The organism is Enterobacter sp. BNK-16 (assembly GCF_048684955.1).
GTDB lineage: Bacteria > Pseudomonadota > Gammaproteobacteria > Enterobacterales > Enterobacteriaceae > Enterobacter > Enterobacter bugandensis.
In genome coordinates, this window is the sequence record NZ_JBLQTQ010000001.1 from 2,113,087 (window position 1) to 2,170,757 (window position 57,671).

At 54.5% G+C, this 57,671-nt stretch carries 52 protein-coding genes and 1 tRNA gene (1 of these 53 running past the window's edge); 35 read left to right on the plus strand and 18 right to left on the minus strand.

What is annotated here, in order from left to right; genetic code table 11:
• The first annotated feature begins 221 nt into the window (after positions 1-221).
• The 3 genes from gpt (at position 222) to crl (ending at position 2,488) form a co-directional block, all read left to right on the plus strand.
• Positions 222-680, plus strand: a complete 459-nt coding sequence (gpt, locus tag ACMGGH_RS10105; RefSeq protein WP_003863205.1) for a xanthine phosphoribosyltransferase — start codon at positions 222-224, stop codon at positions 678-680.
• A 104-nt stretch (positions 681-784) separates the two neighbouring features.
• Complete coding sequence (frsA, locus tag ACMGGH_RS10110; RefSeq protein ID WP_028012084.1) at positions 785-2,029, plus strand: esterase FrsA; 1,245 nt, start codon at positions 785-787, stop codon at positions 2,027-2,029.
• Positions 2,030-2,086: 57 nt separating this feature from the next.
• Complete coding sequence (gene crl / locus ACMGGH_RS10115) at positions 2,087-2,488, plus strand: sigma factor-binding protein Crl (RefSeq protein ID WP_008500249.1); 402 nt, start codon at positions 2,087-2,089, stop codon at positions 2,486-2,488.
• A 111-nt stretch (positions 2,489-2,599) separates the two neighbouring features.
• Here the strand turns inward: crl and phoE are convergent, their stop codons facing one another.
• Positions 2,600-3,652 (minus strand): phosphoporin PhoE, encoded by a 1,053-nt coding sequence (phoE, locus tag ACMGGH_RS10120; protein WP_232948732.1) that lies wholly within the window; start codon positions 3,650-3,652, stop codon positions 2,600-2,602.
• A 305-nt stretch (positions 3,653-3,957) separates the two neighbouring features.
• On the opposite strand from phoE, the gene proB reads away from it, so the two are divergent.
• From proB to ACMGGH_RS10145, 5 genes are all read left to right on the plus strand, one after another.
• Positions 3,958-5,061, plus strand: a complete 1,104-nt coding sequence (gene proB, locus ACMGGH_RS10125) for a glutamate 5-kinase (RefSeq protein WP_014882684.1) — start codon at positions 3,958-3,960, stop codon at positions 5,059-5,061.
• An 11-nt stretch (positions 5,062-5,072) separates the two neighbouring features.
• Entirely contained in the window at positions 5,073-6,326 is a 1,254-nt protein-coding gene (gene proA / locus ACMGGH_RS10130; RefSeq protein ID WP_232948733.1) for a glutamate-5-semialdehyde dehydrogenase, read from the plus strand.
• Positions 6,327-6,437: 111 nt separating this feature from the next.
• Positions 6,438-6,513, plus strand: a tRNA-Thr gene (locus ACMGGH_RS10135).
• A gap of 552 nt (positions 6,514-7,065) precedes the next feature.
• Positions 7,066-7,392 carry a hypothetical protein gene (locus ACMGGH_RS10140; protein ID WP_420299117.1) on the plus strand — a complete coding sequence of 109 codons (327 nt, stop codon included), beginning with the start codon at positions 7,066-7,068 and terminating at the stop codon, positions 7,390-7,392.
• A gap of 686 nt (positions 7,393-8,078) precedes the next feature.
• Entirely contained in the window at positions 8,079-10,628 is a 2,550-nt protein-coding gene (locus ACMGGH_RS10145) for an SIR2 family protein (protein ID WP_248236966.1), read from the plus strand.
• Between the two features lie 535 nt (positions 10,629-11,163).
• On the opposite strand, the gene ACMGGH_RS10150 is transcribed toward ACMGGH_RS10145, so the two are convergent.
• The 6 genes from ACMGGH_RS10150 to ACMGGH_RS10175 all read right to left on the minus strand — a co-directional run bounded on the left by ACMGGH_RS10150 (position 11,164) and on the right by ACMGGH_RS10175 (position 17,265).
• Positions 11,164-11,910 carry an SAM-dependent methyltransferase gene (locus ACMGGH_RS10150; protein WP_232948818.1) on the minus strand — a complete coding sequence of 249 codons (747 nt, stop codon included), beginning with the start codon at positions 11,908-11,910 and terminating at the stop codon, positions 11,164-11,166.
• A 10-nt stretch (positions 11,911-11,920) separates the two neighbouring features.
• Entirely contained in the window at positions 11,921-12,178 is a 258-nt protein-coding gene (locus ACMGGH_RS10155) for a YjhX family toxin (RefSeq protein ID WP_028012097.1), read from the minus strand.
• Positions 12,179-12,417: 239 nt separating this feature from the next.
• On the minus strand, positions 12,418-14,355 hold the full coding sequence (locus tag ACMGGH_RS10160; RefSeq protein ID WP_047367578.1) for a putative bifunctional diguanylate cyclase/phosphodiesterase: 1,938 nt from the start codon (positions 14,353-14,355) through the stop codon (positions 12,418-12,420).
• Between the two features lie 17 nt (positions 14,356-14,372).
• Complete coding sequence (locus tag ACMGGH_RS10165) at positions 14,373-14,867, minus strand: molybdopterin-dependent oxidoreductase (protein ID WP_028012099.1); 495 nt, start codon at positions 14,865-14,867, stop codon at positions 14,373-14,375.
• Positions 14,868-15,213: 346 nt separating this feature from the next.
• Positions 15,214-16,425 (minus strand): major royal jelly family protein, encoded by a 1,212-nt coding sequence (locus ACMGGH_RS10170; protein ID WP_232948741.1) that lies wholly within the window; start codon positions 16,423-16,425, stop codon positions 15,214-15,216.
• Between the two features lie 45 nt (positions 16,426-16,470).
• Positions 16,471-17,265: an SDR family NAD(P)-dependent oxidoreductase gene (locus tag ACMGGH_RS10175; RefSeq protein WP_193050740.1), complete on the minus strand. Its 795-nt coding sequence runs from the start codon at positions 17,263-17,265 to the stop codon at positions 16,471-16,473.
• A 98-nt stretch (positions 17,266-17,363) separates the two neighbouring features.
• Between ACMGGH_RS10175 and ACMGGH_RS10180 the strand changes: the two genes are divergently transcribed.
• Entirely contained in the window at positions 17,364-18,263 is a 900-nt protein-coding gene (locus ACMGGH_RS10180; protein ID WP_232948742.1) for a LysR family transcriptional regulator, read from the plus strand.
• 36 nt (positions 18,264-18,299) lie between these two features.
• Here the strand turns inward: ACMGGH_RS10180 and ACMGGH_RS10185 are convergent, their stop codons facing one another.
• Positions 18,300-20,084 carry a diguanylate cyclase gene (locus ACMGGH_RS10185; protein ID WP_232948743.1) on the minus strand — a complete coding sequence of 595 codons (1,785 nt, stop codon included), beginning with the start codon at positions 20,082-20,084 and terminating at the stop codon, positions 18,300-18,302.
• A gap of 119 nt (positions 20,085-20,203) precedes the next feature.
• A complete protein-coding gene (locus tag ACMGGH_RS10190) occupies positions 20,204-21,313 on the minus strand; it encodes an AI-2E family transporter (protein WP_047367583.1) in 1,110 nt (369 codons plus the stop codon).
• A 337-nt stretch (positions 21,314-21,650) separates the two neighbouring features.
• Between ACMGGH_RS10190 and mmuP the strand changes: the two genes are divergently transcribed.
• The 6 genes from mmuP to tauD all read left to right on the plus strand — a co-directional run bounded on the left by mmuP (position 21,651) and on the right by tauD (position 27,554).
• Positions 21,651-23,051 (plus strand): S-methylmethionine permease, encoded by a 1,401-nt coding sequence (mmuP, locus tag ACMGGH_RS10195; protein WP_041911121.1) that lies wholly within the window; start codon positions 21,651-21,653, stop codon positions 23,049-23,051.
• Positions 23,038-23,970, plus strand: a complete 933-nt coding sequence (gene mmuM, locus ACMGGH_RS10200; RefSeq protein ID WP_232948744.1) for a homocysteine S-methyltransferase — start codon at positions 23,038-23,040, stop codon at positions 23,968-23,970. The genes mmuP and mmuM overlap by 14 nt, the downstream gene beginning before the upstream one ends.
• A gap of 174 nt (positions 23,971-24,144) precedes the next feature.
• Entirely contained in the window at positions 24,145-25,107 is a 963-nt protein-coding gene (tauA, locus tag ACMGGH_RS10205) for a taurine ABC transporter substrate-binding protein (protein WP_028012107.1), read from the plus strand.
• Positions 25,108-25,117: 10 nt separating this feature from the next.
• Positions 25,118-25,885: a taurine ABC transporter ATP-binding subunit gene (tauB, locus tag ACMGGH_RS10210; RefSeq protein ID WP_048957570.1), complete on the plus strand. Its 768-nt coding sequence runs from the start codon at positions 25,118-25,120 to the stop codon at positions 25,883-25,885.
• Positions 25,882-26,709 carry a taurine ABC transporter permease TauC gene (gene tauC / locus ACMGGH_RS10215; protein WP_126300305.1) on the plus strand — a complete coding sequence of 276 codons (828 nt, stop codon included), beginning with the start codon at positions 25,882-25,884 and terminating at the stop codon, positions 26,707-26,709. The genes tauB and tauC overlap by 4 nt, the downstream gene beginning before the upstream one ends.
• Entirely contained in the window at positions 26,706-27,554 is an 849-nt protein-coding gene (gene tauD / locus ACMGGH_RS10220) for a taurine dioxygenase (protein WP_041911116.1), read from the plus strand. The genes tauC and tauD overlap by 4 nt, the downstream gene beginning before the upstream one ends.
• A 69-nt stretch (positions 27,555-27,623) precedes the next feature.
• Here the strand turns inward: tauD and ACMGGH_RS10225 are convergent, their stop codons facing one another.
• Positions 27,624-29,324 carry a lysophospholipid acyltransferase family protein gene (locus ACMGGH_RS10225; protein ID WP_232948745.1) on the minus strand — a complete coding sequence of 567 codons (1,701 nt, stop codon included), beginning with the start codon at positions 29,322-29,324 and terminating at the stop codon, positions 27,624-27,626.
• 72 nt (positions 29,325-29,396) lie between these two features.
• On the minus strand, positions 29,397-30,371 hold the full coding sequence (hemB, locus tag ACMGGH_RS10230) for a porphobilinogen synthase (protein ID WP_045259875.1): 975 nt from the start codon (positions 30,369-30,371) through the stop codon (positions 29,397-29,399).
• A 445-nt stretch (positions 30,372-30,816) separates the two neighbouring features.
• Here hemB and ACMGGH_RS10235 point away from each other — a divergent pair, with 445 nt between their 5' ends.
• Positions 30,817-33,591: an autotransporter outer membrane beta-barrel domain-containing protein gene (locus ACMGGH_RS10235; RefSeq protein WP_232948746.1), complete on the plus strand. Its 2,775-nt coding sequence runs from the start codon at positions 30,817-30,819 to the stop codon at positions 33,589-33,591.
• An 89-nt stretch (positions 33,592-33,680) separates the two neighbouring features.
• Positions 33,681-34,307: a helix-turn-helix domain-containing protein gene (locus tag ACMGGH_RS10240; RefSeq protein ID WP_059357346.1), complete on the plus strand. Its 627-nt coding sequence runs from the start codon at positions 33,681-33,683 to the stop codon at positions 34,305-34,307.
• Positions 34,308-34,309: 2 nt separating this feature from the next.
• Here the strand turns inward: ACMGGH_RS10240 and ampH are convergent, their stop codons facing one another.
• On the minus strand, positions 34,310-35,470 hold the full coding sequence (gene ampH / locus ACMGGH_RS10245) for a D-alanyl-D-alanine-carboxypeptidase/endopeptidase AmpH (RefSeq protein WP_041911111.1): 1,161 nt from the start codon (positions 35,468-35,470) through the stop codon (positions 34,310-34,312).
• 204 nt (positions 35,471-35,674) lie between these two features.
• Here ampH and ACMGGH_RS10250 point away from each other — a divergent pair, with 204 nt between their 5' ends.
• The 3 genes from ACMGGH_RS10250 to ACMGGH_RS10260 all read left to right on the plus strand — a co-directional run bounded on the left by ACMGGH_RS10250 (position 35,675) and on the right by ACMGGH_RS10260 (position 38,655).
• Positions 35,675-36,208, plus strand: a complete 534-nt coding sequence (locus ACMGGH_RS10250) for an isochorismatase family protein (RefSeq protein WP_041911110.1) — start codon at positions 35,675-35,677, stop codon at positions 36,206-36,208.
• A 114-nt stretch (positions 36,209-36,322) separates the two neighbouring features.
• Complete coding sequence (sbmA, locus tag ACMGGH_RS10255) at positions 36,323-37,543, plus strand: peptide antibiotic transporter SbmA (RefSeq protein ID WP_028012117.1); 1,221 nt, start codon at positions 36,323-36,325, stop codon at positions 37,541-37,543.
• Positions 37,544-37,557: 14 nt separating this feature from the next.
• Positions 37,558-38,655, plus strand: a complete 1,098-nt coding sequence (locus ACMGGH_RS10260) for a DUF1615 domain-containing protein (RefSeq protein WP_045259878.1) — start codon at positions 37,558-37,560, stop codon at positions 38,653-38,655.
• On the opposite strand, the gene ACMGGH_RS10265 is transcribed toward ACMGGH_RS10260, so the two are convergent.
• Positions 38,652-38,951 (minus strand): DUF2755 family protein, encoded by a 300-nt coding sequence (locus ACMGGH_RS10265; RefSeq protein ID WP_014882725.1) that lies wholly within the window; start codon positions 38,949-38,951, stop codon positions 38,652-38,654. The two genes, ACMGGH_RS10260 and ACMGGH_RS10265, sit on opposite strands and share 4 nt — an antisense overlap.
• Before the next feature lie 248 nt (positions 38,952-39,199).
• Here ACMGGH_RS10265 and ACMGGH_RS10270 point away from each other — a divergent pair, with 248 nt between their 5' ends.
• Entirely contained in the window at positions 39,200-39,430 is a 231-nt protein-coding gene (locus ACMGGH_RS10270; protein ID WP_028012119.1) for a DUF2754 domain-containing protein, read from the plus strand.
• Here ACMGGH_RS10270 and ddlA read toward each other — a convergent pair.
• Positions 39,427-40,527, minus strand: coding sequence for a D-alanine--D-alanine ligase (gene ddlA, locus ACMGGH_RS10275; protein WP_232948747.1), 1,101 nt, complete (start codon positions 40,525-40,527; stop codon positions 39,427-39,429). The two genes, ACMGGH_RS10270 and ddlA, sit on opposite strands and share 4 nt — an antisense overlap.
• Before the next feature lie 103 nt (positions 40,528-40,630).
• On the opposite strand from ddlA, the gene ACMGGH_RS10280 reads away from it, so the two are divergent.
• The 5 genes from ACMGGH_RS10280 to adrA all read left to right on the plus strand — a co-directional run bounded on the left by ACMGGH_RS10280 (position 40,631) and on the right by adrA (position 44,970).
• Positions 40,631-41,314 carry an extensin family protein gene (locus tag ACMGGH_RS10280; RefSeq protein ID WP_063437824.1) on the plus strand — a complete coding sequence of 228 codons (684 nt, stop codon included), beginning with the start codon at positions 40,631-40,633 and terminating at the stop codon, positions 41,312-41,314.
• Between the two features lie 168 nt (positions 41,315-41,482).
• Positions 41,483-42,697 (plus strand): multidrug efflux MFS transporter, encoded by a 1,215-nt coding sequence (locus ACMGGH_RS10285; protein ID WP_028012122.1) that lies wholly within the window; start codon positions 41,483-41,485, stop codon positions 42,695-42,697.
• 210 nt (positions 42,698-42,907) lie between these two features.
• Positions 42,908-43,168 (plus strand): anti-adapter protein IraP, encoded by a 261-nt coding sequence (iraP, locus tag ACMGGH_RS10290; RefSeq protein ID WP_049001853.1) that lies wholly within the window; start codon positions 42,908-42,910, stop codon positions 43,166-43,168.
• A gap of 275 nt (positions 43,169-43,443) precedes the next feature.
• Positions 43,444-43,764, plus strand: coding sequence for a phosphate starvation-inducible protein PsiF (gene psiF, locus ACMGGH_RS10295; protein WP_041911105.1), 321 nt, complete (start codon positions 43,444-43,446; stop codon positions 43,762-43,764).
• Between the two features lie 102 nt (positions 43,765-43,866).
• Positions 43,867-44,970 (plus strand): diguanylate cyclase AdrA, encoded by a 1,104-nt coding sequence (gene adrA, locus ACMGGH_RS10300; protein WP_207119485.1) that lies wholly within the window; start codon positions 43,867-43,869, stop codon positions 44,968-44,970.
• Between the two features lie 14 nt (positions 44,971-44,984).
• On the opposite strand, the gene proC is transcribed toward adrA, so the two are convergent.
• A complete protein-coding gene (gene proC, locus ACMGGH_RS10305; RefSeq protein ID WP_041911103.1) occupies positions 44,985-45,794 on the minus strand; it encodes a pyrroline-5-carboxylate reductase in 810 nt (269 codons plus the stop codon).
• A gap of 97 nt (positions 45,795-45,891) precedes the next feature.
• On the opposite strand from proC, the gene ACMGGH_RS10310 reads away from it, so the two are divergent.
• From ACMGGH_RS10310 to ppnP, 5 genes are all read left to right on the plus strand, one after another.
• Entirely contained in the window at positions 45,892-46,350 is a 459-nt protein-coding gene (locus ACMGGH_RS10310) for a YaiI/YqxD family protein (RefSeq protein WP_049137480.1), read from the plus strand.
• Positions 46,351-46,494: 144 nt separating this feature from the next.
• Complete coding sequence (gene aroL / locus ACMGGH_RS10315; RefSeq protein WP_028012127.1) at positions 46,495-47,019, plus strand: shikimate kinase AroL; 525 nt, start codon at positions 46,495-46,497, stop codon at positions 47,017-47,019.
• A gap of 44 nt (positions 47,020-47,063) precedes the next feature.
• The gene (gene yaiA / locus ACMGGH_RS10320; RefSeq protein ID WP_003859135.1) at positions 47,064-47,255 is read left to right on the plus strand and encodes a protein YaiA; all 192 of its coding nucleotides are present in this window, start codon (positions 47,064-47,066) and stop codon (positions 47,253-47,255) included.
• Between the two features lie 237 nt (positions 47,256-47,492).
• Entirely contained in the window at positions 47,493-48,170 is a 678-nt protein-coding gene (locus tag ACMGGH_RS10325; protein ID WP_028012129.1) for an AroM family protein, read from the plus strand.
• Between the two features lie 71 nt (positions 48,171-48,241).
• Complete coding sequence (ppnP, locus tag ACMGGH_RS10330; protein ID WP_008503270.1) at positions 48,242-48,529, plus strand: pyrimidine/purine nucleoside phosphorylase; 288 nt, start codon at positions 48,242-48,244, stop codon at positions 48,527-48,529.
• A 46-nt stretch (positions 48,530-48,575) separates the two neighbouring features.
• Here ppnP and rdgC read toward each other — a convergent pair whose 3' ends face one another.
• Entirely contained in the window at positions 48,576-49,490 is a 915-nt protein-coding gene (rdgC, locus tag ACMGGH_RS10335; RefSeq protein ID WP_420299118.1) for a recombination-associated protein RdgC, read from the minus strand.
• A 123-nt stretch (positions 49,491-49,613) separates the two neighbouring features.
• Between rdgC and mak the strand changes: the two genes are divergently transcribed.
• Complete coding sequence (mak, locus tag ACMGGH_RS10340) at positions 49,614-50,519, plus strand: fructokinase (RefSeq protein ID WP_045259882.1); 906 nt, start codon at positions 49,614-49,616, stop codon at positions 50,517-50,519.
• A gap of 80 nt (positions 50,520-50,599) precedes the next feature.
• On the opposite strand, the gene sbcC is transcribed toward mak, so the two are convergent.
• Entirely contained in the window at positions 50,600-53,731 is a 3,132-nt protein-coding gene (sbcC, locus tag ACMGGH_RS10345; protein ID WP_232948748.1) for an exonuclease subunit SbcC, read from the minus strand.
• The gene (gene sbcD / locus ACMGGH_RS10350) at positions 53,728-54,933 is read right to left on the minus strand and encodes an exonuclease subunit SbcD (protein WP_232948749.1); all 1,206 of its coding nucleotides are present in this window, start codon (positions 54,931-54,933) and stop codon (positions 53,728-53,730) included. Before sbcD ends, sbcC begins: the two co-directional genes overlap by 4 nt.
• 187 nt (positions 54,934-55,120) lie before the next feature.
• Here sbcD and phoB point away from each other — a divergent pair, with 187 nt between their 5' ends.
• The 3 genes from phoB to brnQ form a co-directional block, all read left to right on the plus strand.
• Complete coding sequence (gene phoB, locus ACMGGH_RS10355) at positions 55,121-55,810, plus strand: phosphate response regulator transcription factor PhoB (protein WP_008503265.1); 690 nt, start codon at positions 55,121-55,123, stop codon at positions 55,808-55,810.
• Between the two features lie 21 nt (positions 55,811-55,831).
• Positions 55,832-57,127: a phosphate regulon sensor histidine kinase PhoR gene (phoR, locus tag ACMGGH_RS10360; RefSeq protein ID WP_047363942.1), complete on the plus strand. Its 1,296-nt coding sequence runs from the start codon at positions 55,832-55,834 to the stop codon at positions 57,125-57,127.
• Positions 57,128-57,537: 410 nt separating this feature from the next.
• On the plus strand, positions 57,538-57,671 hold the 5' portion of the coding sequence (gene brnQ / locus ACMGGH_RS10365) for a branched-chain amino acid transporter carrier protein BrnQ (protein ID WP_028012134.1). Its footprint extends 1,186 nt past the window's final position; the window shows 134 of its 1,320 coding nt (coding positions 1-134); its start codon is at positions 57,538-57,540; its stop codon lies off the right edge, out of view.

The following is a 57,671-nucleotide window of genomic DNA, read 5'->3' on the forward strand; positions in this document are numbered from 1 at the left end:
GGCCACAGGGTTAGCAGGTTAATAGTTACCACAAGACAGGCTTGCGAGATGCAACTGAGAATACCACTTTCTCTGCTGGCTGGTAGCATAAAGCATGTAAAAACTCAGGCAGGGAGCGCTAAACACTGGTTTTTAGTGCGCCAGATCTCTATAATCTCGCGCAACCTATTTCCCCCTCGAACACTTTTTAAGCCGTATAAAAACAGGCTGGGACACTTCACATGAGCGAAAAATACGTCGTCACCTGGGACATGTTGCAGATTCACGCACGCAAACTGGCTGCGCGTCTGATGCCTTCCGAACAGTGGAAAGGCATTATTGCCGTCAGCCGTGGCGGTCTGGTACCGGGGGCGCTGCTGGCACGTGAGCTGGGTATTCGTCATGTCGATACCGTCTGCATCTCCAGCTATGACCATGATAACCAGCGTGAGCTGAAAGTGCTGAAACGCGCTGAAGGCGACGGTGAAGGCTTCATCGTTATCGACGATCTGGTGGATACCGGCGGTACAGCGGTCGCAATTCGCGAAATGTACCCGAAAGCGCACTTCGTGACGATCTTCGCTAAGCCAGCGGGTCGCCCACTGGTTGACGATTACGTCATTGATATCCCACAGGATACCTGGATTGAACAGCCGTGGGATATGGGCGTGGTCTTCGTACCGCCTATTTCAGGCCGTTAATTTCAGTACGTAACTTTACACGCCCGGCTATGCCGGGCGTTGTTCTTTTTATCCCGCCACGCGTTACAATGGGCACTATATGACGTATCCATGGAGGCAACGCAATGACGCAGGCAAATCTCACCGAGACGCTTTTCAAACCCCGTTTCAAACACCCTGAAACGTCGACGCTGGTCCGTCGGTTTAATCCGGGAACCATGCCTGCCGTCCAGTCTGCGTTAGACGGTAAAAACGTGCCCCACTGGTATCGCATGATTAACCGCCTGATGTGGATCTGGCGCGGTATCGATCCCCGTGAAATCCTCGACGTGCAGGCGCGTATCGTAATGAGCGAGTCGGAGCGTACTGACAGTGAGCTCTACGACACGGTGGTGGGCTACCGGGGCGGGAACTGGATCTACGAATGGTCTAAACAGGCGATGCTCTGGCAGCAAAAAGCCAGCCAGGAAGAGGATGCCACGCGAAGCGGCAAGCACTGGCTGCATGCGGCCAACCTCTACGCCATCGCCGCCTATCCGCATTTGAAAGGGGATGAGCTGGCCGAGCAGGCTCAGGCGCTGGCGAATCGTGCCTATGAGGAGGCTGCTCAACGTCTGCCGGGTCAGATGCGCGAGCTTGAGTTCGCCGTTCCGGGCGGTGCGCCCGTCACCGGGTTCCTGCACATGCCTGAAGGCGACGGCCCGTTCCCGACCGTGCTAATGTGCGGCGGGCTGGATTCCCTGCAAATCGACTATTACAGCCTGTATGAGCGCTACTTCGCACCAAAAGGGATCGCGATGCTGACGCTCGATATGCCTTCTATTGGATTCTCATCGAAGTGGAAGTTAACGCAGGATTCGAGCCTGCTGCACCAGCATGCGCTTAAAGCGCTGGAAAATGTTCCGTGGGTTGACCACACCCGCGTCGCGGCGTTCGGCTTCCGTTTTGGTGCCAACGTTGCGGTGCGTCTGGCTTACCTTGAATCTTCACGTCTGAAGGCCGTCGCCTGCCTGGGCCCGGTGGTTCACGCCCTGCTCAGCGATCCTGCCCGTCAGGGCAGCGTGCCGGAGATGTATCTGGACGTCCTTGCCAGTCGACTTGGCATGCATGATGCCTCAGACGAAGCGCTGCGCGTCGAACTCAATCGCTACTCGTTAAAAACGCAAGGGTTGCTTGGACGCCGCTGCCCGACGCCGATGCTGTCCGGTTTCTGGAAAAACGATCCGTTCAGCCCGGAAGAAGAGTCGCGCTTAATCACTTCGTCATCTGCGGATGGCAAATTGCTTGAGGTGCCGTTCAGCCCGGTGTATCAGAATTTTGACAAAGCCTTGAAAGAGATCACGCGCTGGATCGCCCAGAGAGTGTGTTAATAGATTGCTAAATTTCGCTGGTTTGGTAAAACAGTGGCTTCACAAAAGGAGATCGCAATGACGTTACCGAGTGGACACCCGAAAAGTAGGCTGATCAAGAAATTTATGGCTCTCGGCCCGTATATTCGAGAAGAGCAGTGTGAAGAGAATCGCTTTTTTTTCGACTGCCTGGCTGTATGCGTCAACGTGAAGCCTGCACCCGAAAAACGTGAATTCTGGGGCTGGTGGATGGAAATGGAAGCAGAGGAGAAACGTTTTACGTATAGCTATCAGTTTGGCCTGTTTAACAAAGACGGCAACTGGCAGGCTACTACCATCAAAGATCAGGAAGTGATCGATCGCCTGGAATACACCCTGAAAGAGTTCCACGACAAAGCGAGCGCGCTGCTGGCCACCCTGGACCTTAAGTTCGAGCCTGCGGATGACTTTTCCAGCGAAGCGGTGAAGCTGACCGCGTAATGGTTTCTCCCTCTTCCTGTGGAAGAGGGTCGGGGGGAGGGCAGCAGACCGCATTTACCCTGGGCAAAAAAATCCCGGCTTGTATGCCGGGATTTTCTTATCTGGATAATCTTAGAACTGATACGTCACACCCAGCGCAACGATATCATCGTTGCTCACGCCCAGCTTATTATCGTCGTCAATCTGGTTGATTTTATAATCAACAAACGCGGACATGTTTTTGTTGAAGTAATACGTGGCGCCCACGTCAATATATTTCACGATATCTTCGTCGCCAATGCCTTCGATATCTTTACCTTTGGACTGTACATAACCCACGGATGGGCGCAGACCAAAGTCAAACTGATATTGTGCAACCACTTCGAAGTTTTGCGCTTTATTTGCAAAACCACCGGAGATAGGGGCCATATTGCGGGTTTCAGAATAAATAGTGGCCAGGTAAATATCGTTCGCGTCGTATTTTAGACCGGTTGCCCAGCCCTCGGCTTTTTTACCTTCACCGCGCGCCTGCAGGTTCTGCGCGTTGGTGCGATCGGAGCTAGCATAAGCACCAATGACGGAGAAATCGCTGCCGCCGAAGTCGTAGGCCAGAGACGTACCAAAGCCGTCACCGTTCTGCTTTTTCACGTCGCGGTTTTCGTTTTTGCCCTGGTACTGCAGGGTCATATCAAGACCGTCTACCATGCCAAAGAAGTCGGTATTGCGGTAGGTGGCCAGTCCGGAGGCACGTTTCGTCATGAAGTTGTCGGTCTGTGCCAGGCCGTCACCGCCGAACTCAGGGAACATATCGGTGTATGCCGCGACGTCATAAAGCGCGCCCAGGTTACGACCGTAATCCAGTGAACCAAAGTCTTTCAGTTTAATACCGGCGAACGCCAGACGTGTTTTCTGCGAGGAGTCGCTTTCAGCTTTGTTTCCTGCGAATTCAGCTTCCCAACGGCCATAGCCCGTCAGCTGATCGTTAATCTGGGTTTCGCCTTTAAAACCGAAACGAACGTAAGTCTGGTCACCATCTTTGGTGTCATCATCACTGATATAGTGCATAGCTTTCACTTTGCCGTACACGTCCAGTTTATTACCGTTTTTATTATAAACTTCTGCTGCGTGAACAGATGCGGAAGCCACCACGCCCATAACCACTAATGCCAGAGTGCTCTTTTTCATTTTCGATCCTGTCTTATAAACGCGCTTTAAAAATTCGCTGGACGATAAGCTGATGCTTAAGTCCCGTGAAAAAACAGGAAGGGTTTTATCGTTCTGGAATGAAACTTTTATGACAAACTAAGAATAATTTTAAAAAACTGTGATTTATTATTACGGTAATAAATTTGTCAAATTCTGCCGCTACGCTTCCTGATCCCGCGCAACAAAGTGCCTGGTGATGCACTAAGGCAGTTGGCAACCGGGCTGACTCCTGTTAAAACGTTCGTTCGACATTACTTTCCCTTATCGTTGAACGGCAGAGAATCATGAGTGACAGCCAGACGCTGGTGGTAAAACTCGGTACCAGTGTGTTAACAGGCGGATCGCGCCGCCTAAATCGCGCCCACATTGTTGAGCTTGTACGCCAGTGCGCTCAGCTGCATGCCGCAGGGCACCGTATTGTGATTGTGACCTCCGGGGCGATTGCCGCCGGGCGTGAACACCTGGGTTACCCCGAACTCCCCGCGACGATCGCCTCTAAACAGCTGCTGGCCGCCGTGGGACAAAGCCGACTCATTCAACTCTGGGAACAGCTGTTCTCTATCTACGGTATTCACGTCGGGCAGATGCTGCTGACGCGTGCGGATATGGAAGACCGGGAGCGCTTCCTGAACGCCCGCGATACCCTGCGCGCGCTGCTGGACAACAATATTGTTCCCGTTATCAACGAAAACGATGCCGTTGCCACCGCTGAAATAAAAGTGGGCGATAACGATAACCTCTCTGCGCTGGCCGCCATTCTGGCCGGGGCCGATAAACTCCTGCTTCTGACCGATCAGCAGGGGCTGTTCACCGCCGACCCGCGCTCCAACCCGGAAGCCGAGCTGATTACCGATGTTCATGGTATCGACGATGCGCTGCGCGCCATCGCCGGTGACAGCGTGTCCGGCCTCGGAACGGGCGGGATGGGGACCAAGCTGCAGGCCGCCGACGTGGCGTGCCGCGCCGGTATCGACACCATCATTGCCGCGGGCAGCCGCCCTGGCGTGATTGGCGACGTGATGGAAGGCATTTCCGTCGGCACCCGCTTCCACGCCCAGGAATCCCCGCTGGAGAACCGTAAGCGCTGGATCTTTGGCGCGCCGCCTGCCGGTGAACTCACCGTTGATGAAGGGGCAACCGCGGCGATTCTGGAACGAGGGAGTTCATTGCTTCCTAAAGGAATTAAAAGCGTGACAGGCAACTTCTCCCGTGGTGAAGTGATCCGCATCCGTAACCTTGAAGGTCGCGACATCGCGCATGGCGTAAGCCGCTATAACAGCGATGCCCTGCGCCGCATTGCGGGCCACCACTCGCAGCAGATCGACGCTATTCTGGGCTATGAATATGGCCCGGTTGCCGTGCATCGCGATGACATGATTATTCGTTAAGGAGCCAGAACATGCTGGAACAAATGGGCGCAGCCGCGAAGGCCGCCTCTTACAAACTGGCGCTCCTTTCCAGCCGCGAGAAAAACCGCGTGCTGGAAAAAATCGCTGATTATCTGGAAGCACAGTCTCAGGACATTTTGCTTGCCAACGAGCAGGATCTGCTGGAAGCGCGTCGAAACGGCCTGAGCGAAGCGATGCTCGACCGCCTGGCGCTGAACCCGGCTCGTCTTAAAAGTATCGCCGACGATGTTCGTCAGGTTTGTAATCTGGCCGACCCGGTAGGACAGGTGATTGACGGTGGGCTGCTCGACAGCGGTTTGCGTCTGGAGCGTCGCCGCGTGCCGCTCGGCGTCATCGGCGTGATTTATGAAGCCCGTCCAAACGTGACGGTTGACGTCGCTTCCCTGTGCCTGAAAACCGGTAATGCCGCCATTTTGCGCGGTGGGAAAGAGACCTGGCGCACCAACGCCGCGACGGTGAAAGTCATCCAGCAGGCGCTGGAAGAGTGCGGCTTGCCGGCGGGGGCCGTGCAGGCGATTGAGAGCCCTGACCGCGCGCTGGTCAACGAGATGCTGCGCATGGACAAATACATCGACATGCTGATCCCACGCGGTGGCGCGGGCCTGCACAAGCTGTGCCGTGAGCAGTCGACCATTCCGGTCATCACGGGCGGCATCGGCGTATGCCATATCGTGGTGGACGACAGCGCCGAAATTGAGCCAGCGCTGAAGATTATCGTCAACGCCAAAACTCAGCGTCCAAGCACCTGTAACACCGTAGAAACGCTGCTGGTGCACCAGGGGATTGCGAGTACTTTCCTGCCAGCCCTGAGCAAACAGATGGCGGAGAGCGGGGTGACGTTGCACGCTGATCCCAATGCCCTCGCGCTGCTCCAGAGTGGCCCGGCTAGCGTGGTTCCCGTAAAAGCGGAGCAGTACGACGACGAGTTCCTGTCGCTGGATCTGAACGTGAAGGTGGTTGCGGATCTCGACGACGCTATTGCGCACATTCGTGAACACGGCACGCAGCATTCTGACGCGATCCTGACGCGTACGCTGCGCAATGCCGATCGCTTTGTGAATGAAGTGGATTCCTCTGCGGTATATGTGAACGCCTCCACCCGCTTCACGGACGGCGGCCAGTTTGGACTTGGCGCAGAAGTGGCGGTCAGCACGCAGAAACTGCACGCGCGCGGTCCGATGGGTCTTGAAGCGCTGACCACCTATAAGTGGATCGGCTTCGGTGACGATACGATTCGTGCGTAAATAGTCACGGGTGATGCAAAAATAGCCGTTTGATTCAAAAGGGCATTGACGCATCACCCGGTTAGATCTAACCTTTTGCCCCGTGGTTACACTCGTAACCGGCCTCTCAGGGCCGATATAGCTCAGTTGGTAGAGCAGCGCATTCGTAATGCGAAGGTCGTAGGTTCGACTCCTATTATCGGCACCAGTTCTCTCAAAAAGTTACGCATCATTAGCTCCCTTCTTATCTGCACGATGGGGAAGATTTGGGAAAGAAGCTTCCAAATTCGCATCAATTCTAAGCGCATGTTTGAGCATTCAACTGTTGCGTCTTCTCCTGCTCAGGTTGAAGCAGAGACTGATTTACTGAACGTTATCTTCAACGATTCGGATCCAAATTAGCAGGAAGCAAACATTCTCGATTACCTGAGAAATAAACGCGCATCGGTTAAATCATTGGCATCTACTCATTCCTGGCCTTGATTAGTTAAGAGAACATGTCAGCGCGATGCTCAAGGCAGCCAGCGGCAGACACATTCAGAAGAGAAGCAGGCCGCCTGAGGGCGGCTTTTTTCTGCCTGGAGGGAAACATCACGATGCTATTAAGTAAATCAGCCTACGCCAGGCGTATGGGCGTCAGCCGGCAAACTGTTTACGGCAGGATAGCGCGCGGTGAAATCGTTATTTCAGGCGATAAAGTGGATGTTGACGCATCGCAGGCTTAAAAAATTCTGCTGGTGCTGGCGAACACCAAACTGAAATGACGTGGGCGCAGGCCGCAGCATGGGTATGGAAGCATGACGGCGGGAAAGAGTTGCCGGCTGTTATTGATGCTGGCCAGCGAATTGAGGCCGCAGCCGCTGAGCTGGGTTTTGATGTTCAGCATGAGCTCGATGAACAACTGCTGATTCTCTTCCGGCTGGATGAAGAAACCCACAGCTTCTATGGGAAAGATCACATGGCTGGTGGTCTGCGTTTCCTGCGTTCCGAGCTGGCCTATGTGGCCGCAATGCATCCCGACACCCAGGATGACTGGAGCGAAACAAGATTAAAGGCACTCTGTCTGCTGGCAGGTGAGAAACTGTAAACCCTCGGCCAAACCTAATTCCTCTAACTTGACACTTTTTCGTGAAAAACAGGGAAAAGTGTCAACCGAACCTAACGGATCCTAACGCTCACGCACAACAGCTGCAGCTAACGTGTAAAGGGCTGATGTGAAGCAGGGCAGGTGTCAGCCTGTTATGGTTTGTTATGCCTTACTAGGGAAAACTAGGAGGAAAGTGTCAACCGCTACCCCTTTAGAAAACTTCAGATGCGGGAACACAGGAGAGGAGGTGTTAAGCACTCCCCCTTTGCAACCATCCTCGAGCTTCATTCAGATCACTGTTCTGGTTGGCCCGGACGCTGGCGTACAGACTGAGTTGTCAAAACTTGTCATCCACCGCCAGTGGGGGATTTTTTGCTACAAGCGCTCTAAGTTACAGTTGCTTTCAAGTGACACTTTCATAGAAGGGTTGCATGCCTTATCTAAAATCACATCTTTACTATGAATCTATAGAAGATTTTTACGTGATCTGAAATCTTTAATGTATTGAATTTTATGGATATTATTTGTTTTAGGTAAACAGGACCCTGCTTTATCGTAGTGCTTGATTTCGCTAAATACGCCCTTGTGAAACTGGGAAATAGATTGTATGTTATTTGTGTAAATAGGATCTTTTAAAGTAATTTTCGACTATATTTCAAGTAAATTCGTTTTATATGGAGATAAATATGGATGCTATGTTAAATAGCCTTAAGCTTGCAAATTCAGCTAACGAATTAATAAGCGATGAAACGTCTGAACGCCTCAAAAGATTGATTTCAACAGGTAATGCCATTGTATTTGTAGGTGCAGGATTTTCAAAAGAATCAATAAACATAATTGGAAGTACCCCGCCTTTAGCGAAAGATCTTGCTTTGCAAATTTCAAATAAGTCAGCAAACTATTTAAAAGAAATTGGTGCCGACTCTCATTATGTTGAAGAAATTAAACAATGTGATGATTTAATGGTGGCTTCAGATTTCTTTCTTAACAATATCCCTCAAAAAGACGAACTACTACAATTACTTAAAGATAATTATACAATTAAAGATGTTACGCAAGAGCAGATAGATATCTTCAGTATGAAGTGGCGAAGGATATACACTACAAACTATGACAATGCTATTGAACTTTCTTTAATTAAATCAGGAAAATCGGTCACACCTCTAACGCTCGAAGATGCACCAAATCAGTACAAATCAGCTGAAGATATCTGCCTCCACATCAATGGAAGAATTGAGCGTTCAAAAGAAAGCGATCTTGATTCTGCTATAAAACTAACAACATCATCCTATCTTTCTCCGGAGCAGTTCCTAACATCGAGCTGGTATAGGCAGTTTAAAGCCGATATAGACAATGCAAGTGCTATAGTTTTTCTTGGGTATTCGATGTATGACATTGATATTCAGAAAATTTTCTTTAATGATTCCTCTATTAAAAGTAAAACCTTTTTTATTACTAGGGAAGGCACCACCAAATTCCAAAATTATAAGTTAGCCATGTTTGGAGAAGTGATAAATATAGGTGTGAACGCCTTTTCCCATATTTCTGCCAAGTGCATTGAAGAATCACATCAAGACAAAGAAGTTGGTTTGATAAATTCTTTAGAGCTCTATATTCCTGGAGAGGAATATGATGAAATAAGAGATAATGACATCGCCAATTTTATGATCTTTGGGAAAGTGAGCGATCGTTATATAGATGAAGTCACTCTCAATGATAATATGCAAGACAAGATAATTTTACGTGAAGAAATTAGTAAGATTATTGAACATATTGAAACAGACAATGATATTTTAATTGCCAGCGATTTAGGTAATGGCAAAAGTATAATGACTCGAATGTTAATGTCGAAATTATCAAGGAAAGGATATCTCTGTTTTTATTATTTATATAATGAATTTAGCTTCAGTAAGGACATTGAACGATTATCCAAGTTGGGGCAAAAAATTATTATTTTCATAGATGATTATAGTAACTGCATTGATGATACTCGTTATGCCATAGAAAACCGTAAGGACAATATACAGCTTGTATTGACTACGCGTCATTTTGGCTATGAAAATACTAAGCAACATTTATTAACGATGGATATGAGCAGTTTTAAAACTCATAGCGTCGATTATTTATCAGATTCCGAAGTTGATAATTTCGTACATATAGTTGATCACTTAGGGGGATGGGGCGAAAAAGCAGGGCTTTCTAGGCATGAAAAATTATCAGAACTTGATGAAAATGCTAGGAGCCAACTTTCGTTCTTGCTATTATCAATCCTCAAATCCGAAGCTATACAATCTAGAATTCGAGAAATATCTAATCTTGCACTGAATGATAAAGACTATAAAGAAACAGTTTTTGCCATTCTATTATTAGATGTCATAGGTCTCCCATTGGTAAGATCTTTAATTTCAGATGTGGCGGTTAATGAAAAAATTTACAGCGCGGAGTTTACTGAAAATGAAGGTGTTAAAAACTTATTCATCATAAGTAATGGCATGGTTAAAACTAAATCTAGCACGTTGTCTAGATTCCTTATAGCAAATGTTTTTGAACATAAGTATGTTGTAAATCAATTGCTTAAGGTTATTGAGCATTTGCATGTCATTAATAAAGATGCAAAAGATCATAGATTACAAACTTTGATTACTGCTCTACTGAGATTCTCTATTATTGAAAAGCTTCTCCCACAAAGACGTGTGGAAATAAATTATTTTTATGAGAAAGTTAAACATATTATTCCTAATCTAATAAATGATCCGCATTTCTGGGTACAATATGCAATGTCTATGATACCATTCAAAGACTATCCAAGTGCTGATAGATATTTAGCTACTGCCTATTCCTTGGCTGCAAGAAAAGATAACTATCATACAAAAAATATTGATACGCAGCGTGCAAGATTACATCTTTTGGTCTCTCTTACAAAAACTGGAAATGAAGCGTTCCTTGAGTTTGAGGCCGGTGACAACCTTATACGAATTATTCCAAATGATATTTATAAATACCGTCAGGTGCATAGATATAGGGACATATATGAAAAAGTTTATCCAACATTTAATGCTAAACAAAAGGTATTTTATGAGCACGCTGTAAAACGTATTATAAAAGAATCAGAAAACCCTGAGTTGGTTGAGGATTTAACTTATAAAATTGGTGTAAATTGGCTCGATAAGTTGCGTGGCAATTTAAAAATGATAGTGGAAAATATACAGGAAAATAGACCTAAAGGTAAAAAATAACTCTTGATTAGAGCCTGTTTCTTACAGGCTCTAATGCTTTAGTAAGTTAGAAGAAACTAACCTTAAGATAATGCGTTGACTATTCGAAAAAAAATCATTGGGGGTACTTTTGGGGGTATCAATTTCATCAGTGAAATAAGAAACATTAAAAAAAACGGGTTTTGTTTTGTGTTTTGTTCCTATTATCGGCACCAGTTCTCTCAAAAAGTTACGCATCATTAGCTCCCTTATTATCTGCACGATGGGGCAGATTTGGGAAAAAAGCTCCCAAATTTGCATCAATTCTAAGCGCATGCTTGAGCATTCAACTGTTGCGTTTCATGCTCAGGTTGAAGCAGAGACGGATTTAATGAACGTTATCTTCAACTATTCGGATCCAAATTAGCAGGAAGCAAACATTCGCCAGACTGAATGCGGTAACGGAAAAAGCAATGATAGAAGTTTTTTCATGCCAGGCGTAGCGCAGCGTTCACAATGCTGAGCGCTTCATGCTAAAGGCCGGTATAGCCCCAAAAGGCTATACCGCCATTCCCTCCTATCGTGCAATTAACGCAAACACGCCCCAGCCAATATATTCCCTTGTGTAAGCCACATGGCGCTTAGGGGCTGCCGTCAGCTCCGTGCGCACCTCCTGTGCAAAATCATCGTCGGGGTTTTGCTCCAGCCAGCGGCGCAGGGTCATCCATTTCGCGGCTTCGTATCTGTCCCAGCCTTCCTGATCTGCCAGCACCATTTCGACCAGGTCATAGCCTTGGCGATCGAAAGACGCGACAAGGTCGGGCAGGGTGAGAAAGTCTGCGGTGGAGGAGACGCCGCAAGCCCGAGCCGTCTCCTCCGTTGCGGGAACCTGTCGCCAGTAAGGTTCACCGATGAGCATGATTCCCCCGGGCTTAAGGCTTTGTGCCAGCAGGTCCATTGTCCCGGCGACGCCGCCCGCAATCCACGTGGCGCCTACACAGGCCGCCACGTCGCACTGTTCATCAGCCACGTAGCCAGCCGCGTCGTTATGCACAAAATGGACGCGTTCGCTGACGCCGAGCGCCTCTGCGCGCCGCGTTGCCTGCGCGGTAAAGAGCGGGCTCATGTCGATGCCGGTACCGGTAATCCCGTGATCGCGTGCCCAGGTGCAAAGCATCTCTCCCGAACCGCTGCCGAGATCGAGAAGGCGCGCGCCTGGCTTCATGCGTAACACGCGCCCGAGCGCGGCGTACTTTTCTGGCGTGAAGGGGTTATGAATGCGGTGTTCGCTTTCGCTAACAGTAAATATGCGTGGGATATCCATCATCCTCTCCTTAACGATTATCAGGCTGGGCACGGACGTTGTTCAGCCCGGTAGTATTGATACGGTAGGGCTGACCGTTAACGGATTTGATCAGCTTTTTGGTTTTGAGCTTTTTGAAGACGGCGAGCGTGCAGTCGCTGAGCAATAGCCCTTCGCGGCTGTAACATTCAACGGCGGTGACGCGGCCGGACGTATCGCGGACGTGCACAATACGGCCACCTTTGGCGAGAACGTGTAAGGTACGCTGTTCCTGACGGGATAAATTCATACTGGAAAACCTGTTTAATCATCATGTGCAAAACGTGCAAACACACAGCGGTGTCCGCATTCGATTTCGGCGCATTGATAATCAGTCCGGCCTGAAAAGGTCGGGGAGCTGATTATCGGATGATTACATTCTCCAGCATCAAAGCCTCGGATTGAGTTGAAAGGTATTTACGGGGTGAATGATAACACTCGGTCATTGTATGTGTATACCCAGGGCTGAAAAGTGTGATCCCGGTAAGATCACACTGTACCGTTTTTTATATTTTTATCGATTTCAGCCTGTGGCTTTCCGAACAGATAGCCCTGCACAAGATCGCAGCCCAGCGCCTGAAGCCGTTCAAGCTGCGCTTCGGTTTCCACACCTTCTGCAATGACCCGCATATTGAGGCTCTTCGCCATGCCGGTAATCAGTTTAACGATATTAAGCGCATCGTCTTGGGTGGATATCGGATTCACAAAGGATTTATCAATTTTAATTTTATCAAAATTGAGTTCACTCAGCCTCGAGAGCGAGGAATAACCCGTTCCAAAATCATCAATGGAGATTTTTACCCCCAGCGATCTGAGCTTTTTGAGAATAGTGAGCGGCGTGTTGCTGTCACTGAAGAGCGAAGACTCCGTAACTTCCAGCTCAAGGCGGCTGGCCGGCAAGCCTGTCTCTTTCAGGATGGACTGAACCATTGCAGTAAATGATTTAGTCCCCAGCTGAACAGGTGAGACGTTTACCGAGATTCTGGCCGGAACCGCCCAGGAAGCTGCCTCCCGGCAGGCAAGTTCAAGCACATTTTTGCCAATCTCATTAATCATCCCTGTTTTTTCAGCAACAGAAATAAAGTAATCAGGCGATAAAATCCCCTTTACCGGGTGTATCCAGCGAATAAGCGCTTCATAGCCGTAAATTTCATTGCTGAATGAATCGACAATAGGCTGGTAATAAACAACGAATTCATGGTTGCTGATCGCGAGAGCCATATCATGCTCAAGGGTTCTGCTTTCCTGCAGCTTCTGCAGCATCCACTGACGGAAGACTTTTATCTGCTGTGAGCCCTCTTTTTTGGCTTCGTAGAGGGCCAGATCGGCAAATTTATAGAGATAATCAGAGCGCCGCTCATTATCAGATAAAACGATACCTACACAGGTGGCAATTTTTATCAGCTGGTTATTGATCGTATAGGGCAGACTGATGTGAGCGCTGATCTCTTTGGCGCGCGAAACCGCTGCGTTCTCGGTCAGGCCGCTGGAGAGAAGTGCAAATTCGTCACCGCCCAGGCGGTAAAACGTATCCGTCGCGTTACTCATTGAGGTAAGCCGTCGGGATACCTGATTCAACAGTAAATCGCCGGCGTCATGGCCATAGGTATCGTTGACCTCTTTGAACCGGTCTAAATCAAATAACATCACCGTGACAGGGGTATGGTTTTTATCTGCCTGAAGGGTAATTTTATTGAGATCGTCCCAGAAGAACAGACGGTTTTTCATGCCGGTAAGGGAGTCATGATACACATCATATTCCAGCTTCGAATTCTGTATTTGCAGCGTTTCTTTTGACCGCTGAAGTTCGTCAGCGAGGGTTTTAACCTGCATGTGGGCTTTAAGAATATTTTTATTCTGATAGATCATTAAGAATCCCAGAATAAAGCTTAATATCACCAGAAGTAACGAAAGTACAGAGTAAATATAATATAGGATCTGTATTTTATGATTAGATTCATTAATTGTGTTAATATCTTTGGTTAATGCGCTTGAAGACAGTTGACTGAGCGGCGCGTCGAGCAGGTGCATATTTGCCAGGTACTTTTTTAATTCTTCATGGCTCATTTTTTCCAGGTTACTGTCCAGATACGCCAGTATTTCTTTCAGGCGTGCAGCGATCTCTTGATGCGTTTTATCGCTCTCAATATAGCGGCCTAAGTCTCCCCCGTTCAGTAACTCGCCCTGGCTGAGCATAATTTCGAGACGCATGCGGGCCTGGTCTATCGTAACGTCATCGGTATCGGTTGCGTATAGACCAAGCCATGATTCAAATCGGTAGTACTCTGATACCAGTTGAGCCACGGACCAGGACTCAGTGTAGTGAGTCAGTTTTTGCAGCTCTTGCTGACGATCGTAAACAAGAAATGCAATATATCCCGTCGTGATAAAAAGAGAAAAAATGATACCAACCAGTATCCTGTTCATTATGTTCTCCTGAACTGCTATTCAATCTTCATTTTGCTAACCTGCCATGCTGAACGCGAGTAATAAATTTGATTATTCAACTCAGGAAGACTGTCATAAGGGTATACAATGAATGATGGGCCTTTATCGCGGATACGCATATATTCGCCATTAATCTTTAAGGCAAGAATAGCATTATATTTCTTAAAATCGCTGAGAGGAATAGCGGTAGCGTAATCATTAAGGGCAATAACATTAACGACAGAACCCTTTGCTCCAACATAATCCATGAGTTTGTTCATTGGAACACCCTCAAACTTCGTCCTGCCCGTATACCAGGGAGATGTCGTCTCGAAACTCACCATCCCGAGTTTTTCAAGGCTTGCGAGATCAAACACTGCTTTTCCATCTTCGTTAGTATTTTCTATATTCCCGTAAATCGTCAAAATGGGTTTTCCGGCGGGTTTCGGCAGTTCACCCGCCCAGGCTAAACTCTGAACCAGACAGCATACCAGCATTAGGATTAATCGCATTATGGCCTCCACTTTTGCACAGAAGTATATGAATTATAATTTAGTTATCACAGTAGTTTATGTATTTTATTGCGTCGCTATTACTTCTGTACGCGAATGAAGGGTAATTGCAATGTAATCAAATGGTTACGAGATTGCGGAAGAGTGATTTCAATCACATACAATACCTTTTTTTTTGAGGCACGCTACGCTTACTTGAATAAACTCTCTTACGTTTAAAAAACGATCGCTTTAATTGAGCGTTATTTCCTCACCTCAAAGAATGTACCTGTGATGGACAGGTAAAAAAAACGCCACCCAATGGGCGGCGTCGTCATATTTAGCGATTGTTCAGCACGGTGCTCCGTTACTTTTTTGCGCCCGGTGAAGCGCTGAGCGGCAAACGCCATAGCTCGTAGCGTTCATGACCGGGTTTGACCGCGCCAGCAAAGTGGTCATTGAGGCTGCTTGAGGTGAAGATCAGGTCACCGTCCGGACGTATAGCCGGCGTGTCTGGCCAGCGTACGGCTTCATTTGCAGCAATAAGCGACATTGTACGGGTCTTCGGATCATACCGGACAATGCCGTTGCGGGTGACGTCCGTAATATAGAGGTTGCCCCTTGCATCGGTCACCAGGCCGTCCGTGTTGCCTCCTACCGTACCCAGATTCTGGATTTGCCCGGCAATCTGCGCATCGGTTGAGCCGTGTTGCTTCAGAACGGCGGTCGGGAGCGCGTACGCATGTGTTCCCGTCGTTACCGTCCAGTACAAGGTCTCTGCATCGGGAGAAAGCGCAATGCCGTTGATGCCAATCAGCAGCGGTTTACCCGGCCACACTTCCGCACCGTGGGAGACGACTTTTACGCCGGGTTCAATCTGCAGGGCAGGGTGGCGATCCAGTACGCGTCGGGCTGTACCGGTGTTGAAATCCACAACGATCAGACCAACGCGGTTTTCAGGCGCACTTCGCGATCCGCTGTCAGAAATGTATGCGATACGACGATCCTCATCGACAACGACATCATTGAGGAAGCTCGCCTTACGGTCAGCCACGCCGTCCAGGGGGATCCGCTTAACGGTGCGGCCCGAGTCGAGATCCAGCACGACCAGTTTCTGCGAGCCTGCGGGGGATTCCGCTTCTCCTGCGACGAACCCCATATCCAGCGCCCATAACCAGCCGTTCTTACGATCAACATAAAAGCCGAGCACGTTGCGCAGATGTAGGTCGGGAGCAGAATCTATCGCATTACCCTGGCGGGACGGAAATGCCGTCAGGCGCGCCGGGCCCGACTGTGTGCGGGTATCCAGAATGCTTAACGTGGCGGGCGCGCTGGCCGAAACCAGTCGCGGCGTGCTGACAAAGGCGCGGCCCTTTGCATCAAAGTGAATACCGGCGACAGGGGCGTTAACCGATCCGGAAAAAGGCGCTGGCTGCCCGCTCTCTGGTGTATCCCAGCTTACGCCTGAGTAGCTGCGCCAGCGTTCAAGAGGCACCTGATTCGCCGCGCTGGCGCAGCTTGCGAAAGAGAACAATGCCGCCATCGCAATGGCGGAGAAAGTACGGGTACAGTGGGACATACATGCTCCGGTGAAGAGAGTAAGATACGGCGTCTTAATCCGGTATCAAAGAATGGAGCGGAACGTGCCGCCCTCGACGCGTACCGCAGCTCCGTTAGACGCTGCGCCGAGTGGGCTTGCCAGCAGCGCGACCATAGCGGCTATCTCGTCAGCCTCGATCATTCGTGCGATCAGCGAGCTGGGGCGGTAGGTCTGGAAGAAATGCGCTTCGATCTCCTGGTCTGTCATGCCCGGTTTGGGGGCTGTCTGGCGCAGGTAATCAATGATGCCGTCAGAGCGGGTTGCGGAAGGAAGTACGCTGTTGACCGTCACGCCCGTGCCCTTCGTCAGCTCGGCCATTCCTCGCGATACGGCCAGTTGAGCCGATTTGCTGACGCCGTAATGCACCATGTCAGGCGGCGTGAAAGCTCCCACTTCGCTGGACATAAAAATCACCCGGCCCCAGTTACGGGCAAGCATGTGTGGGAAGTAATGGCGGGAAAGACGAACCCCGGACATCACGTTAATGTCGAACATACGCAGCCACTCCTCGTCGGTTATGTCGGCGAAGGCTCTGGCTTCATAAAAGCCCAGGTTATTGATAAGGATATCGGTATCCGGGCAGGCCTCGAACAGCGCTTCTGTACCCTCAGCGCTCGCCAGATCGGCGACAACGGCGGATACCTGCGCCTGGGGAGCCGCGTGGGTTATTTTCGATACTGCATTTTGCAATTTTTCACGATCGCGTCCGGTAATCGTAACGGCAACGCCTTCGCGCGCCAGCGTGCTGGCGATAGCCAGCCCAATTCCTGCGGTAGCTCCAGTGACAAGTGCGGTCTTACCAGTGAGTTGAAGATCCATAATTTTTGCCTTTTGGGGATAAGTGCGGTCACTTTACTCATCGCCCAATCGGAGATAAATTAGCGAAATTGAAAAACATTTGTTCCTGAAAGAGCAAAATGAGCAGAAAATTTGATTATCTCGGCGATGTTGAAGTCTTCATTACTGTCGTTGAACATGGCTCATTTACCGCGGCTGCGGTTGCTCTTTCAACCACCCCCTCCGTCCTGAGCCGCGCGGTGTCCCGCCTTGAAGTGCGTCTTGGACGACAGCTATTACAGCGCACCACACGCCGCGTGGGGCTAACGGAAGCCGGACGGATTTATCTTGAGCAGGCGCGTTCTGCTTTTTCCCTGCTTGATGAGGCTGAACGTGATGGCCGGGGGCAGGAGGGCGATCTGACCGGACGGGTACGGATCAGCGTCCCGACCACGTTCGGACACTATTGTCTGCCGCCCTTGCTCGCTCGCTTTTCCCAACAATATCCGCGCGTTAAGGTGGAGCTGAACATCACCAATCGCAACGTAGACCTGATCGCCGAAGGATTCGATCTCGCTATTCGTCTGGGTCAGATGCCTGACAGTGGATTCGTCGCGCGTAAACTGCAGGATGCGGCCCTGCTTTTGGTCGCCTCGCCCGCTTACCTTCAGCGGATGGGAATGCCGCAAACGCTGGATGAACTGCAGCAGCATACGTGTCTGCCTTTTATCATGCCGCGTACGGGCCGTATTGCCCCCTGGGTATTTCGCGTGGGCGAACGCGATGTGGACTGGCTGCCGGCTTCCACCATCGAAACGTCAGATGATGTTCTTGGCGTGGTATCGCTGGCTGAATGCGGGATGGGGATCTGTCAGAGCTATGAATTTATCGTTCGTGAGCGGATACAGCGCGGCCAGCTCGTTGAGGTGCTCCCGCAACTGAGCGGACGTTCGCGGCCTTTCTCGCTGATTTATGCACCTCACCGGCGTCAGTCGGCTGCCACCCGGGCCATGATCGATCTTCTGACCACGGAACAATGACGCGGGTGTCTCCGTCATGAAAAAAGCGTCTTATTCTTAACCCGCCTCCAGCATCCCAAAACTCACAATTCGCGAGCGTCCCAGCTCTTTCGCCCGGTACAGTGCCACGTCCGCGGCGCGCAGCAGGTTGTCACTTTGAGCATGCTCTGGATAGCTGGCGATACCAATCGACACATCCACCGGCCCAATCTCGGTCAGCCCGTAGCGAAGCGATAGCGCATGCACGCCGTTGTAAATCTTCTGCGCGCAGGCGTGCGCTTCTGCTTCACCGGCCCCGGGAAGCAGAACCAGAAACTCCTCGCCCCCGTAGCGGAATGCCAGCCCGCCGTCGTGCGCGGCCCGCTGAACAATCGTCGCCACGTTTTTGATTACCTGATCGCCGGCCTCGTGACCAAAGCGGTCGTTAATGCTCTTGAAGTGATCGATGTCGATCATCATGCAGCTTAACGGCTCGCCGTTGCGCATGGCCTGCGTCATTTGCGTGTGCAGGGTGTCTTCCAGATGATGACGATTACGCAGGCCGGTAAGTGGGTCAAACAAGGCTTTTTCCAGCAGCGCGTCGCGCAGGCGCTGATTCGCCAGCGCCAGTCCGAGCGCCTCGGCCATCAGTTCCAGATACGCGCGTGCAGGGGCATTTTCCGGGGTGATGTTCTGGAACGAGAGCAAACCAATGGCCTCGCCCTGGGCGATAAGCGGTACGCACAGTGCGCTTTCCGCCTGTGATTCCGGGAGATGATAGCAGGCGACATCCGGTTCACCGTTAACCGGCGGGTGGCTCTGACCGCGACGCACGGCCCAGCACGCATCGGGGTGGAATGTGGCCTCATCATCTGCCGGTGAAAGCCACTGGGCGACGCAGCGCATTTGCCACGGATCGCGGTCAAAAACGTAGAGCCGGCCCGCTATCCCCGGCGCGATATTGGGCGCAAACAGCTCCGCCACGTTGATCACATCGTCAAAGTTTTCACACCCCTGCAGCCGCTGCGTCATGCGCGCCAGCAGCTCGCGGATGGCCCAGTCGGCGTCACGCTCTTTTTCCAGACGCTGTCGCGCAAGGCCGTTTTCACGAAAGATGCGGATGGCCTGGGCCATATCGCCAATCTCATCAATCTGGTTAAAGTTGGGCGTTTCAACCGCGAAGTCCTGAGAGGCCAGACGGTGAACCACGTCGCTCAGGCGTACCACCGGGTGCAGCACGCGGCGTTTTAATATAAAGCCGAGCACAAACAAGAACAGCAGGGCGGTCAGGCCAACCATCACTTCAGAAGCCGTGCGCAGCGCTTTCGATTTTTTCGTCGCCTCCCGCACGGAGGCAATGACACGTTTGTCGAGTATCTGGCGAAAGCGATCGATTTGGGTTTGTGCGCGCTCAAGCTCCTGCTCGTAGGGCATGCCATAGAGCAGGGCAACGGCCTGCGCATCTTCACCCCGGGCCGCGCTCGTCAGTGCCGCCTGCTGCTCATCCTGCAGTGCATCAATGATTTTTAAACCATCATGCAGCAGGGCCAGCTCGTCATCTGAAGCGCCGGTGTCCTGCAGTTTCTCCAGCTTCAGCTCGATGCTCTTCAGTTTTTTCTCTGACGCATTGTACTCATCCAGGATTTGCGGATTTTTTTTGATGACATACAGGCGCGCTAAATCAGACTGTTTCCAGGCGTCGGTTTCAATATTTTCTGTAAGCTCATCAAAATTTTGACGTAGTTCAATGGCCTGACGTTCGGCGGTGTCAGCACCGGAAGCCATCAGCATGATAATGCCGGAGGCGATAGTCAGGCAGACCGTGGCACTGTAGGCCCAGTTGGTTATTGTCGCGATTCGCACCTGGAGATCCTTTTACCGCATAAAGAGGATGGCGTTCTTCAAATTATAGAAAACGTATGATTTAAGGCGAAAAAAAAGGCGGCACAGCGCCGCCTGATGTGGTCGTTATCGTCACGTCCCTACAAATCTGGAGAGTTTTTTCCCTCTTCGATGAACTCGGCGTCCAGCTCTTCGGCATTGCCCGCGTGATCGCGGCCGGAGAAGAGGTTCCAGCAGGCGATAAACAGCGCGGCGATGAGCGGCCCAATCACAAAGCCGTTAATGCCGTACAGCTCCATACCGCCGAGGGTAGTGATTAAAATCAGGTAGTCCGGCATTTTGGTGTCTTTCCCCACCAGCAGCGGGCGCAGGATATTGTCCACCAGCCCGACAATAATCACGAAGAAGCCAACAATAAACAGCCCCTGCCAGAGCTGGTGCGTGGCGAAAAGGTAAATGGCGGCTGGCACCCAGACAATCGCCGAGCCGACGGCGGGTACCAGCGAGAGGAACGCCATCAGCGCGCCCCAGAGCACGCTGCCGTCGATGCCCACGATGGCAAACGCGATCCCGCCGAGCGTGCCCTGAACGACGGCCACCACTGCCGTCCCTTTCACCGTCGCCCGGGAGACGCCGACGAACTTGGCGAACAGGTGCTGTTTAACAAAATCAGACAGCGGCAGGGAGTCGAGGATCTGGCGTACCAGATACGGTCCATCCTTCAGCAGGAAGAACAGCAGGTAAAGCATGATGCCGAAGCTAATCGCAAAGCCAAACGTGCCTTTGCCGATCAGGAACGCGCTGCCTGCCAGATACTGCCCGCCCTGCAGCGCAACGTCGGAGAGTTTTTTCTGGATCTGCGCCGCGTTGGTCAGGTTGTGATCCGCCAGGAAGCCGCTGGCCCAGTCCGGCAAGTGGTTGAAGATGCTCGCCACTACCTCCGGGAATTGGGTGTTGTTCTCCTGAAGCTTCGTGTAAACCACGTTCAACTCAATGGCGAGCGAGGAGAGGATCACCATCAGCGGGATAAAGACGATCAGGCAGATAATGCCAATCGTCAGCAGCGAGGCCAGCCCGTTGCGATCCCCCAGCGCGGCGCGCAATTTGTTTTTTACCGGGTTGAAAATGACGGTCAGAATAGCGGCCCACAGTATCGCGGAGAAGTAGGGCGACAGCACGTCGAAGAAGGCCCAGGTCACAAGGGCGAGAATAAAAATAAAGAAACCTTTGGTCAGTCCGTTAAAGCGCATCAGTCAGTCCTGGTTACTAAGAAACTGTGACGACTATAGAACCGATTTCGAGAATTACCAACCCGGCGGCCAGTTCAGCAATATCGCAGTATGAATTTGCGCTTCACGGATAGCACTTTCGACTGACCGAAGATCGCACGTTCCCGCACCATGCTGTTAGTATCTGCTTGCGGAGGTGCTTATGGCCTGGCGTCCCATTCTTTATGTGATCCTCACAACCCACCCCAGACTCAGCGCGCGACGTGCCCGTTTACGTCTGGTCATCTAGCTTTTTATTAACAATCGCGGTATAACACCTTCTTTGGATGTTTAGATGTCCATACGTATAGAAGGTAATATGCAAACACAACAAGAAAATGGACAGCTTAAGCGCACCATGAAAACACGCCACCTGATAATGCTCTCGCTGGGCGGCGTGATTGGGACAGGGTTATTCTTCAATACCGGATACATTATTTCCACCACCGGGGCGGCGGGCACGCTGCTGGCGTACCTGATCGGCGCGCTGGTGGTCTGGCTGGTGATGCAGTGTTTGGGTGAGCTCTCCGTGGCGATGCCGGAAACCGGCGCGTTCCACGTCTATGCCGCCCGCTATCTCGGCCCGGCGACGGGCTATACCGTGGCGTGGCTCTACTGGCTCACCTGGACGGTGGCGCTCGGCTCGAGCTTTACCGCCGCCGGGTTCTGCATGCAGTACTGGTTCCCGCAGGTGCCCGTCTGGGCGTGGTGCGTGGTCTTTTGCGTGGTGATATTCGGCCTTAACGTCATCTCCACGCGCTTCTTTGCCGAAGGGGAATTCTGGTTCTCGCTGGTGAAGGTCATCACCATCATCGCCTTTATAATCCTCGGCGGGGCGGCGGTCTTTGGTTTCATCCCGATGCAGGACGGTTCACCCGCGCCGGGCTTAAGCAACCTCACCGCCGAGGGCTGGTTCCCGCACGGCGGCCTGCCGATCCTGATGACCATGGTGGCGGTGAACTTTGCCTTCTCCGGGACCGAGCTTATCGGCATCGCGGCGGGTGAAACGGAAAATCCGCACAAGGTCATTCCGGTTGCGATCCGCACCACCATCGCGCGGCTGATCATCTTCTTTATCGGCACCGTGTTTGTGCTGGCGGCGCTGATCCCGATGCAGCAGGCGGGCGTGGAAAAAAGCCCGTTCGTGCTGGTGTTTGAAAAGGTCGGTATTCCTTATGCCGCTGATATTTTTAACTTCGTGATCCTGACGGCGATCCTCTCGGCGGCGAACTCCGGGCTGTACGCCTCCGGGCGCATGCTGTGGTCGCTCTCGAATGAGAAAACGCTCCCGCGCTGCTTTGCCCGCGTGAACAAAAACGGCGTGCCGCTGACGGCGCTCTCGGTTTCCATGCTCGGCGGCGTGCTGGCGCTGTTCTCAAGCGTGGTGGCCCCGGACACGGTGTTTGTCGCACTCTCGGCCATTTCTGGCTTTGCGGTGGTGGCGGTGTGGATCAGCATCTGCGCGTCGCACTTCGTTTTCCGTCGCCGTCATCTGCAGTCCGGTCAGCCGCTCTCTGCGCTGCAGTACCGCGCGCCGTGGTATCCGCTGGTGCCGGTGCTCGGTTTTATCCTCTGCGTGGTGGCCTGCGTCGGCCTGTGGTTTGACCCCAGCCAGCGCATTGCCCTTTATTGCGGGCTTCCGTTCGTCGCCCTGTGTTATGGTGCCTACTACCTGACCCGAAATATGACATCGCAGGAGCCTGAACATGTCGCAGAATAATCCGCTTACCGCCATCCTTGAAAAACAGCCGTTTGTGGTGCTGGATGGCGCAATGGCAACGGAGCTGGAAGCGCGCGGCTGTAACCTTGCAGACAGCCTCTGGTCGGCCAAAGTGCTGGTGGAAAACCCGGATCTTATCCGTGAAGTGCATCTTGATTACTACCGCGCGGGCGCGCAGGTGGCGATCACCGCCAGCTACCAGGCCACGCCTGCGGGCTTTGCGGCACGCGGTCTGGATGAGGCGCAGTCCCGCGCGCTGATTGGCAAAAGCGTGGAGCTGGCGCGTAAGGCGCGCGAAGCGTACCTGGCCGAAAACCCGCACGCGGGCACGCTGCTGGTAGCGGGCTCCGTTGGGCCGTACGGCGCGTATCTCGCGGATGGCTCAGAGTATCGCGGCGACTATGTGCGTAGTGCCGAAGAATTCACAGAATTCCACCGCCCGCGCGTGGAAGCGCTGCTGGACGCGGGTGCAGACCTGCTGGCCTGCGAAACGCTGCCGTCGTTCACGGAAATAAAGGCGCTGGCCGCGTTGCTGACGGCGTATCCCCGCGCACGGGCGTGGTTCTCCTTCACCCTGCGCGACAGCGAGCACCTGAGCGACGGTACGCCGCTGCGGGAGGTGGTTTCTTCTCTGGAGGACTATCCGCAGATCGTCGCGCTGGGCATCAACTGTATCGCGCTGGAAAACACCGCGGCGGCGCTGAAGCAGTTGCAAAGCCTGACGCCGCTGCCGCTGGTGGTCTACCCGAACTCGGGCGAGCATTATGATGCGGTAACCAAAACCTGGCACCACCACGGCGAAGCGTGCGAGACGCTGGCGGGGTATCTGCCGCAGTGGCTGGCGGCTGGAGCGAAGTTAATTGGCGGATGCTGTCGCACCACGCCGAAGGATATTGCAGAGCTGAACGCGCAGCGCTGAGTTTGTGCCGGGTAAGGCGCAGGCGCCACCCGGCACAAAACAACCGCACAAAATCAACTATCCTTTCCCGCTTTTTTTCTAAAAACGAATCGTCATTAGCGATTCTTTTTTATTCCTTTATCAAAATTCCCGCGCCGGAAATACTGCCCTCATAACAACAGGGGAGCAGGCACTATGGCAATTTCATCGCGAATCACACTTCTCGGCGCGCTGGCGCTGTGGGCATTTCAGGCGCAGGCGGTGGACGTTACCGTCGCGTATCAAACCTCGGCTGAGCCGGCGAAGGTTGCGCAGGCGGACAATACCTTTGCGAAGGAGAGCGGCGCGAAAGTCGACTGGCGCAAGTTCGATAGCGGCGCGTCCGTCGTGCGTGCGTTAGCGTCCGGCGACGTGCAGATTGGCAATATCGGCTCCAGCCCGCTGGCGGTCGCGGCCAGCCAGCAGGTGCCGATTGAGGTTTTCCTCCTCGCCTCTCAGCTCGGTAATTCCGAAGCGCTGGTGGTGAAGAAAAACATCACCAAACCGGAAGACCTGATCGGCAAACGCATCGCCGTGCCGTTTATCTCCACCACCCACTACAGCCTGCTGGCGGCGCTCAAACACTGGGGCATCAAGCCGGGGCAGGTGCAAATCATCAATCTTCAGCCGCCGGCAATTATCGCCGCCTGGCAGCGCGGGGATATTGACGGGGCCTACGTGTGGGCACCGGCAGTAAACGAGCTGGAAAAAGACGGCACCGTGCTGACCGACTCCGAGAAAGTGGGCCAGTGGGGCGCGCCGACCCTCGACGTGTGGGTGGTGCGCAAAGACTTTGCCGAGAAACATCCTGAGGTGGTGAAAGCCTTCGCCAAAAGCGCGATTGCCGCCCAGCAGCCGTACATCAGCAACCCGGATGAGTGGCTGAAGCAGCCCGCCAACCTGGAAAAACTCTCCCGCCTGAGCGGCGTGCCGGAAGCGGACGTGCCGGGGCTGGTGAGGGGCAATACCTATCTGACCCCCGCGCAGCAGGTGCAGCAGCTAAACGGGCCGGTGAGCAAAGCGATTGTAGATACCGCCACCTTCCTGAAAGAGCAGGGCAAAGTGCCTGCGGTCGCGGCGGATTACAGTCAGTACGTCACCGACCGCTTTGTGAAATAAGGAGTCCGCCATGCTGAACATTACGAACCTGTATGCCGATTACGGTGGTAAACCCGCGCTGGAGGACATCAACCTGACGCTGGGCAGCGGTGAACTGCTGGTGGTGCTCGGCCCGTCCGGCTGCGGAAAAACCACGCTGCTGAATCTGATTGCCGGGTTTGTACCGTATCAGCACGGCACTATTCAGCTGGAAGGCAAAAAGGTGGATGGCCCTGGCGCCGAGCGCGGCGTGGTCTTTCAGAACGAAGGATTGCTTCCGTGGCGCAACGTGCAGGAGAACGTGGCGTTTGGGCTACAGCTTGCGGGTGTGAACCGTGAACAGCGGCTGGCAACCGCGCGGGCGATGCTGAAAAAAGTGGGGCTGGAAGGGGCGGAAAAACGCTTTATCTGGCAGCTTTCCGGCGGCCAGCGTCAGCGCGTCGGGATCGCCCGCGCGCTGGCGGCGAATCCGCAGCTGTTGCTGCTGGACGAGCCGTTCGGGGCGCTGGACGCCTTTACCCGCGAGCAGATGCAAACCCTGCTGCTGCGCCTGTGGCATGAGACGGGCAAGCAGGTGCTGTTAATTACCCACGATATCGAAGAGGCGGTGTTTATGGCGACCGAGCTGGTGCTGCTCTCGCCGGGGCCGGGGCGCGTGCTGGAGCGGCTGCCGCTGGATTTCGCACGCCGCTACGTCGCGGGGGAGCCGGTGCGCAGCATCAAATCCGATCCGCGGTTTATTGAGCAGCGTGAATATGTCTTAAGCCGCGTGTTCGAACAGCGGGAGGCCTTCTCATGAGCATCGTCTTTAGTGAAAAAACGCGCCGCACGCGTCCGGCGCTGCGCTGGCCTTTCTCACGTCAAATTACGCTGAGCGTCGGTACGCTGCTGGTGCTGCTGGCGGTATGGTGGGCGGTTGCGGCCCAGCAGTGGGTCAGCCCGCTGTTTCTGCCGCCGCCGGGACAGGTGCTGGCGAAACTCATCTCCATCGCCGGGCCGCAGGGCTTTATGGACGCTACGCTCTGGCAGCATCTCGGCGCAAGCCTGACGCGCATTCTGGTGGCGCTGCTGGCGGCGGTGGTTATCGGTATCCCGGTCGGGATCGCGATGGGCCTAAGCCCGACGGTGCGCGGCATCCTTGACCCGCTGATTGAGCTTTACCGCCCGGTGCCGCCGCTGGCCTATTTGCCGCTGATGGTGATCTGGTTCGGTATCGGCGAAACGTCGAAAATTCTGCTGATTTATCTGGCGATTTTCGCGCCGGTTGCCATGTCGGCGCTGGCGGGCGTGAAGAGTGCCCAGCAGGTGCGGATACGCGCGGCGCAGTCGCTGGGGGCCAGCCGTACGCAGGTGCTGCTGTTCGTGATTCTACCCGGCGCGCTGCCGGAGATTTTAACCGGGCTGCGCATCGGCCTCGGCGTGGGCTGGTCCACGCTGGTGGCGGCAGAGCTGATTGCCGCCACGCGAGGATTAGGGTTTATGGTTCAGTCGGCGGGAGAGTTCCTGGCGACTGACGTGGTGCTGGCAGGGATCGCGGTGATTGCCGCGATCGCCTTCGGATTAGAACTGGGGCTGCGCGCGCTACAGCGCCGCCTGACGCCCTGGCATGGAGAAATACAATGAGTGAACGACTGACCATCACCCCGCTGGGGCCGTACATTGGCGCGCAGGTGTCGGGCCTGGATGTGTCCCGCCCGCTGAGCGATAACCAGTTTGAGCAGCTGTACCACGCGGTGCTGCGCCATCAGGTGGTGTTCCTTCGCGAGCAGGCGATCACCCCGCAGCAGCAGCGCGCGCTGGCGTTGCGTTTTGGCGACCTGCACATTCACCCGGTCTATCCGCATGCGGAAGGGGTGGAGGAGATTATCGTTCTGGATACCCACAACGATAACCCGCCTGACAACGACAACTGGCACACGGACGTCACCTTTATCGAGACGCCGCCCGCCGGGGCAATTCTGGCAGCAAAATTACTGCCAGAGACCGGCGGTGATACGCTGTGGGCGAGCGGGATTGCGGCGTTTGAGGCGCTCTCTGCGCCGTTCCGGACGCTGCTGAGCGGCCTGCGGGCGGAGCACGACTTCAAAAAATCGTTCCCGGAATACAAGTACCGCAAAAGCGAAGAGGAGCATCAGCGCTGGCTGGAGGCGGTGGCGAAGCATCCGCCGCTGCTGCACCCGGTGGTGCGCACCCATCCGGTCACGGGCAAGCAGGCGCTGTTCGTGAACGAAGGATTCACGACGCGCATTGTGGACGTGACGGAAAAAGAGAGCGACGCGCTGTTAGGTTTCCTGTTCGCACATATCACTAAACCGGAGTTTCAGGTGCGCTGGCGCTGGCAGGAGAACGACCTGGCGATCTGGGATAACCGCGTGACGCAGCACTACGCCAACGCGGACTATCTGCCGCAGCGCCGGATTATGCAGCGGGCGACGATTTTGGGCGATAAGCCGTTTTACCGCCCCTGATCCTGGAGTACCCGTAGGCCGGGTAAGCGCAGCGCCACCCGGCGAAAACGGTGCACAATTGCCGGCCAATTAAAGGTGCGCCTCAATATACCGCTGATAGCGGTTCGCCTTCAGGTAGCACAAATCCACCAGCACCAGACCGTCTACGCAATTGTTGAACGCCGGGTCGCTGCCAAAATCAATAAACTGCACGCCGCCGGGCTCGCATAGTTCGGAATACTGTTTATACAGCGGCGGTATGCCGCAGCCCAGATTGCCGAGCAGGGATTTCAGCTTCGTCAGATCGTCCACGTAATCCACGCCGCCAAACTGTGCCAGCACGTCCGGTAAGGATGCCGGATACGGCTGACGTGACGCGGCTAGCGGATGCGTCGCCGGGAACCACAGGCGGTAAAAGGCGACCAGCAGATCCCGTGCCGCAGGCGGTAAGCCGCCGGAGATGGAGACGGGGCCAAACAGGTAGCGATAATGTGGGTAACGCGCCAGGTAAGCCCCGATGCCGGACCATAAATAGTCCAGACCGCGACGCCCCCAGTAGCGCGGCTGAATAAAGCTGCGCCCGAGCTCAATGCCGTGCTCAAGCACGTCCTGCATTTTGTCGTCGTAGTGGAACAGGCTGTAACTGTACAGACCTTCAACGCCGCGTTTTTCGATCTGCATGGCCGTCGGCATAAAGCGATACGCGCCGACGATCTCCAGATCCTCTTCATCCCAGAGGATCAGGTGCAGATAATCGTCATCGTAGCTGTCGGTGTCCCGGCGTTTACCGCTCCCTTCCTCCACCGCGCGAAACGCAATCTCGCGCAGGCGGCCCAGTTCGCGCAGAAGAGGCGCCTCTTCCTGCCCGTTGCGCTGCCACAGGTAGATGGTTTTACCGTCGCTGGTTTTACCCAGACACTCCGCCTGCGCCAGCTCGCGTTTCAGGGTGGCCCGGTCTTCCGGACGGGCAATGGCGCACTGGGTTTTGAAGACGCCAGGCAATCCCTTGCCAAGACGCATCACGTGCTGACGGCACTGCTCGGCCATCTCACGTGACGAAAGCGTGGTGCTATGCCAGTGATGCCAGGCGATTTGCTGGCCGATTTTAATCGGCAGCTGGCTGTGGCGGCGGCGGAACATCTGTTGCATTAGCAGCAGCATCGACAATGTCGGCGACACCAGCGTGCTGGCATAAAAGAGCAGGCTGTTATGCGCCTGAATATGCACCGGCAGCAGCGGGGCGCGCAGCTTGCTGGCGAGTTTGATAAAGCCGGAGTGCCATTTTTTATCGCGAATGCCTTTGCGCGTGGGGCGTGAAACTTCACCCGCCGGGAAGAAGATCAGCACGCCCGCGTTTTGCAGATGCTGCTCCATCTGAACCAGAGACGATTTCGCCGTCCTGCCGCCCATATTGTCCACCGGAATAAACAGCGAACTGAGAGGCTCAAGGTGGGTCAGCATCCGGTTGGTCACGACTTTAACGTCGCGCCGCACGCGGGAGACGGCGTACATCAGCGCCAGCCCGTCCAGCGTGCCTGTCGGGTGGTTGGCAATAATAACCAGTGGGCCATGTTCGGGGATTTGTTCGAGATCGCGGGCGGAAACGGTGCAGAGAATATCAAGGTGCTCCAGAACTTGCTCCACCATATCCAGTCCTTTCAGGTGGCGGTGAGCGGCGGCAAACTGCTGGAATTCTTCTTCGTAAAACAGCCTTTTTAACAGACTTTTTTGCCAGGGTGCAGGCCTCGCCTGAGGCCAAAGATCGTCGAGAACGCTATCGAGGCTAAACATGATTACTCCTCCTGCCGTCTTGCGAAGACAGTAGAAGGAGCAGATGTCGGTTGTATTGCAGTTTGGTGAAGATTAGCGGAGGATTTTTTTCTCGGCCAGATCCAGCGCGAAGTAGCTGAAGATCAGATCCGCGCCCGCGCGTTTGATCGCGCCCAGGCTTTCGAGGATCACTTTCTCTTCGTCGATGGCACCGGCCAGCGCGGCGAATTTGATCATCGCGTATTCACCGCTCACCTGGTATGCCCCCAGCGGCAGTTCGGTGCGCTCGCGGATGTCGCGCAGAATATCGAGATAGGCGCCAGCCGGTTTCACCATCAGGCAGTCTGCGCCCTGGGCTTCATCAAGCAGGGATTCACGAATCGCTTCCCGGCGGTTCAGCGGGTTCATCTGGTAGGTCTTACGATCGCCCTTCAGCGCCGTACCCGCTGCTTCACGGAACGGGCCGTAGAAGGAGGAGGCAAACTTGGTGGAGTAGGACATGATGGCGGTGTCGGTAAAGCCTGCCGCATCCAGTGCCTGACGGATAGCCTGAACCTGTCCGTCCATCGCCGCAGATGGCGCGATGAAGTCCGCACCCGCAGCGGCAGCCACGACCGCCTGCTTGCCGAGGTTCAGCAGGGTGGCATCGTTGTCCACGCCGTGATCGCACAGTACGCCGCAGTGCCCGTGGGAGGTGTATTCGCAGAAGCAGGTGTCGGACATGACCACCATTTCTGGCACGGTATCTTTGCAGATGCGGGACATGCGGGCCACGAGGCCATCTTCTTTCCATGCATCGCTGCCGGTGGCGTCGGTATGGTGGGAGATGCCGAAGGTCATCACCGAGCGGATCCCCGCGTTGGCGATGCGTTCGATCTCACGCGCCAGGTATTTTTCAGGAATGCGCATCACGCCCGGCATGGCTTCGATGGCTTTGTAGTCATCAATCTCTTCTTCAACAAAAATCGGCAACACCAGATCGTTTAAGCTCAGTGTTGTCTCTTCAAACATAGCGCGCAGTGCGGGTGACTTACGCAGGCGGCGGGGACGTGCAATTAAATCGGTCATGGTATGCCTGATGTTTGTGGAACAAAGAAGGTTAGTGTACCTCAAAGTGAAGCGAGGTGTTTTACTAAAGTGGGCATTTTGATACCGATTAATGCGGCCTGTCTATGATTGCCAGTGAATTATATATAATTAACTAATCCTGCGGAATGTCGGTTCGAATTATTGATGTTAATTCTATTACGAAGGGAATGTATAAATAAAAATGATCTGTTTATAAAACTTATATCACCTTTGCTTGTTTAGTTTATTTTGACTTTTTCTTTATAGTATTTATATTTAGCGCTCTTTTTCTCTCGTTTTACATCTGCTGATTGTCTGGATACGGACTTAAATGAATCATTCATTGAACCTTTTCTGAATGAAACTGCATAATTCACTCCGCAATTAAACATTGCTAATTGATTTACGGACAAACATGCTTACGTCCCTGAGGAGGGATGACCCAATGCAAACATGGAAAAAGAAACTGGTTGTATCTCAACTTGCATTAGCTTGTACGCTGGCTATCGCTTCTCAGGCTAATGCGAAAGATATTTCCGGTACGACATATAATACTTTTGGATATGATAATACCGCATCTACGCCGTGGTATTATGGCTACGCAGATTGGGATTACTCGGATGCCACCCATGATGGTGACATTTATCCGGTCATCAATAAATCAACCGTAAACGGTGTTATTTCGACTTACTATCTGGATGATGGGGTCAATGGCCGTGCGAACGCGTTGAGTATTTCTAACAGCACCATTAACGGCATGATCACGTCAGAGTGTATGACCACGACGTGTGCAGATGGCGTGGATACTGACGGCACCAGTCATACCCAGTACGATCGTTTTAGTCTGACCGTTGATAACTCCACCATCAACGATGCCTACGAGCATTACGCGTATGATGTCGTCAATGGCGAGAATACTGAAACGCATTATCTGGACACCTATGGTCTGGGTAACGCAATTACCCTGGACGTTGAATCTGATATCGTTATTCAGAACAACTCCCACGTCGCGGGTATCACGCTGACGCAGGGTTATCAGGAGCTGGATAACACACCATACGACGGCGTTGAAGGCGTTGCTAACAGCAGCAATGTCTTTACCGATACGCTGGTGGTGAAAGACTCCGTGCTGACCTCTGGTGCGTACAGCGATCTGGGCACCAACGGGTTCTACGGTCAAACGGCGAAGCCGAGCGACTACGGTGAAACCAACGCCTCGGCTGCGGATGATGCGGCGCTGATCGTTGCGGCCGGCGCGTCTGATAACGCCATGCAGACCACCGCTACCTTCGATCACTCTACCGTAACGGGTGACATTCTTTTCTCCAGCACCTTTGATAACAACTTCTACGAGAATGGCGATCCGGCAACGGATACCACTGAAGATGGTGTCTATAACCCAACCACCAACGGCTGGGACGGTACCGATACACTGGATGTTACGCTGACTAACGGCAGCAAGTGGGTCGGTGCAGCGCAGTCCAGCGTTGAAGCTATCGGCACTGCGCAGATGTATGGCCAGGGCTACAGCAACGTTGACTGGCACGCTCTGTCCCCGAACAGCATCTGGCCTGATTCTACCTTCGACAGCAACGGTCACGTTGCCGGTGAAGAGGTGTACCAAAGCGGCCTGTTCAATGTGGCGCTGGATAACGGTTCCGAGTGGGATACCCGCAAGGTCTCCAACATTGATGCGCTGACGGTGAACAACCAGTCTCAGGTCAATGTTGAAAACTCCGGCCTGCTGGCGGATTCAATCACCCTGACCAATGCTTCAACCATGAATATTGGCGACAGCGGAGCCGTGGCAACCGACAGCCTGTATCTGGACAGCTATAGCCGTGCGGCACTGACTGAAGAGACAGCAGAGCTGTATGCCAACACCATTACCGTAGACAACGGTGCCGAGCTGGCGCTGGGTCTGGGTCAGGTTGATACGCACAATATGGTACTGACCGATGGCGGCGTGCTCAACGTTGCCAGCCGCGATTATGTGCTGAACAGTGATCTGAACAACGCACGCTATATCACCAACGATCGCTACAACGCGGAGTATGACTACGGTGTTGTCGCGCTGAACTCCGACGGCCATCTGGCGGTGAACGGTGACGTTGCCGGTAACTACAAGGTGCGCATCGACGATGCAACCGGCGCTGGTTCAGTTGCCGACTACAAAAACAAAGAGATCGTTCGCGTCTACGACAATAACCCAGATACCGCAGCCAGCTTTACTGCTGCAAACAAAGCTGATTTAGGTGCTTATACCTATCAGGCGCAGCAGGAGGGTGACACCGTTGTTCTCCAGCAGAAAGAGTTGACTGACTACGCCAACATGGCGCTGAGCATTCCTTCTGCCAACACCAATATCTGGAATCTCCAGCAGGATACCGTGGGTACGCGTCTGACCAACAGCCGTCATGGCCTGGCAGACAACGGCGGAGCGTGGGTGAGCTATTTCGGCGGCAATTTTGACGCGGATAACGGCACCGTCAGCTACGATCAGGACGTAAGCGGCATTATGGTCGGTCTGGACACGCAGATTGACGGTAATAATGCGAAGTGGATCGTCGGTGGTGCAGCTGGTTTTGCGAAAGGCGATATCAGCGATCGTACGGGTCAGGTCGATCAGGACAGCCAGACTGCGATGATCTACGCGTCTGCGACGTTTGCGAACAACGTCTTCCTCGACAGCTCACTGAACTACACCCGCTTTAACAATGACCTCTCTGCAACCATGAGCAACGGTCAGTATGTTGACGGTGACACCACCTCTGACGCTGTTGGCTTCGGGATGAAGCTGGGCTATGACTGGAAACCAAACCTGTCAGGCTACATCACTCCTTACGCGGCGGTATCTGGCCTGTTCCAGTCAGGCGACGACTACCAGCTGAGCAACGACATGCGTATCGATGGTCAGTCTTACGACAGCATGCGTTATGAACTTGGCCTGGATGCGGGTTATACCTTCAACTACGGCGGCGAACAGGCGCTGACCCCGTACTTCAAGCTGGCTTACGTCTATGACGATGCTGACAATAATGCTGATATCAACTCTGACAGCATTGATAACGGCGTCGAAGGCTCTGCGGTTCGCGTGGGGCTGGGCACCCAGTTCAGCTTCACCAAAAACTTCAGTGCTTACACCGATGCGACTTATCTGGGCGGCGGCGACGTTGACCAGAACTGGGGAGCAAACCTGGGTGTGAAATATACCTGGTAAATAGAAAGCGCGGGGGATATTTTCCCCCGCTTTTTTATATGGTTTAAAAATAATAAAGAACCGACAGATACAGATGCTTTGAGGTATGCATGAACGTTAATGCGAAACCACTTTCTGAATTAAGCCGGCTCGCAAAATGTCTGGAAGTCGCCGGTACCCCCTTTAAGATCGAACCACAGCAATTAATAACAACCGGCAATAATGATGATGAGCCATTTACTTTTGTAATACAGTCTGGTCTTACCGCTATCCATCGTAAATCTGATGAACTTCTGATGGGCATTGCGCAGGCACCTTTTATCTATGGTTTGAATGCATGGATAAATGATAGTTATCTGGAATATTCCATGATGACACACACAACCTGTTCTGGGTTTTATTTACCGGCCTCTGCCACGCGTCAACTTATTCAGCAAAATCATCTCTGGCAGGATGCTTTCTGCTGGGTGTCATGGATTAACCATATTCTGGGCAAGCGTGACCTGCAGCTGGTGGGAAATAACTCTTATAGTCAGATCCGGGCGATGTTGATCAATATGGCCGAGTGGGATGACTCGCTGCGCTCAAAAATTGGAGTTATGAATCATATTCAGCGTAGCACACGTATTTCACGTTCGGTCGTTGCAGAAGTCCTGGCTGCGCTGCGTCAGGGGAACTACATCAATATGAGCCGGGGCAAGCTGGTCAGCATCAACCGCTTGCCCACGGAATATTAAGATCAGTTAGACGCAGTAAGCACCTGGGCTTTATTGGCGCTCAGTTCGGCCACCAGGTTATTGATGCCGTCACTCATATTAACGAAGCGCGTGTTCGGAGAACGGGTGACCACCACAAACGCGCCCACGTTGGACTGCGGAATCATTGCCATGTAGGTAATGAATCCGCCGCCGCCGCCGGTTTTCTGAATGATGCCCGGACGGCCATTTTTCGGCGCCATATAGACCCAGCCCAGGCCGAGCGCATCGGCTTTACCCGGCACGTCCATCCCGATGACGCGATGCAGCTGAGTACGCTGATAGATAAGGGTCTGCATACGATCGGCCTGGCTGCTGCGGGAGTAAAAATCCGAAGAAAGGAACTGCTGCATCCAGCGCATCATGTCGCCAGGGGTGGAATAGACCCCGCCGCTGCCCACGGCCGCCAGCGTGTTGTTACAGGGGCTTGCGCCTTTCTCTGCCACCATCAGGCGTTTGCACTGGTCCGGGGAAGGGGTAAAGGTGGTGTCTTTCATGCCCAGCGGACGCGTGATCTGCTCTTCAAAAAGCTGCGGGTAAGGTTTGCCCGCCGCCGTTGAAAGCGCATCCGCCAGCAGATCGAACGCCAGGTTCGAGTAAGAGGCCTGCGAGCCCGGGGCGGATTTCAGCGTGGCGGTGCTCAGATAGTTCCAGCGCTGTTGGCGCGTTGGCCAGACAAAAACGTCGCGGTGCGCCGCGCCGCCCGGCTGCTCGCGCGGCAGAGCGCTGGTGTGCGTCGCGAGGTTCACCAGGCGAATTGGCGTGCCCTGATACGTCGGCACGCGGGCACCCGGCGGGGCGTATTTGCTGAGCGGATCGTCGAGCTTTACCACGCCCTGGTCGAGCAGCTTCACCAGCATTTCGCTGGTCATCAGCTTGGTTAAGGACGCGACGCGCACAACGGAATCCAGCTGCGGGCGAACGTTATTACCTGGACGCGTTTCACCAAAGCTGCGGAAAACGCGCTGGTTGCCGTCGATGACCACCATTGCCATCCCGGTCGCGCCGCTGCCGTAATAGATCAGGTTCGCGTAGCGATCGGCAATATCGGAAGCCAAAACGGGCGCCGTCAGCGGCTGGGCTGCCTGGGCGGTGGAGAAGCTCACCGCACACAGCGCGGCAAAAGAGAGCAGACAACGTTTCAACGAAAAGCATCCATGAAGTGAATGAGGAAAGTAATGGGTATTTATACTACTAATCGGCACCGTGCAATGCCCCGAATAGCATAACCATAGCGAGAAAAACGTAACCATGGGTAAATATGAAGAATTTCCCTGCGAGCGCTCTCCCATTTTGTGACATCGGGCTTATGATAGGCACCAGTGTTACTTAATCTTGCGGAGAACGGTATGTCTGAAAAGCGTGTGGTAATGGTGGTTGATATGCAGAACGGGGTGTTTGAAACCCCGCGTCATCAGCGCGAGACGTGTGTCTCTCTGATCAACCAGCTTACGCAGGCTGCCGACACGGTGATTTTTATTCAGCATGCCGAGGCCGGGGGGCTGGAAGAGGGAAGTGACGGGTTTGCGTTGCTGCCTGAACTCCATCAACCTGCCGGCGCGCTGTACGTGACCAAAACCGCCTGCGATGCCTTCTATAACACCGGGCTTGAGGCGCTGTTACGCGAGCAGGGCATTCGCGAGTTTGTCATCTGCGGCTGCGCCACCGATTACTGCGTTGACGCCACGGTCAAGAATGGCGTCAGCCGGGGTTATCACATCACCGTGGCGGAAGATGCCCACACCACCGCCAACCGCCCGGCTGCCGAAGCACAGATCCTGATTCACCACCACAACGACGTCTGGCGAAACTTCATTGCGCCGGCGAACCCTGTCGCGGTGAAACGCACCGAAACAATTCTCGAAAACTGGAAAGCGAACTAATAATCAACCCACGGGTCTGACCTTTTTGCCCGAGCCGGGGTCCGGCTCGGGCAAGGTATTCGTGTGGTAATGTGTTGAGCACAGCAACAACCATAACAACAAGAAGGAAGTATCATGTTTAAGTCTTTTTTCCCAAAGCCGGGGCCTTTTTTCCTGTCGGCATTTATTTGGGCACTGATCGCAGTCGTGTTCTGGCTGGCGGGCGGCGGTGCATGGCTGACACGCATCGTGGGGGCGACAGGCGAGGTGCCGATTAGCGCGGCGCGCTTCTGGTCGTTCAGCTATCTGCTGTTTTATGCCTATTACGCGCTGTGCGTCGGGCTGTTTGCGCTGTTCTGGTTTAATTATTCCCCTCATCGCTGGCAGACGTGGTCCATTCTCGGAACGTCGCTGATTATTTTTGTCACCTGGTTTCTGGTCGAAGTGAGCGTAGCCATTAACGCGTGGTATGCCCCGTTCTACGATCTCATCCAGAAAGCGCTTAGCGCCCCTAACAGGGTGCCAATTGGCGAGCTTTATAATCAGTTAAAAATTTTTATGGGCATTGCGATGATCGCTGTCACCGTGGCGGTGCTGAATAATTTCTTCGTCAGTCATTACGTCTTCCGCTGGCGTACGGCGATGAACGAATTCTACATGACCCACTGGGAGCGTCTGCGCCATATTGAAGGTGCTGCTCAGCGTGTTCAGGAAGACACCATGCGTTTTGCGTCAACGCTTGAGGATATGGGCGTCAGCCTGCTTAATGCCATTCTGAAACTGTTTGCGTTCTTACCGATTCTGGTCGCGCTTTCTCCGCATATTTCAGCATTGCCGATTGTCGGACATTTACCGTACGGCCTGCTCATCCCGGCGCTGATTTGGTCGCTTATGGGCACAGGCCTGCTTGCCGTCGTCGGGATTAAGCTGCCGGGCTTAGAGTTTAAGAATCAGCGTGTGGAAGCGGCCTATCGTAAGGAGCTGGTCTACGGAGAGGACGACCCAACGCGCGCTGCGCCCCCGACGATAAAAGAGCTGTTCCGCAACGTCCGTTTCAACTATTTCCGGCTCTATTTCCACTACATGTATTTCAATATTGCCCGTATTTTCTATCTGCAGGTCGATACTGTTTTTGGACTATTCCTGTTGTTCCCGTCTATTGTTGCGGGAACAATCACGCTGGGCTTACTGACCCAGATTACCAACGTGTTCGATCAGGTCAGAAACTCGTTCCAGTATCTGATCAACTCCTGGACCACGCTGGTGGAACTGATGTCCATCTACAAACGTCTGCGCAGCTTTGAACATGAGCTGGACGATCGGGACCTGCAGGAAGTCACCAACACATTTAGCTAATACAGGGAGTTGCTATGTCTTTTGCCGTACCGCGTGCGTTACCGCTGTCCTTGCTGGCTGCCCTCGTTCTGGCGGGCTGTGCCGAAAAAGGGGCTGCTCCGCTTAAAAAGGGCGAGAAGCCCGTGGATGTCGCAAGCGTTGTGCGGCAAAAAATGCCCGCCAGCGTGAAGGATCGCAATGCGTGGGCGGATGCGCTGGCAAAAACCTTTGAAAGCCAGAAGATTGCCCCAACCGAGGAGAATATCTGCTCGGTGCTGGCGGTGGCGCAGCAGGAGTCGATGTACCAGTCAGACCCGGTGGTGCCGGGTCTTAACAAAATTGCCTGGAAAGAGATCGACCGCCGCGCGGAATCGATGCATATCCCGGTGTTCCTCGTGCATACCGCGCTGAAAATCACCTCGCCAAACGGCAAAAGTTACAGCGAGCGGCTGGACACGGTGAAAACCGAAAAACAGCTCAGCGCCATCTTTGATGATTTCATTAACATGGTGCCGATGGGGCAGAAACTGTTTGGCTCACTGAACCCGGTTCACACCGGCGGCCCGATGCAGGTGAGCATTGCGTTTGCCGAGAAGCATACCGACGGCTACCCGTGGGAAATTGACGGTACGGTGCGTCAGGAGGTCTTCTCCCTGCGCGGCGGGCTATGGTTCGGCACGTATCATCTGCTGAACTATCCGGCGAACTACAGCGAGCCCTTGTACCGCTTCGCAGACTTTAACGCGGGCTGGTATGCCAGCCGTAACGCGGCGTTTCAGAGCGCGGTTAGCCGCGCAAGCGGCGTCAAGCTGGCGCTGGACGGCGATCTTATCGCCTACGGCAGCAGCGAGGCGGGAAGCACCGAGCGGGCGATCCGGAAATTATCGACAACGCTTGATATGAGCAACAGCGACATTCGCCGTCAGCTTGAGAAAGGCGACAGCCTGGCATTTGAGAAAACGGATCTCTACAAGAAAGTGTTTGCGCTTGCCGATAAGAAGAGTGGGAAAACGTTGCCGAGGGCAATTCTGCCGGGGATTCAGCTGGAAAGCCCGAAGATCACGCGTAACCTGACCACCGCATGGTTCGCAAAACGCGTGGACGATCGCCGGGCTCGCTGTATGGGGCTTTAATGGCGACGACGAAAGCGCAGGACGAGCGCGACAACGCCTAAAATCATACACCCCGCGAGGAAGGGAACGAGGCCAAACAGCGTGCTCACGCCAAACCCGATTTCAACCCGCGGGCGTCCGTTATCCTGCACCTGCATCAGGTGTTCATAAACGCCCGGCGCGTGCACCAGCATATTAAGCAGCTGGGAGCCAGCCCAGAAGCAGAACAGGACAAACAGGGCATACGCGATATTACCCGCCGTGGAGGTTTTTGGTTTGCCGCCAAAAATCGGTTTCGACAATGTAAAGTCAGCCATGTTGACCTCCCGAAATATCACTCTGTTTTAATACGCGTCTTACGGGGTGAGTTTGACAGGTCATCGCATTTGTCAATATCAGAATCGTGGTAATTTTCGCTCAGGATTTCTCCTGGATTGTTGATTTCTGCAGCATGTCACAATTTGTTAACTTAAATGAAACTGCACCGCATTTCAGAATTTCCGCATCTGCCACAGACCTGGCGGTGAAACTGTGAGAGGATGTCTTTTTTCCTGCCGGAGTTGTTATGAAGCTCACGTCCAAACTTCGCCGTGACTGGCACTACTACGCCTTTGCTATCGGGCTGATCTTTATTCTTAACGGCGTCGTGGGGCTGTTGGGATTTGAAGCGAAAGGCTGGCAAACCTATGCCGTGGGCCTGGTGACCTGGGTAATCAGTTTCTGGCTGGCAGGGCTGATAATCCGCCGCCGTCCGGAAGAGACGACAGCGGAGGAGACCGCTAAGGGTGCCGATTAGCCGTTAACGGAACTTTTCAGGGCGCTGTCGGCGGCATGACGCTCCAGCGCCAGCTCGATCAGGCGGGTGATCAGCTCAGAGTAGCCAAGCCCGCTGGCCTGCCACAGTTTAGGATACATGCTGATATTGGTGAAACCCGGCAGCGTGTTGATTTCATTGATCACCACCTCGTTCTCCGGCGTCAGGAACACGTCCACGCGCGCCATGCCGCTGCAGCCGAGTGTCTGATAGGCCTGAATGGCGATCGCCCGGATCTTATCGTTAATGGCCGGATCGATATCCGCAGGAACAACAACCTGGGCGCCTTTATCATCAATGTATTTGGTGTCGTACGAGTAGAAGTCGCTGTTTAAGACCACTTCACCGCAGGTGCTGGCCTGTGGGAAATCGTTGCCCAGCACCGCGCACTCAATTTCGCGGCCTTTGATCCCCTGCTCAACCACCACTTTATGGTCGAACTCAAACGCCAGACGGACGGCTTGCGTGAACTCTGCTTCGGTGGTGACTTTGCTGACGCCCACGGAGGAGCCCTGGTTGGCTGGCTTCACAAACAGCGGCAGACCCAGTTCAGCGCTAATTTGCGCGAAGCTGTGTTTGTCGCGGTTGGCGCGGGTGAGCGTCACGAACGGCGCGATATTCAGCCCGGCATCGCGCAGCAGGCGTTTGGTGACGTCTTTGTCCATGCAGGCGGCGGAGCCCAGCACCTCCGAGCCCACGAACGGCAGGTTGGCCATGCGTAACATTCCCTGCAGGGAACCGTCTTCGCCGAGGGTGCCGTGCACGATGGGGAAGACCACGTCGATCTGGGCGAGAGCCTGCGCGTTGCCGGCGTCGATGAGCTGACCCTTCAGGACGCCGGGTACGGTGGCGACGCTAATTTCCGAAGGATTAAGGGCGATGTGTGCCGGATCGTGGGCATTCAGCAGATACTGGCTGGCATCGTTAACATGCCACTGGCCCTGTTTATCAATGCCCAGCAGCACCACGTCGAAACGGCTTTTATCGATCGCATCAACGATATTTTTAGCCGATTGCAATGACACCTCGTGCTCCGCTGATTTTCCCCCAAAGACAATACCTACGCGCTGCTTTGCCATCTCACTCTCTTCCAGTCTGACGAAAAGCCAATAACATACCACGATGCCCTGCGGGTTTCGCGGCCTTCTGCCATAATGTTTTGGGGAACAGTGAGGGGGGAGAGTGAAAGGAAAAACGCTGCTGACCATTTTCATCCTTGGGGCAATCGCAACGGCGGGCTATCGCTGGCTGCCGTCTTATTACAACCCTTTCACGCCGCTGAACCTGGACGACCCGCCTGGCCGCATTACCCAGTATAAGCTGCGGCACTTAACGCCCGAAGCCTGCGCGAGCCTGTTAGCGCAGGCTAATCAAAAAAACCTGATCCGCACCCAGGCGGTCGCTGACAGCGGCGGGGAATGCCCGCTGAACAACGTCGTGCGCGTGCGTGACTTTGGCCCGGTGAGCCTGAACGGCAGTTTTCTTGCCAGCTGTCCGCTGGCGCTCAGCTCAGCCCTGTTTGTCAGCCAGCAGGCCCGGCCCCTGACTAAACGCTTTACCGGCAGTGAACTGACGCGCATTGAGCACCTCGGCAGCTTTGCCTGCCGCAATATCTACCACCGGCCCGATGCGCGGCGCAGCGAGCATGCCACGGCAGAGGCTCTGGATATCGCCGCTTTTCGGCTGGCGAACGGAGAGCGCGTTACGGTACTTAACGGCTGGAAATCGGCAAAAACGCAGCCCTGGCTGAAGGCTCTGCTGGCGGCAAGCTGCGGTTACTACGGAAACGGTCTTGGGCCGGAATATAACGCGGCGCACGCCAGCCATTTTCATCTGGGAATGCGCGGCTTTGGTCTCTGCCGCTGAAGCATAATCTTCCGCCAGAAAATGGATGAATTGTGACTTATTTCACAAATATGATGACTGGGAAGATAAAACACCAAAGTCAGCGAGGCCGCATCTCTGGTGCGACGTTAAGACGCGTAACTTGCTAATCTGACGGCGAATTCGCCTAAAAATGAAGACTATTTCTGTATGGAATCCTGGAAAGTTAATCTCATCTCGGTCTGGTTCGGCTGCTTCTTCACCGGGCTTGCCATCAGCCAGATCCTGCCGTTCCTGCCGCTGTACGTGTCACAGCTGGGGGTCAGCTCCCACGAAGCGCTGTCCATGTGGTCCGGGCTGACGTTCAGCGTCACGTTTCTGGTCTCCGCCATTGTGTCACCGATGTGGGGCAGCCTGGCGGATCGGAAAGGGCGCAAGCTGATGCTGCTGCGCGCCTCCCTCGGGATGGCGATTGCTATTCTGCTCCAGGCCTTCGCCACCAACGTCTGGCAGCTGTTTTTCCTGCGGGCGGTGATGGGGCTGACGTCCGGGTATATTCCCAACGCCATGGCGCTGGTTGCCTCTCAGGTACCGCGCGAGCGCAGCGGCTGGGCGCTGAGTACGCTCTCCACCGCCCAGATCAGCGGCGTTATCGGCGGCCCGCTGCTGGGAGGCTTTCTGGCTGACCATGTCGGTCTGCGCGCGGTATTCATCATCACCGCAATCCTGCTGGTGATCAGCTTTCTGGTTACGCTGTTTCTTATCAAAGAGGGGGGCCGCCCCGTTATCAGTAAATCTGAGCGCCTGAGCGGCAAGGCCGTCTTCGCCTCGCTGCCATACCCGGGACTCGTGATTAGCCTGTTTGTCACCACCATGGTGATCCAGCTCTGCAACGGTTCGGTCGGCCCGATTCTGGCGCTGTTTATCAAGTCGATGGAGCCGGACAGCAACAATATCGCCTTTCTCAGCGGCATGATTGCCGCCGTGCCGGGCGTCTCCGCGCTGATCTCTGCCCCGCGTCTGGGAAAACTGGGCGACAGGATCGGCACGGCGCGCATCCTGATGGCGACGCTGATTTTTGCGGTGGTGCTCTTTTTCGCCATGTCGTTTGTTACCTCTCCGCTTCAGCTGGGCGTGCTGCGGTTTTTACTCGGCTTTGCGGATGGCGCTATGTTGCCCGCCGTACAGACATTGCTGGTCAAATATTCCAGCGATCAGGTCACGGGGCGTATTTTTGGCTATAACCAGTCGTTTATGTATTTAGGCAACGTCGCCGGTCCGCTTATTGGTGCGTCCGTTTCTGCAATGGCGGGTTTTCGCTGGGTATTTGCCGCGACGGCGATTGTCGTTTTAATCAATATTATCCAGCTGGCTATTGCCCTGCGTCGCCGCAGGCAATTAGCGGAGGCGAAATCAGCGAAATAACCTTTTTGCAGATGTATTATATATTCTTATGGTAGCCGCATTTTTATATAACAAAATGCGGCGTTTTTTTATAGAAAAACGTTTCGCTGAAAAAATCGCTGCGCTAATTTGGCGGCAATGTCACTTTTGCATAAGATAATACTTTTCTCCGCTTTGCATATTTCATTCCTGGTGTTAATTTCAGAGGAAATCCCATAAGGAAATAGCACGATGAAAAATCTCATTGCTGAGTTGCTGGTTAAGCTTGCACAAAAGGAAGAGGAGTCGAAAGAGCTGGTCGCCCAGGTCGAAGCGCTGGAAATAGTTGTCACCGCGCTGCTGCGGCAGATGGCAACATCGGATCAGCAGGCGTTAATTGAAAGCATTGAAGGAGCGCTGGATAAGGCGCGGCCCGATACGCAGGTTCCGCCACAAGATGCCGAGTTGCTGCAGCAATACGTAAAGAAGCTGTTGAGGCATCCGCGCAGTTAAGCCGTTACTGACATGTCATAGGATTGTCATGCAGGATGCCTGGAGTCGCTCTGTTTTATTTTTGTATTTGTACATGAAGAAAATAAATTGAAACAGAGCGCGCTTTTTAGCGCGTTACATTCCCTGTTAATTACCCCTGCCATTTATGCTGATACCGTCAATTCCTGCGCGCTGGAACTGAAATGATAAATTCCCGGCGGAAATCACATCTGCCGGGTGGTTTTTTTCCTGTCACGAACCAGACTTACAGAGAATGTTCACAAAAGGATGGTGCAATGAAAACAACATTACTGGTTACTCTGCTCTCCGGCCTGTTCCTGATCTCCTCGGCGAACGCGGAAGAAAAAACATTAACGCCGCAACAGCAACGCATGACCACCTGTAATCAACAGGCGACGTCCCAGAGTCTGAAGGGGGATGCACGTAAAACCTACATGAGCGACTGCCTGAAAAACGGCGCCGCGAAACCCGGCGAAAAAAGCCTGACGCCGCAGCAGCAAAAAATGCGCGAGTGTAATGCGAAAGCAACCGAACAGTCCCTCAAGGGCGACGATCGCAGCAAGTTCATGAGTGCCTGCCTGAAGAAAAAAGTGTAGTTCTAACGGGTGAGCGGCTCCGGCGGCTCACCCGAAATTTCATACTTTCCCCGCAGTCCCCCTCTCTATAATTTGGGAAAATGTTTCAGAATATTCCCAAAAATGATGAATGATGACATTTATTACTACAAAAAGCGCATTCGGGAAGAGTGGAGTTTAACCCTTTCTCAGGATGACCCTCACCGTACCGGCATCCAGTTTGCCAGGCGAGCCCGGCTGGCGCGCGTTGTCGGTCTGGCGGCGATGTTTGTCCCGGTGGCGGAAATTCTGGTCAGCCATTTTTTACCCGGCGGCTGGTGGTTGTTTCTGGTGGGGTGGGCATTCATCTGGCCGCACTTTGCCTGGCAGTTATCCTGCCGCGCCGCTTCACCTCATCAGCAGGAAATTTTTAACCTCAAGATGGATGCCGTTATCGCCGGGGTCTGGATCGGCGTGATGGGGATGTATGTATTACCCACTGCGGCGCTGGTGATGATGGTGGGGATGAACATGATGGGCTCTGGCGGCTGCCGCCTTTTTATCGCGGGGATCGTGCTCACCCTGCTTACTGCGCTGCTTACGTTACCGCTTGCTGGCAGAGCGCAGCCCTTTAATCCGGGGGCGCTGGAGTGGGGCTTAACGCTTCCTGTCCTTATGCTTTATCCCATGCTGTTTGCCTGGCTTAGCCATCGAACGGCCGTCAGGCTGGCGGAACATAAGCGGCGGCTGGAAATGATGAGCACCCGTGACGGTATGACCGGGGTGTTTAACCGCCGACATTGGGAAATGCTGCTGCGCAATGAATTTGAGCACTGTCGCCGGAGCCACTGCACCGCCACGATATTGCTGATTGATATCGACCATTTTAAAAACATCAACGATACCTGGGGGCACGACGCAGGCGACAAGGCCATCGTGGCCATTACCCGCCAGCTTCAGATGTCGGTACGGTCAGGCGATGCGATAGGCCGGTTTGGCGGGGATGAGTTCGCGGTGATTATGTCCCAGACGGCCGCTGAAAGCGCCATCGCCGTCATGTCGCGGGTTCACGCGCGGCTGGAAACGCTGTCGTTACCGTGCGCGCCGAAGGAGCCTCTGCGCATCAGCGTGGGCGTGGCCCCCTGGGGGCCGCAGTTTGTACACTATCGGGAATGGCTGAAGGCGGCAGATGTGGCGCTGTATAAGGCGAAAAATGCCGGGCGCGGCCGCACCGAAGTGGCCGCCTGACGCCCGGCCAGACATCAGGATTTACTCAGCTTCTCTGATTTTTCCATGCATTTTGCCATCGCTTCGATAACCGCAGAACGGAACCCGCGTTCTTCCAGCACCCGCACCGCTTCGATGGTGGTACCGGCCGGGGAGCAGACCATATCCTTCAGTTCACCCGGGTGTTTACCGGTCTCCAGCACCATTTTGGCGGAGCCCATCACTGCCTGCGCGGCAAATTTATACGCCTGCGCGCGCGGCATCCCGCCGAGCACGGCGGCGTCCGCCATCGCTTCTAAAAACATGAAAACGTACGCGGGGGCTGAACCGCTCACGCCGACCACCGGATGGATCATGGATTCTGCAATCACTTCCGCCTCGCCGAAGCAGCGGAAAATGTTTAGCACGTCCGCCACCTCTTCTGAAGTCACCAGCGCGTTAGGGGTGACGGAGGTCATACCGGCGTTGACCAGTGAGGGGGTATTCGGCATCGCGCGGACGATTTTACGATCGTGGCCCAGCGCGCGCGCCAGCTGATCGAGCGTCACGCCTGCGGCAATCGACACGACCAGCGTCTCTTTATTCAGGCTGGAGGTGATGTCGCTTAACACTTTGATCATGATGTTCGGCTTAACGGCACCAAAGACGATATCGGCAACCTGGGCCACCTCCTGCGCGCTTTCGGCGGCGTTGATCCCGTATTGATCGCGCAACGCGGCGACGTTATCCGGTGACGGGGTATAAACCCAAATCTGACCCGGCAGAACCTGCCCGCTGGCGATCAGGCCGCCCAGGATGGCTTTGCCCATGTTACCGCAGCCGATAAACCCGATTTTCTTGTCCATCATGATTCTCCGTCATTATGCGTTGTTTTCTCTGATTGATAGCTTAACAACGAAATGCAGGCGACAATAGTCGGCAGAGTCATTATGGGGAGACAACATGTCGATTTGGGTTGATGCGGACGCGTGTCCGAATGTGATTAAAGAGATTTTATTCCGCGCCGCCGAGCGCGTTCAGATGCCGCTGACGCTGGTGGCGAACCAGAATATTCGCGTCCCGCCTTCGCGGTTCATTCGCTCCCTCCGCGTGCCGGCCGGGTTCGACGTGGCAGATAATGAAATTGTTCGTCTGTGCAGCGCGGAAGATCTGGTCATCACTGCCGATATTCCGCTGGCGGCGGAAGTGCTGGAGAAAGGGGCGGCGGCGCTCAATCCACGCGGCGAGCGTTATTCGCCTTCAACCATCCGGGAAAAACTCACTATGCGTGATTTTATGGATACGATGCGGGCCAGCGGCGTGCAGACCGGTGGACCGGATAGCCTGTCCCAGCGCGATCGCCAGCAGTTTGCTGCCGAACTGGATAAATGGCTGCTGGAAGTGAAGCGCCGTACGGCGTAATGATAATTATTGTCAATATGTGGTACAGTGTGGCCTCCACAGGGTTGTCATCCCGTACCGCTTTGCAGTAAAGTATTCGACACATCTTCTGCAATTATTTCTTTACACTCTTCAGCCATTCGGCATCAAGGGGAACACCTGGCTATGACCCAACCCATCTTTTTAGTTGGCCCCCGCGGCTGTGGGAAAACCACCGTTGGTGTGGAACTGGCACGCGCATGTCATCGTCAGTTTGTTGATACCGACCACTGGCTGCAGACCGAGGCCGGCAAAACCATCGCAGACATCGTGGAGCAAGAGGGATGGGAAAGCTTTCGCGCCCGCGAAACGGCCGCGCTGAAAGCGGTCACCACGCCGTCAGCCGTCATTGCGACGGGAGGCGGTATTGTTCTGGCCGAATGTAATCGTCACTTTATGCGCGAAAAAGGCATTGTGATCTATCTCTGCGCGCCGGTGGCGGCTCTGGTAGGGCGACTTGAAGCATTTCCTGAAGAGGGACAACGCCCGGCGCTGACGTCACGACCGCTCAGCGAAGAGGTGAGCGAAGTGCTGGCCGAGCGTGATGCCCTCTACCGTGAAGCGGCACACCATGTCGTGGATGCCTCTGCGGCCCCGGAAGATGTGGTAATTCAGATTATTACCGCCCTGCGTCTGGCGTGTGCCAGCTAACCGCCGTCTATACTGATAGCTCAGACATAAAAAAAGGATGAGCTATGCCAACCAGACCTCCCTATCCGCGCGAAGCACGTATTGTTACCGTTGAAAAAGGCAATGGCGACCAGACCGTCACCTGGTACCAGCTGCGTGCCGATCACCCCAAACCGGACTCGCTGATCAGTGAACATGAGACTGAACAGGAAGCGCTGGATGCCAAACGGCGCTACGAAGATCCAGAAAAGTCGTGAATGTTTTCCTAAACGCTCCAATACCGTGCCTGAATCACACTTTTTACTCATCGCAAATGTTAAGCAGGAGTTAATATTTAGTTATTACAGGTAGCTCCGTTACCGGCAGGCGATCTTTACATTTCGGGGCAGAGATCGCCTGCTACGCTTGGTGCTGTTTTGTTGAAAAAACGAACTGTACAGCGTAGAGAGCCTGTACCTGTGTTTACGTTTTTGTAGTGATGGAAGGCGAAGAAGATGAAGGCAACGTTGGCGATCCTCACCATTGGTGTGGTCCCTGTAAGCGAAGTGTTACCGCTCTTAACCGAGCATGTATCTGAACAACAGATCACGCATCTCAGCCTGCTAGGTAAGATGAGCCGGGAAGAGGTCATGGAAGACTACGCTGTAGAGGCGGGGGAGGATCCCCTGGCGACGTTATTAAGCGACGGTAAACTGGCGCATGTTTCTCGGCAGAAAATTGAGCGTTCGCTGCAGGCAGTAATAGAAGTACTCGATAATCAGCAATATGACGTTATTTTGCTGATGAGCACCGCCCCCATTAAGGGACTCATCGCGCGCAATGCGATTTTGCTTGAGCCGATGCGCATTATTCCTCCGCTGGTAGCCTCCATTGTTGACGGCCATCAGGTGGGGGTCATTGTGCCCATCGAGGAGCTTATGGACAACCAGGAAGCAAAGTGGCACGTGCTCGAAAAAACGCCCCTGTATGCGCTGGCAAACCCCTTCTGGGACAGCGAGGCTAAACTCATTGCTGCCGGGAAGGAGCTGCTGGAGAGAGGGGCGGATGTATTGATTCTGGACTGTCTTGGTTTTCACCAGCATCACCGGGATTTACTGCAAAAGGCGCTGGACGTGCCGGTGCTGTTATCCAACGTTCTGATGGCTCGCCTGGCCTCAGAACTTCTGACGTAATGATTTTGCGTGACAGGTGATGAGCATGGCCCCTATAGTGAATTTTTATCTCTGAATATAAGGGCCAGTTCATGCTTCAAAGTAACGAATACTTTTCCGGTAAAGTGAAATCCATCGGTTTTACCAGCAGCAGCACTGGCCGCGCCAGTGTGGGCGTTATGGCTGAAGGGGAATACACCTTTGGCACGGCGGAAGCGGAAGAGATGACGGTGGTCAGCGGCGCGCTGAACGTCTTACTGCCGGGTGAAACGGAATGGAAAGTTTACGCTGCCGGACAAGTTTTCAACGTCCCTGGCCACAGCGAATTTCATTTGCAGGTCGCTGAACCGACCTCTTATCTGTGCCGCTACCTGAAATAATCTTCTTTCCTCTCCCCTTTGGGGAGAGGATCAGGGTGAGGGGAAATTATCTCTGCGCTTCGCCGCCGAGACCTTCCACCAGATTCTGAATTAACGCGGCCAGTTCGCCGGTCATCAGGATAAAGTCCGCGTCAAAGCGCTGGGCGTAATCTTCCCGGCCGATATCTTCGTTTTGATCGCGCAGCTCGTCGCAGAACTTCAGACGCTTCACGGAACCGTCGTCGCACATCACGAACTGAATGCGCTGCTGCCAGTCGAGCGCCAGTTTGGTGACCACTTTGCCCGCTTCAATGTGTACGGCGATCTCGTCGCTCACCAGATCCTGCTTTTTCGCACGGATCACGCCGCCATCTTCCAGCAGGGCTTTCAGCTCGGCTTCGTCCAGGATCTGGAAACCTTGCGCCGCGGTACCGCTGCGGACCCACTCGGTCAGGGTCAGCTCAATCGGCGTTTCCAGCGCCAGCGGTACGACCGGTAAAGAGCCGATGCTTTTACGCAGCAGGGCCAGCGTATCTTCCGCTTTTTTGGCACTGGCGCAGTCCACCATGATCAGCCCGTTAACGGTATCGATCCACATCATCGTCTGGCTGAAGCGGCTGAAGGCGCGCGGCAGCAGAGAGTGCAGCACTTCATCCTTCAGCGAATCTTTTTCGGTTTTTTTCAGCTTGCGGCCCTGCTCGGCTTCCAGCTTGAAAATTTTTGCTTCAAGCGCCTGCTTAACTACCGGCGTGGGCAGAATTTTCTCTTCTTTGCGGGCGCAGACGATGATTTGACCCGTGCTGCTGGCGTGGGTCAGTGCATCGCTTTGTGAACCCATTGGCGGAACCCAACCGGTTTTCGCCATATCCTGGCTACCGCAAGGGGAAAAGCTATAAGCGGCTAACTGTTTTTCCATCTCTTCTGCGCGCAGCGAAACGTCGCGGCTGAGACGGTAAACCATCAAATTTTTGAACCACAGCATGATAATTTCCACGGCCTTGTCGTTAAATCAGCGGGCATGATAACGAATTGTCGCATCGCTTGCATTGCTAATCGGGAAGCGTGCTTCTACTCTGTTGATAATCAAAATAATGAGGAGAGTCTTGTGCGTATTGGGATTGATTTGGGCGGCACCAAAACAGAAGTCATCGCATTAAGCGAGCAAGGGGAACAGCTGTTCCGCCACCGTCTGCCGACGCCGCGCGATGATTATCACCAGACGATCGAGACGATTGCCCGGCTGGTTGATATGGCCGAGCAGGCGACGGGCGAGAGGGGCACGGTCGGGATGGGGATCCCCGGCTCCATTTCGCCTTATACGGGTGTGGTGAAAAATGCCAACTCCACCTGGCTCAACGGTCAGCCGTTTGATAAGGATTTGAGCCAGCGTCTGAACCGGGAAGTGCGTCTGGCGAATGACGCTAACTGCCTGGCGGTCTCTGAGGCCGTTGATGGTGCAGCCGCAGGAGCGCAGACCGTGTTTGCGGTGATTATCGGTACCGGCTGCGGCGCGGGCGTGGCCTTTGGCGGACGTTCACATATCGGCGGCAACGGCACGGCGGGTGAGTGGGGGCACAACCCGCTGCCGTGGATGGATGAAGACGAGCTTAAATACCGCGCCGAGGTGCCGTGCTACTGCGGCAAGCAGGGCTGTATCGAGACGTTTATCTCCGGCACCGGTTTTGCAACCGACTACCACCGCCTGAGCGGCCAGCCGCTCAAGGGGAACGAGATTATGCGTTTGGTGGAAGAACAGGATCCGGTGGCCGAACTGGCGCTTAGCCGCTACGAAATGCGTCTGGCGAAATCGCTGGCGCACGTAGTGAACATTCTCGATCCGGACGTGATTGTGCTCGGCGGTGGCATGAGCAACGTTGACCGGCTGTACGCCACGGTACCAAATCTGGTGAAACAGTGGGTCTTCGGCGGCGAGTGCGAAACCCCGATCCGCAAAGCCGTCCACGGCGATTCCAGTGGCGTGCGCGGCGCGGCGTGGTTATGGCCGGAGTAAACGCAAAACGGCAACTTGCGTTGCCGTTTTTGATGTTTAGAGGGCCAGGGAGAGGGCACCAGACCGAATCGACCCAACACTCACCCCACCGCAAACTCCCTGTCCAGCCTGCTATACCCCAGTCCGTTGATCTTCTTCACCTTGATCTGCACCGGAATGCGCTCTTTCATCGCCTCGACGTGGCTAATCACCCCGATGGTTTTCCCGGTGGCGTTCAGCGCGTCGAGCGCATCCAGCGCGGTATCCAGCGTTTCACTGTCGAGCGTGCCGAATCCCTCATCCAGGAACAGGGAATCAATCCGCGTTTTGTGACTGACCAGGTCAGAAAGCGCTAACGCCAGCGCAAGGCTGACCAGGAAGCTCTCGCCGCCGGAGAGCGTGCGCGTATCGCGCACCGCATCGGCCTGCCAGGTGTCGACCACTTCCAGCTCCAGCGCCTCGCTGGCCTTACGCTGTAGGAGATAACGGCCGTGCAGGCGGTTAAGCTGCTGGTTTGCGAGCCAGACCAGGTTATCCAGCGTCAGCCCCTGAGCGAACTTGCGGAATTTGTCGCCGGAGCTGGAGCCGATCAGCGCGTTGAGATAACCCCAGTCGTCGGCCTGGCGCGCGGCCTCTTCAATTTGCAGCATTAACGCCTGCTGATGCTGGCGGTTATCGCTGTCCTGCTTAAGCTGCTGGCGGATCTCGCCCTGATGCGTGGTGTTCTCACGAAGCCGTTGCGCCAGCTGCTGCAGCTGGCTTTGCAGGGTAGACGCATCCGCGTCAAGTTCTTCCGGGCGCAGCGCAAGGTGCGCCTGCAGCTGCTGATTAGCCTGGCCGGAAAGGGCCGCGGCCTGCTGTATCTGGTTTTCCAGCGACTGTTTCAGCTGTTCGAGGCGGCGAATAGCATCGTCATCCAGCAGCGCGGCAAGGAACGCATCCCGATCGGCAAAACAGCTTGCGGAGAGCGCCGCGGTGAACTGCGTCTGCGATTGCTGCAGGCGCTCGCGCTCCAGCGACTCCTGCTGCTGCAGGGCGGCGAGCTGGCTTTGCAGCGACACGCATTCATTGTGGATGTCGCGCCAGTCATCAGGAATGGCCGGTTCAGCCTCTTCACCGTGTGTTGCCGGAAGCGTGTCGAGCAGCGGCTTCAGCGCGCTCACGCGTTCCTGAAGCACGCCGTGCTGCGTTTGCTTCTCCTGCCAGTGGGCAAATTCCGCTTCGCGGGCGTGCAGCCAGTCGGCTTCATTGCCCTCTTCGGGAACGCTAAGCGAGAGCGCGAGCAGAGTATGTTCCAGCGCCTGGCGGGTTGCGGTGCGCTGCTGCTGATACTGGCGTTCCTGCGCTTCCTGCTCGTTCAGCTGGTTTTGCAGGGTCAGACGCTGGCTGAGCTGATAAAGCTGGCGCTCGTAGTGTTCCTGCTCGTTCATCCATGGCGCGATATCCTCCTGAATATTCAAAGCGATATTCAAAGACGCGCACGCCTCCAGCCACGCTTTGGTGAGCGCTTGCTCTTCCTGAGACAAGGCCTGCGCTTCGTCTGTCTCACGCTGGATCTGTTGAGCCAGGGCATTAACCTGTCCCAGTACCAGCAGGCCTTCCTCTTTAAGCGCGGCGACCTCTTTTTCGAGCGCATCACGGCGACGCTGGTTATCCGTCAGCTCAAGCGACCGGTAGGTCTCCACGGCAGGATGCTCGTGGGAGCCGCACAGCGGGCAGGGTTTGCCTGCCTCAAGCTGTGAGCGATAGCTTTCCAGATTTTTAATCGTCGCTTCACGTTCGCACAGGGCTTTCAGGTCCAGATAGTGCTGGTGTTTCTCTTTGTACTGCTGGCGGCGCAGCGCCAGGGTTTCATTGAGCTTGCTCTGCTCCGCCTGGGCTTTCTGCACGCTTTCACCGTTCTGGCTTAGGCGCTTTTGCAGCGGCTGATAGCGGGCATGCAGCGACGTCAGCTGCTGGCGCAGCGTGCGGGACCGGGACTGCTGCTCCATGGCCGCGCTGACCTCATCCGCCGTCAGCGTCAGCGTATTTTCCGGCATCTCAGCCAGCTTCTGACGTAGCTCAGTCATCCGCGCAGCAAGCGCGACGAGCTGACTTTTGTCACGGTTTAGCTGTGAGAACTGGGCGCGCCAGCAGGCAATTTCCTGGCCCAGCAGGCGATAACGCTCATTCTCCGCCAGCCACTGTCCCAGCGCCGTCAGTTCGGCCTGTAGCCGCTCATGGGTACGCAGGGCGGTATTGCGGATCCGCGCGCGTAGTGCGGTTTTGGTCTGTAAGCGAGTATTTACTTCGTTAATTCGCTGCTGGGTTTGCGTCAGACGTGCGGTTTGCTCCTGCTGATGCTCCCAGAGCGGACGAAGCTGGGCGGCGGGCTGGGCAAGCTGGAGTTTTGCCAGTTCCGGCGCCGCGTTCGCCTGCGCCTGTTGCGCCTGCTGCTGCAGGGCGGCAACGCGCTGCTGCTCCCGCACGAGCTCGTCATGACGCGTAAGCCACTGAAAATCTTTCTGTTGGCTTTGCTGCTGGGCCAGCAGGGTTTTCTCTTCGTCAGTAAGTGCCTGCAAACTTTGCTGCAACTGCTGCTGTTGTTCTTCGCTGAGCAGCACGACGCCCGCCGCCTGCGCCTCGCATTTTTCCAGCACGCTGCGGGCGGCTTTGTGTTTCTCAAACACCATCGCGGAAATCTGGCCGTAGATTTCGGTGCCGGTGAGTTCTTCCAGCAGTTCTGCGCGGTCGGCCGGTTTGGCATTGAGGAAGGCGGCAAATTGCCCCTGCGAGAGCAGCATTGAACGGGTAAAACGGCCGTAGTCCAGCCCGGTGAGCGCCGCGGTTTGCTCCAGTTTATCCGACACCTTATCGGCCAGAATCTTGCCATCCTCGCAGCGGGCCAGTTCCACGCGCGGTGCCTGCAAGTTCCCGTCCGGCTGGTTGCGCGCCCGGTTCTGGCTCCAGAATGCGCGATAGGCAACGCCTTTCACCTCAAATTCCACTTCCGCCAGGCACTCGGCGGTATCGCGCGTCATCAGATCGTTTTGCGCCTGAGAGACCTTATTCAGGCGCGGGGTTTCGTGGTAGAGCGCCAGGCAGATGGCATCGAGCAGGGTGGTTTTACCCGCGCCGGTTGCGCCAGTGATGGCAAACAGGCCGTTGCTGGCAAAAGGCTCCGCAGTGAAGTCAATTTTCCACTCGCCCTTGAGGGAGTTGAGATTTTTCAGGCGCAGGCTCAGAATTTTCATGCGTTTTCTTCCTCGTCATTGAGGGCGTGCAGAGTATGGCTGAACAGCTCGTTGAGCCTGACGCGCTTCGCATCATCGATCTCTTCCTGCGACAGTCGGCGCTCGAACACCTCTTCTACGCGCAGTTCGCTAAGCGTTTCGCGCTGGGCGCCGAGCAGAATTCTCTCGCGCTGCTCGCGGCTGCGGCGCACCAGCAGCACCTCAACCGGCAACTCTTCGGTCAGCGCCTGAATTTTCCGCTGCATATCGTGCAGGTAGTCATCGGTGGTGATTTCAATATCCAGCCAGACGGGCGGGTTAAGCTCAGCGCCGCGCCACTGCTCAAGCTGGGCGGTGATGGCAGCCAGATCGCCCTTCAGCACCGCCAGCGGCTGGGTGACCGGCACTTCCAGCGTCTCGACGGCGCTGAGTTTGCCCTCATCAAAGCTCACCAGATGCACGGATTTGGCTTTTCCGGTTTCATCGAAGCTGAGCGAAATAGGGGAGCCACAGTAGCGGATATGCTCGCAGCCGCCGATGACCTGGGCGCGGTGAATGTGCCCGAGCGCGATGTAGTCCGCGGGCGGGAAGTTTTGCGCCGGAAAGGCGTCCAGCGTACCGATATAGATCTCGCGGACCGCGTCACTTTTGCTGGCCCCGACGGTGGTGAGGTGCCCGGTGGCAATGACCGGAATGGCCTGTTCACCGCGCAGGGCACAGGCTTCCGCGTGCTGCTGGTGATAGTAGTCGGTGATGGCCTGCAATAAATGCTGCTGCTTTTCCGCGCCCGACAGTCCCGCCTGGCTTTGCACGATGTCGCGCGGACGTAAAAAGGGAATCGGACACAGTACAGCGCCCGGCGACCCGTCGCGTTTTTTCAGGATCTGCGGCGCGTGCCCGGCGCTGGCGACCACGGTGGTATTGAGAAACGCCAGGATATCGCGGGATTCATTGAGCGTGGCGACGGAGTCATGGTTACCGGCGACAATCACCAGATGACAGCCGGTCTGCTGCAGGTTGACCACGAAGCGGTTATACAGTTCACGCGCATAGCTCGGCGGCGAACCGGTATCAAAGATGTCACCCGCCACAATAATGGCATCCACCTCGTGCGCCTGGGCCGTTTCCAGAAGCCAGTTCAGGAACGCTTCATGTTCAGCCGCACGGCTTTTGCTGTAAAAATTTTGACCCAGATGCCAGTCCGAGGTGTGAAGTATGCGCATAGGAGATCCGTGGCGAAAAACGATGCGGGCGATTATAAACTGTCAGGGAGAGGAAAATAACCGCTGTAATAAAACAACAGTTTGCCATTTATAGTGGTACTGTTTTTCATAAATCTGTCATAAATCTGACGCATAATGGCGCCGCATTACAAACTTGTAACTTAAATAAGATAAGACAGGGCAAAGTATGGCGAGACGTATTCTGGTCGTAGAAGATGAAGCTCCAATTCGTGAAATGGTGTGCTTCGTGCTCGAACAAAATGGCTTCCAGCCGGTTGAAGCGGAAGATTATGACAGCGCGGTGAACCAGTTGAATGAACCCTGGCCCGATCTGATTCTGCTTGACTGGATGTTGCCCGGCGGCTCCGGACTGCAGTTTATCAAACATCTGAAGCGTGAAGCGCTGACCCGCGACATCCCGGTGGTGATGCTCACGGCGCGCGGAGAGGAAGAGGATCGCGTGCGCGGTCTGGAGACCGGCGCGGACGATTACATTACCAAGCCTTTCTCCCCGAAAGAGCTGGTTGCCCGCATTAAGGCCGTCATGCGCCGTATTTCCCCGATGGCGGTGGAAGAGGTGATCGAGATGCAGGGCCTCAGCCTTGACCCAACGTCACACCGCGTGATGACCGGCGAAAATCCCCTCGACATGGGGCCTACCGAATTTAAACTCCTGCACTTCTTTATGACCCATCCGGAACGCGTTTACAGCCGCGAGCAGTTGCTGAATAACGTCTGGGGAACTAACGTGTATGTCGAAGACCGGACGGTTGACGTACATATCCGCCGCCTGCGAAAAGCGCTGGAACTGAGCGGCCACGATCGCATGGTACAGACGGTCCGCGGTACGGGTTATCGTTTCTCGACCCGTTTCTGAATAATGACAGGAGTGTGACGCGTGCTGGAACGTCTGTCATGGAAAAGGCTCGTCTTTGAACTGATCTTATGCTGTATTCCGGCCCTTCTTCTGGGGGCCTTACTTGGGCATCTGCCGTGGTTTCTGCTGGCGGCGGTCACCGGGCTGTTAGCCTGGCATTTCTGGAACCTGCTGCGTCTCTCCTGGTGGCTGTGGGTGGACCGCAGTATGACCCCGCCGCCGGGAAGCGGCAGCTGGGAGCCGCTGCTGTACGGCCTGCACCAGATGCAGATGCGTAATAAAAAGCGTCGCCGCGAGCTGGGAAGCCTGATCAAACGCTTTCGCAGCGGCGCAGAGTCGCTGCCGGATGCGGTGATCCTGACGACAGAAGAAGGAACTATTTTCTGGTGTAACGGGCTTGCGCAACAGCTGCTGGGCCTGCGCTGGCCGGACGACAATGGTCAGAACATCCTCAACCTTCTGCGTTATCCCGAGTTCACGCTGTATCTGAAAAAGCGTGATTTCACCCGTCCCCACAATCTGAAGCTGAATAACGGTCGCCATCTGGAAATCCGCGTGATGCCCTACAGCGATCGCCAGTGGCTGATGGTGGCGCGCGACGTGACCCAGATGCACCAGCTGGAAGGGGCGCGTCGTAACTTCTTCGCCAACGTCAGCCACGAACTACGCACCCCGTTGACCGTGCTGCAGGGCTACCTGGAGATGATGCAGGAGCAAACCCTGGAAGGCGCGCCGCGTGAAAAAGCGCTGCATACGATGCGTGAGCAAACGCACCGTATGGAAGGGCTGGTGAAGCAGCTGCTGACGCTGTCAAAGATTGAAGCGGCGCCTTCTCTTGCGCTGAATGACACCATTGATGTGCCAATGATGCTGCGCGTCGTCGAGCGTGAAGCGCAGACGTTAAGCCATAAAAAACATCAGCTGACCTTTGACGTCGACAACACGCTGAAGGTGCTGGGCAGCGAGGATGAACTGCGTAGCGCCATCTCCAACCTGGTGTACAACGCGGTAAACCATACGCCGGAAGGAACGGATATCGTGGTGCGCTGGCAGCATACGCCGGCAGGCGCCGAGTTTAGCGTTGAGGATAACGGGCCGGGGATCGCCCCGGAGCATATTCCGCGCCTGACCGAGCGCTTCTACCGGGTGGATAAAGCGCGATCGCGGCAGACGGGGGGAAGCGGCCTGGGGCTGGCGATTGTGAAACACGCGGTGAATCACCATGAAAGCCGTCTTGATATCCAGAGTACCCTGGGTAAGGGAACCCGCTTTAGTTTCGTTATCCCGGAACGATTAATTGCCAAAAAGAGCGCCTGACGGCAGGCGTGTCATTTTACCTTTCCACGGGTCAGCCATCGCTGGCCCGTTTGCTTTGCAGTCAAGCGAAACGCGTGTGAATTTTATACGGTTGGCTGTTTTTTGTTCGCATGATTAGCCATGGGTTTTTCCTATAATTAGCGCATTGTTCTGGTGCGCGTTTTCATACTGGCATATTGTTCTGGTTTTGCGATCCCTCCTTGCCTTTAAACGTTATAAGCGTTTAAATTGCCCCCCAGATACTGTCAGACCGACTGTATTTGCGTGGTAAATCGAAAAACTATTCTTCTCCACGCCAGGACGGGAGCATTTCCCGCTGAAATTGAGCAAATTTTCGGCTGTATCGTCCCGTCAGGGAAATCGAAAAATCTCAACGTTTTCAACACCACATCCACAGGCAGTAAGGTTTTATGACCCATCACTTAAAATCGCGTGACATTATCGCGCTGGGCTTTATGACATTTGCGCTGTTCGTTGGCGCAGGCAACATCATTTTCCCTCCAATGGTCGGCTTACAGGCGGGTGAACACGTCTGGACCGCCGC

Bases quoted from the DNA above. Each gene is read 5' to 3' on its own strand.
- ACMGGH_RS10310 (WP_049137480.1), top strand. From the start codon at position 45,892: ATGTCGATTTGGGTTGATGCGGACGCGTGTCCGAATGTGATTAAAGAG.
- tauC (WP_126300305.1), top strand. From the start codon at position 25,882: ATGAGCATCGTCTTTAGTGAAAAAACGCGCCGCACGCGTCCGGCGCTG.
- ACMGGH_RS10170 (WP_232948741.1), bottom strand. From the start codon at position 16,425: ATGTCCCACTGTACCCGTACTTTCTCCGCCATTGCGATGGCGGCATTG.
- gpt (WP_003863205.1), top strand. From the start codon at position 222: ATGAGCGAAAAATACGTCGTCACCTGGGACATGTTGCAGATTCACGCA.
- proC (WP_041911103.1), bottom strand. From the start codon at position 45,794: ATGGACAAGAAAATCGGGTTTATCGGCTGCGGTAACATGGGCAAAGCC.
- psiF (WP_041911105.1), top strand. From the start codon at position 43,444: ATGAAAACAACATTACTGGTTACTCTGCTCTCCGGCCTGTTCCTGATC.
- ACMGGH_RS10265 (WP_014882725.1), bottom strand. From the start codon at position 38,951: ATGGCTGACTTTACATTGTCGAAACCGATTTTTGGCGGCAAACCAAAA.
- ACMGGH_RS10225 (WP_232948745.1), bottom strand. From the start codon at position 29,324: ATGTTTAGCCTCGATAGCGTTCTCGACGATCTTTGGCCTCAGGCGAGG.
- proA (WP_232948733.1), top strand. From the start codon at position 5,073: ATGCTGGAACAAATGGGCGCAGCCGCGAAGGCCGCCTCTTACAAACTG.
- ACMGGH_RS10235 (WP_232948746.1), top strand. From the start codon at position 30,817: ATGCAAACATGGAAAAAGAAACTGGTTGTATCTCAACTTGCATTAGCT.
- tauB (WP_048957570.1), top strand. From the start codon at position 25,118: ATGCTGAACATTACGAACCTGTATGCCGATTACGGTGGTAAACCCGCG.
- ACMGGH_RS10155 (WP_028012097.1), bottom strand. From the start codon at position 12,178: ATGAATTTATCCCGTCAGGAACAGCGTACCTTACACGTTCTCGCCAAA.
- ACMGGH_RS10325 (WP_028012129.1), top strand. From the start codon at position 47,493: ATGAAGGCAACGTTGGCGATCCTCACCATTGGTGTGGTCCCTGTAAGC.
- phoE (WP_232948732.1), bottom strand. From the start codon at position 3,652: ATGAAAAAGAGCACTCTGGCATTAGTGGTTATGGGCGTGGTGGCTTCC.
- ppnP (WP_008503270.1), top strand. From the start codon at position 48,242: ATGCTTCAAAGTAACGAATACTTTTCCGGTAAAGTGAAATCCATCGGT.
- sbmA (WP_028012117.1), top strand. From the start codon at position 36,323: ATGTTTAAGTCTTTTTTCCCAAAGCCGGGGCCTTTTTTCCTGTCGGCA.
- proB (WP_014882684.1), top strand. From the start codon at position 3,958: ATGAGTGACAGCCAGACGCTGGTGGTAAAACTCGGTACCAGTGTGTTA.
- ACMGGH_RS10240 (WP_059357346.1), top strand. From the start codon at position 33,681: ATGAACGTTAATGCGAAACCACTTTCTGAATTAAGCCGGCTCGCAAAA.
- ACMGGH_RS10250 (WP_041911110.1), top strand. From the start codon at position 35,675: ATGTCTGAAAAGCGTGTGGTAATGGTGGTTGATATGCAGAACGGGGTG.
- adrA (WP_207119485.1), top strand. From the start codon at position 43,867: ATGATGAATGATGACATTTATTACTACAAAAAGCGCATTCGGGAAGAG.
- ACMGGH_RS10175 (WP_193050740.1), bottom strand. From the start codon at position 17,265: ATGGATCTTCAACTCACTGGTAAGACCGCACTTGTCACTGGAGCTACC.
- ACMGGH_RS10260 (WP_045259878.1), top strand. From the start codon at position 37,558: ATGTCTTTTGCCGTACCGCGTGCGTTACCGCTGTCCTTGCTGGCTGCC.
- mmuP (WP_041911121.1), top strand. From the start codon at position 21,651: ATGCAAACACAACAAGAAAATGGACAGCTTAAGCGCACCATGAAAACA.
- phoB (WP_008503265.1), top strand. From the start codon at position 55,121: ATGGCGAGACGTATTCTGGTCGTAGAAGATGAAGCTCCAATTCGTGAA.
- sbcC (WP_232948748.1), bottom strand. From the start codon at position 53,731: ATGAAAATTCTGAGCCTGCGCCTGAAAAATCTCAACTCCCTCAAGGGC.
- ACMGGH_RS10180 (WP_232948742.1), top strand. From the start codon at position 17,364: ATGAGCAGAAAATTTGATTATCTCGGCGATGTTGAAGTCTTCATTACT.
- ACMGGH_RS10140 (WP_420299117.1), top strand. From the start codon at position 7,066: ATGACGTGGGCGCAGGCCGCAGCATGGGTATGGAAGCATGACGGCGGG.
- iraP (WP_049001853.1), top strand. From the start codon at position 42,908: ATGAAAAATCTCATTGCTGAGTTGCTGGTTAAGCTTGCACAAAAGGAA.
- frsA (WP_028012084.1), top strand. From the start codon at position 785: ATGACGCAGGCAAATCTCACCGAGACGCTTTTCAAACCCCGTTTCAAA.
- ddlA (WP_232948747.1), bottom strand. From the start codon at position 40,527: ATGGCAAAGCAGCGCGTAGGTATTGTCTTTGGGGGAAAATCAGCGGAG.
- ACMGGH_RS10160 (WP_047367578.1), bottom strand. From the start codon at position 14,355: ATGAACAGGATACTGGTTGGTATCATTTTTTCTCTTTTTATCACGACG.
- tauD (WP_041911116.1), top strand. From the start codon at position 26,706: ATGAGTGAACGACTGACCATCACCCCGCTGGGGCCGTACATTGGCGCG.
- crl (WP_008500249.1), top strand. From the start codon at position 2,087: ATGACGTTACCGAGTGGACACCCGAAAAGTAGGCTGATCAAGAAATTT.
- sbcD (WP_232948749.1), bottom strand. From the start codon at position 54,933: ATGCGCATACTTCACACCTCGGACTGGCATCTGGGTCAAAATTTTTAC.
- ACMGGH_RS10165 (WP_028012099.1), bottom strand. From the start codon at position 14,867: ATGCGATTAATCCTAATGCTGGTATGCTGTCTGGTTCAGAGTTTAGCC.
- ACMGGH_RS10145 (WP_248236966.1), top strand. From the start codon at position 8,079: ATGGATGCTATGTTAAATAGCCTTAAGCTTGCAAATTCAGCTAACGAA.
- hemB (WP_045259875.1), bottom strand. From the start codon at position 30,371: ATGACCGATTTAATTGCACGTCCCCGCCGCCTGCGTAAGTCACCCGCA.
- aroL (WP_028012127.1), top strand. From the start codon at position 46,495: ATGACCCAACCCATCTTTTTAGTTGGCCCCCGCGGCTGTGGGAAAACC.
- ACMGGH_RS10285 (WP_028012122.1), top strand. From the start codon at position 41,483: ATGGAATCCTGGAAAGTTAATCTCATCTCGGTCTGGTTCGGCTGCTTC.
- rdgC (WP_420299118.1), bottom strand. From the start codon at position 49,490: ATGCTGTGGTTCAAAAATTTGATGGTTTACCGTCTCAGCCGCGACGTT.
- yaiA (WP_003859135.1), top strand. From the start codon at position 47,064: ATGCCAACCAGACCTCCCTATCCGCGCGAAGCACGTATTGTTACCGTT.
- tauA (WP_028012107.1), top strand. From the start codon at position 24,145: ATGGCAATTTCATCGCGAATCACACTTCTCGGCGCGCTGGCGCTGTGG.
- ACMGGH_RS10150 (WP_232948818.1), bottom strand. From the start codon at position 11,910: ATGGATATCCCACGCATATTTACTGTTAGCGAAAGCGAACACCGCATT.
- ACMGGH_RS10190 (WP_047367583.1), bottom strand. From the start codon at position 21,313: ATGCGCTTTAACGGACTGACCAAAGGTTTCTTTATTTTTATTCTCGCC.
- ACMGGH_RS10270 (WP_028012119.1), top strand. From the start codon at position 39,200: ATGAAGCTCACGTCCAAACTTCGCCGTGACTGGCACTACTACGCCTTT.
- mmuM (WP_232948744.1), top strand. From the start codon at position 23,038: ATGTCGCAGAATAATCCGCTTACCGCCATCCTTGAAAAACAGCCGTTT.